At 70.2% G+C, this 54,060-nt stretch carries 53 protein-coding genes and 1 pseudogene (2 of these 54 only partly in view); 30 read left to right on the plus strand and 24 right to left on the minus strand.

The window, feature by feature from the left end:
• Nucleotides 1-900, plus strand: partial view of a hypothetical protein gene (locus ACQQ2N_RS07650; protein WP_440225114.1) — the 3' portion only. It extends 735 nt beyond the left edge of the window; the window shows 900 of its 1,635 coding nt (coding positions 736-1,635); its start codon lies beyond the left edge, outside the window; the stop codon is at nt 898-900.
• Nucleotides 901-1,083: 183 nt separating this feature from the next.
• Nucleotides 1,084-2,787, plus strand: a complete 1,704-nt coding sequence (aceK, locus tag ACQQ2N_RS07655) for a bifunctional isocitrate dehydrogenase kinase/phosphatase (protein ID WP_440225727.1) — start codon at nt 1,084-1,086, stop codon at nt 2,785-2,787.
• Between the two features lie 177 nt (nt 2,788-2,964).
• Here aceK and ACQQ2N_RS07660 read toward each other — a convergent pair whose 3' ends face one another.
• Nucleotides 2,965-3,132, minus strand: a complete 168-nt coding sequence (locus tag ACQQ2N_RS07660; RefSeq protein ID WP_440225115.1) for a DUF1328 domain-containing protein — start codon at nt 3,130-3,132, stop codon at nt 2,965-2,967.
• Between the two features lie 322 nt (nt 3,133-3,454).
• On the opposite strand from ACQQ2N_RS07660, the gene ACQQ2N_RS07665 reads away from it, so the two are divergent.
• The 3 genes from ACQQ2N_RS07665 (at nt 3,455) to ACQQ2N_RS07675 (ending at nt 5,763) form a co-directional block, all read left to right on the plus strand.
• Nucleotides 3,455-4,396: a class I SAM-dependent methyltransferase gene (locus ACQQ2N_RS07665; RefSeq protein ID WP_440225116.1), complete on the plus strand. Its 942-nt coding sequence runs from the start codon at nt 3,455-3,457 to the stop codon at nt 4,394-4,396.
• Nucleotides 4,397-4,472: 76 nt separating this feature from the next.
• Nucleotides 4,473-5,003 carry a pseudouridine synthase gene (locus ACQQ2N_RS07670; protein ID WP_440225117.1) on the plus strand — a complete coding sequence of 177 codons (531 nt, stop codon included), beginning with the start codon at nt 4,473-4,475 and terminating at the stop codon, nt 5,001-5,003.
• Between the two features lie 10 nt (nt 5,004-5,013).
• Entirely contained in the window at nt 5,014-5,763 is a 750-nt protein-coding gene (locus ACQQ2N_RS07675; protein ID WP_440225118.1) for a class I SAM-dependent methyltransferase, read from the plus strand.
• Nucleotides 5,764-5,818: 55 nt separating this feature from the next.
• Here ACQQ2N_RS07675 and ACQQ2N_RS07680 read toward each other — a convergent pair whose 3' ends face one another.
• The 4 genes from ACQQ2N_RS07680 to ACQQ2N_RS07695 form a co-directional block, all read right to left on the minus strand.
• Entirely contained in the window at nt 5,819-6,901 is a 1,083-nt protein-coding gene (locus ACQQ2N_RS07680; protein WP_440225119.1) for a peptidoglycan -binding protein, read from the minus strand.
• 2 nt (nt 6,902-6,903) lie between these two features.
• Nucleotides 6,904-7,962 carry a flagellar motor protein MotA gene (locus ACQQ2N_RS07685; RefSeq protein WP_440225120.1) on the minus strand — a complete coding sequence of 353 codons (1,059 nt, stop codon included), beginning with the start codon at nt 7,960-7,962 and terminating at the stop codon, nt 6,904-6,906.
• Nucleotides 7,963-8,040: 78 nt separating this feature from the next.
• Nucleotides 8,041-10,539, minus strand: coding sequence for an ATP-dependent helicase HrpB (gene hrpB, locus ACQQ2N_RS07690; RefSeq protein ID WP_440225121.1), 2,499 nt, complete (start codon nt 10,537-10,539; stop codon nt 8,041-8,043).
• A gap of 71 nt (nt 10,540-10,610) precedes the next feature.
• Nucleotides 10,611-11,795 carry a hypothetical protein gene (locus ACQQ2N_RS07695; RefSeq protein ID WP_440225122.1) on the minus strand — a complete coding sequence of 395 codons (1,185 nt, stop codon included), beginning with the start codon at nt 11,793-11,795 and terminating at the stop codon, nt 10,611-10,613.
• Between the two features lie 123 nt (nt 11,796-11,918).
• Between ACQQ2N_RS07695 and ACQQ2N_RS07700 the strand changes: the two genes are divergently transcribed.
• A complete protein-coding gene (locus ACQQ2N_RS07700) occupies nt 11,919-12,713 on the plus strand; it encodes a TatD family hydrolase (RefSeq protein ID WP_440225728.1) in 795 nt (264 codons plus the stop codon).
• Nucleotides 12,714-12,733: 20 nt separating this feature from the next.
• Here the strand turns inward: ACQQ2N_RS07700 and ACQQ2N_RS07705 are convergent, their stop codons facing one another.
• Nucleotides 12,734-13,516 carry an ABC transporter permease gene (locus tag ACQQ2N_RS07705; protein ID WP_440225124.1) on the minus strand — a complete coding sequence of 261 codons (783 nt, stop codon included), beginning with the start codon at nt 13,514-13,516 and terminating at the stop codon, nt 12,734-12,736.
• On the minus strand, nt 13,513-14,445 hold the full coding sequence (locus ACQQ2N_RS07710; RefSeq protein WP_440225125.1) for an ABC transporter ATP-binding protein: 933 nt from the start codon (nt 14,443-14,445) through the stop codon (nt 13,513-13,515). Before ACQQ2N_RS07710 ends, ACQQ2N_RS07705 begins: the two co-directional genes overlap by 4 nt.
• An 84-nt stretch (nt 14,446-14,529) precedes the next feature.
• On the opposite strand from ACQQ2N_RS07710, the gene ACQQ2N_RS07715 reads away from it, so the two are divergent.
• Complete coding sequence (locus ACQQ2N_RS07715) at nt 14,530-15,279, plus strand: FAD-binding oxidoreductase (RefSeq protein WP_440225126.1); 750 nt, start codon at nt 14,530-14,532, stop codon at nt 15,277-15,279.
• 15 nt (nt 15,280-15,294) lie between these two features.
• Here ACQQ2N_RS07715 and ACQQ2N_RS07720 read toward each other — a convergent pair whose 3' ends face one another.
• Genes ACQQ2N_RS07720 through ACQQ2N_RS07735 form a run of 4 tightly spaced genes read right to left on the minus strand, consistent with a single transcriptional unit; the run spans nt 15,295 to nt 19,805 of the window.
• The gene (locus ACQQ2N_RS07720; protein ID WP_440225127.1) at nt 15,295-16,293 is read right to left on the minus strand and encodes a Csu type fimbrial protein; all 999 of its coding nucleotides are present in this window, start codon (nt 16,291-16,293) and stop codon (nt 15,295-15,297) included.
• Nucleotides 16,284-18,626 carry a fimbria/pilus outer membrane usher protein gene (locus ACQQ2N_RS07725; RefSeq protein WP_440225128.1) on the minus strand — a complete coding sequence of 781 codons (2,343 nt, stop codon included), beginning with the start codon at nt 18,624-18,626 and terminating at the stop codon, nt 16,284-16,286. The genes ACQQ2N_RS07720 and ACQQ2N_RS07725 overlap by 10 nt, the downstream gene beginning before the upstream one ends.
• On the minus strand, nt 18,583-19,296 hold the full coding sequence (locus ACQQ2N_RS07730; RefSeq protein WP_440225130.1) for a fimbrial biogenesis chaperone: 714 nt from the start codon (nt 19,294-19,296) through the stop codon (nt 18,583-18,585). Before ACQQ2N_RS07730 ends, ACQQ2N_RS07725 begins: the two co-directional genes overlap by 44 nt.
• Complete coding sequence (locus tag ACQQ2N_RS07735) at nt 19,296-19,805, minus strand: Csu type fimbrial protein (protein ID WP_440225131.1); 510 nt, start codon at nt 19,803-19,805, stop codon at nt 19,296-19,298. The genes ACQQ2N_RS07730 and ACQQ2N_RS07735 overlap by 1 nt, the downstream gene beginning before the upstream one ends.
• A gap of 263 nt (nt 19,806-20,068) precedes the next feature.
• Between ACQQ2N_RS07735 and ACQQ2N_RS07740 the strand changes: the two genes are divergently transcribed.
• From ACQQ2N_RS07740 to ACQQ2N_RS07765, 6 genes are all read left to right on the plus strand, one after another.
• Nucleotides 20,069-20,467, plus strand: a complete 399-nt coding sequence (locus tag ACQQ2N_RS07740) for a hypothetical protein (RefSeq protein WP_440225132.1) — start codon at nt 20,069-20,071, stop codon at nt 20,465-20,467.
• A complete protein-coding gene (locus tag ACQQ2N_RS07745; RefSeq protein ID WP_440225133.1) occupies nt 20,464-20,658 on the plus strand; it encodes a helix-turn-helix transcriptional regulator in 195 nt (64 codons plus the stop codon). The genes ACQQ2N_RS07740 and ACQQ2N_RS07745 overlap by 4 nt, the downstream gene beginning before the upstream one ends.
• A gap of 8 nt (nt 20,659-20,666) precedes the next feature.
• On the plus strand, nt 20,667-21,080 hold the full coding sequence (locus ACQQ2N_RS07750) for a hypothetical protein (RefSeq protein WP_440225134.1): 414 nt from the start codon (nt 20,667-20,669) through the stop codon (nt 21,078-21,080).
• 64 nt (nt 21,081-21,144) lie between these two features.
• Nucleotides 21,145-22,683 (plus strand): alpha/beta hydrolase, encoded by a 1,539-nt coding sequence (locus ACQQ2N_RS07755; RefSeq protein ID WP_440225135.1) that lies wholly within the window; start codon nt 21,145-21,147, stop codon nt 22,681-22,683.
• A complete protein-coding gene (locus ACQQ2N_RS07760) occupies nt 22,680-23,414 on the plus strand; it encodes an ABC transporter ATP-binding protein (protein WP_440225136.1) in 735 nt (244 codons plus the stop codon). Before ACQQ2N_RS07755 ends, ACQQ2N_RS07760 begins: the two co-directional genes overlap by 4 nt.
• Entirely contained in the window at nt 23,411-24,586 is a 1,176-nt protein-coding gene (locus ACQQ2N_RS07765) for an ABC transporter permease (RefSeq protein WP_440225137.1), read from the plus strand. The genes ACQQ2N_RS07760 and ACQQ2N_RS07765 overlap by 4 nt, the downstream gene beginning before the upstream one ends.
• Nucleotides 24,587-24,769: 183 nt before the next feature.
• On the opposite strand, the gene ACQQ2N_RS07770 is transcribed toward ACQQ2N_RS07765, so the two are convergent.
• The 4 genes from ACQQ2N_RS07770 to ACQQ2N_RS07785 are packed head-to-tail and all read right to left on the minus strand — an operon-like array spanning nt 24,770 to nt 30,669.
• A complete protein-coding gene (locus ACQQ2N_RS07770) occupies nt 24,770-25,870 on the minus strand; it encodes a PA0069 family radical SAM protein (RefSeq protein ID WP_440225138.1) in 1,101 nt (366 codons plus the stop codon).
• Between the two features lie 50 nt (nt 25,871-25,920).
• Complete coding sequence (locus tag ACQQ2N_RS07775) at nt 25,921-27,351, minus strand: efflux transporter outer membrane subunit (RefSeq protein WP_440225139.1); 1,431 nt, start codon at nt 27,349-27,351, stop codon at nt 25,921-25,923.
• A gap of 13 nt (nt 27,352-27,364) precedes the next feature.
• On the minus strand, nt 27,365-29,317 hold the full coding sequence (locus tag ACQQ2N_RS07780) for a MacB family efflux pump subunit (protein ID WP_440225729.1): 1,953 nt from the start codon (nt 29,315-29,317) through the stop codon (nt 27,365-27,367).
• A complete protein-coding gene (locus tag ACQQ2N_RS07785; RefSeq protein ID WP_440225140.1) occupies nt 29,314-30,669 on the minus strand; it encodes an efflux RND transporter periplasmic adaptor subunit in 1,356 nt (451 codons plus the stop codon). The genes ACQQ2N_RS07780 and ACQQ2N_RS07785 overlap by 4 nt, the downstream gene beginning before the upstream one ends.
• Before the next feature lie 174 nt (nt 30,670-30,843).
• Here ACQQ2N_RS07785 and msrA point away from each other — a divergent pair, with 174 nt between their 5' ends.
• The 9 genes from msrA (at nt 30,844) to ACQQ2N_RS07830 (ending at nt 39,710) form a co-directional block, all read left to right on the plus strand.
• A complete protein-coding gene (gene msrA, locus ACQQ2N_RS07790) occupies nt 30,844-31,485 on the plus strand; it encodes a peptide-methionine (S)-S-oxide reductase MsrA (RefSeq protein WP_440225141.1) in 642 nt (213 codons plus the stop codon).
• Complete coding sequence (gene msrB, locus ACQQ2N_RS07795; RefSeq protein WP_440225142.1) at nt 31,482-31,919, plus strand: peptide-methionine (R)-S-oxide reductase MsrB; 438 nt, start codon at nt 31,482-31,484, stop codon at nt 31,917-31,919. Before msrA ends, msrB begins: the two co-directional genes overlap by 4 nt.
• Before the next feature lie 197 nt (nt 31,920-32,116).
• Nucleotides 32,117-34,096, plus strand: coding sequence for a sigma-54-dependent Fis family transcriptional regulator (locus ACQQ2N_RS07800; protein WP_440225143.1), 1,980 nt, complete (start codon nt 32,117-32,119; stop codon nt 34,094-34,096).
• Nucleotides 34,097-34,344: 248 nt separating this feature from the next.
• On the plus strand, nt 34,345-36,495 hold the full coding sequence (locus ACQQ2N_RS07805) for a TonB-dependent receptor family protein (RefSeq protein ID WP_440225144.1): 2,151 nt from the start codon (nt 34,345-34,347) through the stop codon (nt 36,493-36,495).
• Nucleotides 36,496-36,597: 102 nt separating this feature from the next.
• A complete protein-coding gene (locus ACQQ2N_RS07810) occupies nt 36,598-36,984 on the plus strand; it encodes a YchJ family protein (RefSeq protein WP_440225145.1) in 387 nt (128 codons plus the stop codon).
• A 405-nt stretch (nt 36,985-37,389) separates the two neighbouring features.
• Complete coding sequence (locus tag ACQQ2N_RS07815; RefSeq protein ID WP_440225146.1) at nt 37,390-38,331, plus strand: hypothetical protein; 942 nt, start codon at nt 37,390-37,392, stop codon at nt 38,329-38,331.
• Nucleotides 38,328-38,888, plus strand: a complete 561-nt coding sequence (locus ACQQ2N_RS07820) for a GTP-binding protein (protein WP_440225147.1) — start codon at nt 38,328-38,330, stop codon at nt 38,886-38,888. Before ACQQ2N_RS07815 ends, ACQQ2N_RS07820 begins: the two co-directional genes overlap by 4 nt.
• Nucleotides 38,885-39,283 carry a roadblock/LC7 domain-containing protein gene (locus ACQQ2N_RS07825; protein ID WP_440225149.1) on the plus strand — a complete coding sequence of 133 codons (399 nt, stop codon included), beginning with the start codon at nt 38,885-38,887 and terminating at the stop codon, nt 39,281-39,283. Before ACQQ2N_RS07820 ends, ACQQ2N_RS07825 begins: the two co-directional genes overlap by 4 nt.
• Nucleotides 39,284-39,350: 67 nt before the next feature.
• Nucleotides 39,351-39,710, plus strand: a complete 360-nt coding sequence (locus ACQQ2N_RS07830) for a hypothetical protein (protein WP_440225150.1) — start codon at nt 39,351-39,353, stop codon at nt 39,708-39,710.
• 66 nt (nt 39,711-39,776) lie between these two features.
• Here the strand turns inward: ACQQ2N_RS07830 and ACQQ2N_RS07835 are convergent, their stop codons facing one another.
• Nucleotides 39,777-40,151, minus strand: coding sequence for a DUF6970 domain-containing protein (locus ACQQ2N_RS07835; protein WP_440225151.1), 375 nt, complete (start codon nt 40,149-40,151; stop codon nt 39,777-39,779).
• 111 nt (nt 40,152-40,262) lie between these two features.
• Between ACQQ2N_RS07835 and ACQQ2N_RS07840 the strand changes: the two are divergent.
• A pseudogene (locus ACQQ2N_RS07840) lies at nt 40,263-41,828 on the plus strand (ABC-F family ATP-binding cassette domain-containing protein); the annotation flags it as partial.
• A 44-nt stretch (nt 41,829-41,872) separates the two neighbouring features.
• Here the strand turns inward: ACQQ2N_RS07840 and ACQQ2N_RS07845 are convergent.
• Nucleotides 41,873-42,304 (minus strand): hypothetical protein, encoded by a 432-nt coding sequence (locus tag ACQQ2N_RS07845; RefSeq protein ID WP_440225152.1) that lies wholly within the window; start codon nt 42,302-42,304, stop codon nt 41,873-41,875.
• Nucleotides 42,301-42,882, minus strand: a complete 582-nt coding sequence (locus tag ACQQ2N_RS07850; protein ID WP_440225153.1) for an RNA polymerase sigma factor — start codon at nt 42,880-42,882, stop codon at nt 42,301-42,303. Before ACQQ2N_RS07850 ends, ACQQ2N_RS07845 begins: the two co-directional genes overlap by 4 nt.
• 120 nt (nt 42,883-43,002) lie before the next feature.
• On the opposite strand from ACQQ2N_RS07850, the gene ACQQ2N_RS07855 reads away from it, so the two are divergent.
• Nucleotides 43,003-43,347: a hypothetical protein gene (locus tag ACQQ2N_RS07855; RefSeq protein ID WP_440225154.1), complete on the plus strand. Its 345-nt coding sequence runs from the start codon at nt 43,003-43,005 to the stop codon at nt 43,345-43,347.
• 90 nt (nt 43,348-43,437) lie between these two features.
• Nucleotides 43,438-45,120 (plus strand): serine hydrolase domain-containing protein, encoded by a 1,683-nt coding sequence (locus ACQQ2N_RS07860; protein ID WP_440225155.1) that lies wholly within the window; start codon nt 43,438-43,440, stop codon nt 45,118-45,120.
• 15 nt (nt 45,121-45,135) lie between these two features.
• Here the strand turns inward: ACQQ2N_RS07860 and ACQQ2N_RS07865 are convergent, their stop codons facing one another.
• Nucleotides 45,136-46,044, minus strand: coding sequence for a mechanosensitive ion channel family protein (locus ACQQ2N_RS07865; RefSeq protein ID WP_440225156.1), 909 nt, complete (start codon nt 46,042-46,044; stop codon nt 45,136-45,138).
• Nucleotides 46,045-46,135: 91 nt separating this feature from the next.
• Between ACQQ2N_RS07865 and ACQQ2N_RS07870 the strand changes: the two genes are divergently transcribed.
• The 3 genes from ACQQ2N_RS07870 (at nt 46,136) to ACQQ2N_RS07880 (ending at nt 49,753) form a co-directional block, all read left to right on the plus strand.
• Nucleotides 46,136-46,768, plus strand: coding sequence for a glutathione S-transferase family protein (locus tag ACQQ2N_RS07870; protein ID WP_440225157.1), 633 nt, complete (start codon nt 46,136-46,138; stop codon nt 46,766-46,768).
• Nucleotides 46,769-46,799: 31 nt separating this feature from the next.
• The gene (locus ACQQ2N_RS07875; protein ID WP_440225158.1) at nt 46,800-47,219 is read left to right on the plus strand and encodes a VOC family protein; all 420 of its coding nucleotides are present in this window, start codon (nt 46,800-46,802) and stop codon (nt 47,217-47,219) included.
• 95 nt (nt 47,220-47,314) lie between these two features.
• Nucleotides 47,315-49,753 (plus strand): tetratricopeptide repeat protein, encoded by a 2,439-nt coding sequence (locus ACQQ2N_RS07880; protein ID WP_440225159.1) that lies wholly within the window; start codon nt 47,315-47,317, stop codon nt 49,751-49,753.
• A gap of 6 nt (nt 49,754-49,759) precedes the next feature.
• On the opposite strand, the gene ACQQ2N_RS07885 is transcribed toward ACQQ2N_RS07880, so the two are convergent.
• The 5 genes from ACQQ2N_RS07885 to ACQQ2N_RS07905 all read right to left on the minus strand — a co-directional run bounded on the left by ACQQ2N_RS07885 (nt 49,760) and on the right by ACQQ2N_RS07905 (nt 53,330).
• Nucleotides 49,760-50,557: a DUF2884 family protein gene (locus tag ACQQ2N_RS07885; RefSeq protein ID WP_440225160.1), complete on the minus strand. Its 798-nt coding sequence runs from the start codon at nt 50,555-50,557 to the stop codon at nt 49,760-49,762.
• A gap of 107 nt (nt 50,558-50,664) precedes the next feature.
• Complete coding sequence (locus tag ACQQ2N_RS07890) at nt 50,665-51,117, minus strand: hypothetical protein (RefSeq protein WP_440225161.1); 453 nt, start codon at nt 51,115-51,117, stop codon at nt 50,665-50,667.
• A gap of 101 nt (nt 51,118-51,218) precedes the next feature.
• Nucleotides 51,219-51,737 carry a DNA-deoxyinosine glycosylase gene (locus ACQQ2N_RS07895; RefSeq protein ID WP_440225162.1) on the minus strand — a complete coding sequence of 173 codons (519 nt, stop codon included), beginning with the start codon at nt 51,735-51,737 and terminating at the stop codon, nt 51,219-51,221.
• A 286-nt stretch (nt 51,738-52,023) separates the two neighbouring features.
• A complete protein-coding gene (locus tag ACQQ2N_RS07900; protein WP_440225163.1) occupies nt 52,024-52,749 on the minus strand; it encodes a hypothetical protein in 726 nt (241 codons plus the stop codon).
• Nucleotides 52,750-52,802: 53 nt separating this feature from the next.
• Nucleotides 52,803-53,330 carry a DUF4124 domain-containing protein gene (locus ACQQ2N_RS07905; RefSeq protein WP_440225164.1) on the minus strand — a complete coding sequence of 176 codons (528 nt, stop codon included), beginning with the start codon at nt 53,328-53,330 and terminating at the stop codon, nt 52,803-52,805.
• A 202-nt stretch (nt 53,331-53,532) separates the two neighbouring features.
• Here ACQQ2N_RS07905 and cydP point away from each other — a divergent pair, with 202 nt between their 5' ends.
• Nucleotides 53,533-53,745, plus strand: a complete 213-nt coding sequence (gene cydP, locus ACQQ2N_RS07910) for a cytochrome oxidase putative small subunit CydP (RefSeq protein ID WP_440225165.1) — start codon at nt 53,533-53,535, stop codon at nt 53,743-53,745.
• On the plus strand, nt 53,742-54,060 hold the beginning of the coding sequence (locus ACQQ2N_RS07915) for a cytochrome ubiquinol oxidase subunit I (RefSeq protein ID WP_440225166.1). 1,235 nt of this gene lie beyond the right edge of the window; the window shows 319 of its 1,554 coding nt (coding positions 1-319); its start codon is at nt 53,742-53,744; its stop codon lies beyond the right edge, outside the window. Before cydP ends, ACQQ2N_RS07915 begins: the two co-directional genes overlap by 4 nt.

Consider the following 54,060-nt stretch of genomic DNA (forward strand, 5'->3'; position numbering starts at 1 on the left):
GGCATGTCGGCGCTCGCGCTGACGCCGCAGGGCAAGGTCTACGGCTCGTTCAGCACGAGCGGTTCGCGCTGGGGCATCTGGGAGGTCTGCAACGGTGCGCCGCGCGCGGTCGCCGTCAACGGCGAGCCGGGCGCGCGTGGCCCCGAGATCGGCGTCTCGACGGCGACGTTCGCCTCGACCTCGTTCGACACGCCGCGGCCGGCGGCGAACGGCTTCTACTTCTTTGCGAGCTATCGCCGCGTGTCGTCGGAAACGAGTCGCCTCGGCCTGTTCTGGCACGACGGCGCCGCCAACCGCCCGCTCGCGATCAACGACGATTCCGGCAACTGGGGCCCGAACTGGCAGGGCACGACGTGGCGCAGCTTCACGGCGAACTCCCTCGTCGGAGCCGGCGAGTACGCGGCATTCTTCGCCCAGGTCAACACGACCGACGGCGGCAACCCGAGCGGCCTGTGGCGCGTGCGCGCCGGCGGCAGTCCCGAACTCGCGGCGCTGATCGGCCTGACCGGCGATTACGGTCCCGAGCCGAACCGCACCTGGGCGAGCTTCCTCGGTCGCGCCGTGCTCGCCAACGGCGACATCGTCGTCGCCGCGCGCACCAATCCGGGCAACGAGCTCGCACTGTGGCTGCTCAAGTCGGGCGCCGCCCCGCGCCGCCTGCTCGTCGCGGGCCAGACCGTGACGATCCCGACGACGAGCGCCGGCAACGTGCAGGCGACCGTCAACAGCGTGTCGATCGACGACGGTGCGGCGCTGTACGGCGGCGGCGAGGATTCCTGGGCCGGTGCCGACGGCTCGATCCTCGTCCACGCCGACCTCGCCAGCTACGGCGGCGTGCGCCTGCTCGCGATTCCCTCCAATCCGGTCAACCTGATCTTCCGCAGCGGCTTCGACGGCTGACGCGGTCCGGGCGCGCGCGCGGACGGGGAGCGGAGGCCACCCGTCAGCGCGCGAGGATGCGTGCGCAAGGATGCGCAACCTCCGGCCGGCGTGACGCGGTGGCCGTCGTATGATCGGGGCGGATTCCCCGGGTCGTCGGAGGCAGGCGTGTCCAGGCAACGTTCCGCCGCGTCGAGCGGCGCGATGCACGAGCGCGCCGCCGCGCTGATCCTCGACGCGTTCCTCGACTACAACGCGCGCTTCTCCGACATCACGCGCCGCGCGCAGCGCCGCTTCGAGCGGCGCGACTGGAAGTACGCACGCGTCGACGCCGCCGCGCGCATCGACCTCTACGACGTCTGCATCCGCGAGACGCTCGGCCGCCTCGAGCTGCTGCTCGACGAGCGCGTGCGTTCGCGCCCGCTGTGGGCGGCGATGCGCGGCGCGTTCGAGGCGCTCGTCGAGCCGATGCTCGATCGTGAACTCACCAAGACCTTCTTCAACTCGCTGTCGCGGCGCCATTTCCGCACCACAGGCGTCGAGGTCGACATCGAGTTCGTCGCGCTCGATCTCGAGCCCACCGCGAACATCGTCGAGCCCGTGGCCGTCAACGCCTACGACGTCGACGGCGACCTGCGTGGCGCCTGCGCGCGCCTGCTTGCCGACGTGGCGTTCGCCAACGGCTACGCCGATGCAACGCGTTGCGCCGACGCGCTGGCGGAGGCCTGCCGTGCGCGTGCCGAGGCGGGCGGGTGGGGCGAGCTGGTCGCGATCGAGGTGCTGCGCACGGTGTTCTACCGCGAACGACGCGCCTACCTCGTCGGGCGTGTGCGTCATGCGACCGGCGTGCAGCCGTTCGTCGCCGCGCTCGTGAGCCAGGCCGACGGGGCACGCGTGGATGCGCTGCTGACCGAGATCGACCACGTCTCGGTGCTGTTCGGCTACACGCGCAGCTACTTCCACGCCGACCTGCCGACGATCGGCGACACGGTCGTGTTCCTCGCCTCGTTGTTGCCGCACAAGCCCGTCGAGGAGATCTACACGGTGCTCGGGCGCGCCAAGCAGGGCAAGACCGAGCGCTTCCGCCACCTGTTCCGCCATCTCGCCGCGCACCCCGAGGAGCGCCTCGTGCGCGCCGAGGGCGAGCGCGGCATGGTCATGGCCGTGTTCACGCCGCGCGGCTATCCGCTCGTGTTCAAGGTGATCCGCGACCAGTTCGCGTACCCGAAGGACATGGCCAGGCGCCATGTCGAGGAGAAATACCGGCTGGTGTTCCGCTACGACCGCGTCGGTCGCCTCGTCGACGCGCAGGAATTCCGCCACCTGCGTTTCCCGCGCGCACAGTTCGACGACGCGATCCTCGACGAACTGCTCGCGCAATGCGCCGAGTCCGTGGGCGTGGACGGCGACGAGGTACTCGTGCGCCACTGCTACGTGCAGCGCCGCCTGCGGCCGATGAACCTCTACGTGCGCGAAATGCCGCCCGAGGCCGCCACGCGCGCGATGCTCGACTACGGCCAGGCGATCAAGGACCTCGCGCGCAGCAACATCTTCCCGGGCGACCTGCTGCTCAAGAACTTCGGCATCACGCGAGGCGGGCGGGCGATCTTCTACGACTACGACGAGCTCTGCCTGCTCGAGGCCTGCCGATTCCGGCGCGTTCCCGAGGCGCGCGACGAGGACGAGACGCGGCCGCTCGAGGAGTGGCTGACGGTGCGCGAGGGTGACGTGTTCCCCGAAATGTTCCCGCGCTTCCTCGGCGTACCGGCGGCATTGCGCACGGCGCTCGTCGAACGCCACGGCGAGATCTTCGATCCGGCGTGGTGGAGCGCGCTGCAGGACGACCTCGCCCGCGGGGGATACGGGGATGTGCCGCCGTATCCGTCGCACCTGCGCCTGCCACCCTGAGGGCGACACGACCTGACGCGCATGAAAAAGGCAGCCCGAGGCTGCCTTGATTCGATCCACGCGCCGTGCAGGAGCGACGACTGCTGCGTCAGGGGGGAGGACGGGGTGGCTCGATATCCCGGGGGAAGGTTATCGAGCAGGGAGCCGTCGCTCCTGCACGTCACATTCTTGTTCGCGTCAGACCGGCGGACGACGACGTCCGAACACCAGCGACACGATGAACAGCACGAGGAACACGACGAACAGGATCTTGGCGATGCCTGCCGCCGCACCCGCGATACCGCCGAAGCCCAGCACCGCGGCGATCAGCGCGACGACCAGGAAAACCAGGGCGTAATGGAGCATGGCAACCTCCTCATGATTCTTGGGATCGTCCTCTCTGAAAATAGGTGATTCCCCGAGATGACGGCGCCCAAGCTAATGCCCGCTCCATGAATTACGCGTAAGCCATTGCCCTCCAAACGATAAATGCCCGATCGCGTTCATTCGCCGGAAGGTTTCGGCGGCGTTCTCGTGGAAGGGACGTGCCAGGGCCGGTGATCGTCGCAGGCACGAGCGCATCCCGCGCGCGTTGCCGGATGCGGCGCAGCAGGGCCCGTCGCGCCGCTGTGCTAGATTCGCCGACGCCCGCCGCCTCGCCGGCCCTATGCACCCACGGAGTTTGACGATGAAGAAGCTCGCGTTCGCGCTCGCCGCGACCCTCGGTCTGGTTGCGTGCGGGGAGAAGGCTGCCGAAGCACCCGCCACCCCGACCGCCACGCCCGCGCCGGCCGTGTCCGACCAGCCCGAGCAGGTCACGCCGCCGGCCAGTACGGCCGACGTCTTCGCAGGCACGCTCGACACGGTGCTCGCGGGCAGCTGGCGCACCGACGAGAACAAGGCACGTGACGCCTACCGCCATCCGAAGGAGACGCTCGCGTTCTTCGGCGTCGGCGCCGGGCAGTCCGTGCTCGAGATCACCCCGGGCGGTGGCTGGTACACCGAGATCCTCGCGCCGGCGCTCAAGGGCAACGGTACCTACACCGCCGCGATCGCCGCGCCCGACACCTCCGACTACGCCAAGCGTGGTGCCGAGCGCTTCCGCGCCAAGCTCGCCGGTGACGCCGAACGCTACGGCGACGCCAAGGTCGTCGAGTTCGATCCGAAGAATCCCGAACTGGCCGTCGACGCACCGGTCGATGTCGTGCTGACGTTCCGCAACGTGCACAACTGGCTCGGCGACGACAACGACACGCCGATGTTCAAGGCCTTCTTCAAGGCGCTCAAGCCGGGCGGCACGCTCGGCGTGGTCGAGCATCGCGCGGCACCGGGCGCCGACATCGCGGCGGTCAAGGACAGCGGCTACCTGCCGACCGAGTTCGTGATCAAGCTGGCTACCGATGCGGGCTTCGAACTGGTCGAGCAGAGCGAGATCAACGCGAATCCGAAGGACACCAAGGATTACGAGAAGGGCGTGTGGACGCTGCCGCCGTCGTACGCACTCAAGGATGTCGACCGCGAGAAGTACGCCGCGATCGGCGAGTCCGACCGCATGACGCTCAAGTTCGTGAAGCCGCAGGGCGACCAGATCTTCGGACAGGGTACGGACAAGGGTTCGTCGGCCCCGTAATGGTCCGCGGGTCTTCCACGAACGGCCGCCGCGTGCGGCCGTTCGTGTTTGCGGGTACGGGGAATCGCCTGCCGCGATGCTGATCCTGCTCAACAAGCCCTACGGCGTGCTCTGCCAGTTCACCGATCGCGAGGGTCGGCCGACGCTCGCCGACCATGTGCGCGAGAAGGGCGTGTACGCCGCCGGGCGCCTCGATGCCGACAGCGAAGGTCTGTTGCTGCTGACCGACGATGGCGGCCTCGCGCATCGGCTCACCGATCCGCGCCACAAGCAGCCCAAGACCTACTGGGCCCAGGTCGAAGGCATCGTCACCGACGAGGCCCTCGCGTGCCTTCGCAACGGCGTCGTGCTCAACGACGGGCCGACGCTGCCGGCCGAGGCACGCGCGATCGAGACGCCGACCCTGTGGCCGCGCGATCCGCCCGTGCGCTTCCGCAAGAGCGTGCCCGACGCGTGGATCGAGCTCGTGCTGCGCGAGGGCCGCAACCGCCAGGTGCGCCGCATGACCGCGGCCGTCGGCCTGCCGACGCTGCGCCTCGTGCGCGTGCGGGTCGGTGAACACGCCCTCGGCGACCTGCAGCCCGGCCAGACGCGCCGCATCGACTGAAGGACAGCGCATGACGACGTTCAAGGATCACTTTTCGGGCCATGCCGCGGCCTACCGAGAGGCGCGCCCGCTCTACCCGGAAGCCTGGTTCGACACGCTCGCGTCGCTCGCGCCCGCGCGCGAGCTCGCCTGGGATGCCGGTTGCGGCAACGGCCAGGCCAGCGTCGCGCTCGCCGCGTGCTTCGCACGCGTCGTCGCGACGGATCCGAGCGCGCGCCAGATCGAACAGGCCGAGTCGCGCGCGAACATCGACTACCGCGTCGAGCCGGCAGAGGCGAGCACGCTCGCCGACGCGAGCGTCGACCTCGTGACCGTCGCGCAGGCGTTCCACTGGTTCGACGTCGACCGCTTCCATGCCGAGGTGCGACGCGTCGCGAAACCGGGTGCGATCGTCGCCGTGTGGACCTATGCGGACTGCCGCGTCGGCGACGCCGCGATCGACCGGCTCAAGGATCGCGTCTACCACGACCTGACAGGTCCGTACTGGCCGCCCGAGCGCGCGCACGTCGAGTCGGGTTACCGCGATCTCGCGTTCCCGTACGAGCCCGTCGAGGTGTCGGCGTTCGCGATGCACGCGGACTGGAACGTCGACGGATTCCTCGCCTACCTGCGTTCGTGGTCGGCGACGCAGCGCTATCTCGCCGCGAACGGCCACGATCCGGTCGCGCTGGTCGAGGATGAGCTGCGCGCGGCCTGGGGCGACGGCATCCGCCGCGTGAGCTGGGACGTGCACGCGCGCTGCGGACGCGTCGCGCGCTGATCCGGCCGCGCCGTCCACGCGCACGATGGCGCGCGGACAGCGAAGCGGGAACGCATCAGCGGTTGGTGAGCTGCAGCTCGATGCGGCGGTTCTTCGCGAGCGCCTCGGGCGAGTCACCCGGATCGATCGGCTGGAACTGACCGAAGCCGTTCGCCGACAGGCGGTGCGCCGGGATGCCGTGCACGACGAGGTACTTCACGATCGCGACCGCACGCGCGGTCGACAGCTCCCAGTTCGACGGGAAGCGGTCCGTGTTGATCGGCCGGCGATCGGTATGGCCGTCGATGCGCAGCACCCAGTCGATGCCCGACGGGATTTCGGCCGAGACCTCCTTGACCGTCGAGGCCAGCGCGGCGAGGCGCTCCTGCGCGGCCGGGCCGAGTTCCGCGGAGCCCGACTCGAACAGCACGTCGGTCGGTACCACGAAGCGATCGCCGACCACCTGCACGTCGGTGCGTGCACCGAGCGCCTCGCGCAGGCGGCCGAAGAACTCCGAACGGTAACGCTCGAGCTCGCCGACGCGCTGCGCGAGCGCCACGTTGAGCTTGCGGCCGAGGTCGGCGATCGTCGCGTCCTTGGCGTCGATGTCCTTGTTGGCGAGGTCGAGCGCGCCCTCGAGCTTGCCGAGCTGCTCGCGGATCGCGGCCATCTGGCGGTTGAGCAGCTCGATCTGCGCGACCGCGGCGCTGTTCGCCTCGGTCTGCTTGACGAGGTCGGACTGCGAGGTGTCGAGCTTGGTCGCGAGTTGGGCGATCTCGGCCTCGAGGCGACGCTTGAGCTCGTCGAGCACGGCGACGTCGGTGCCGAGTTTCGTCGCCTCGGCGGTCGACACGTCGAGCGCACCCTTGAGCGAGTCGCGGTCGCTGGTCGCCTCGCCGAGCGAGGCCGCGAGTTCGGCCACGCGCGCATCGAGAGAACGCTTCTGGTCCTCGTTGAGCGACAGCGTGCGCGCGAGCTCGGCGACCTGCGCGTTGAGCGTATCGAGCGCGCGGTTCTTGCCGGCCAGCGTGTCGGACAGCACGAACTGTCCGATCGAGAAGATCAGCAGCACGAAGATCATGACCATGATCAGCGACGTCAGCGCGTCGACGAAACCCGGCCAGATGTCGAAGACGCGCCGGCGTCGGCGCGCGGCCATGCTCACGGCTGCGGCTCGCGCTTGCCGCCTACGGCCGCCGCCACGGTGCGCGAAAGCAGGCGCAGCTCGGCGCGCAGGTCGTCCGAGAGGCGCGACTCGCCCTGCGGCTGCGCAGCGAGCTGGCGCAGCACCTTGCGCAGTTCGTCCTGCGTGTCACCGGCCGCTTGGCGTTCGCGCGCGTCGCGCGACAGCATCTCGTTGAGGCGGCCGAGCTGGGTCGCGATCTCGGCGAACTGCTCGTTGCTGCCGCGGCGCTCGCGCTCGTTCTCGACGATCGCGCGCTGCATGCGCTCGAGACCGTCGGCGGTCTGCTCGAGCAGCGCCTGCACGTAGGCCGGCACCGAGGCATCGCCTTCGATTCCCTTGCCCGACGACAGGTGGGTCATGCCCGACAGCCATTCCTCGAGCTCGTTGTGGAAGCGGTTCTGCGCGTGCCCGGCCTGCAGGTCGAGGAAGCCGATCACGAGCGAGCTGGCGAGGCCGAACAGCGAGGTCGAGAAGCTCGTCGCCATGCCGCCGAGCGGCTCGCGCAGGTTCTCCTTGAGCGTGCCGAACATCGCCGCGGCGTCGTTGCCGATGTCGAGCGTGTGGATGATCTCCGACACCGAGCGGATCGTGACGAGCAGGCCCCAGAACGTGCCGAGCAGGCCGAGGAAGATCGCCAGTCCGATGAGATAGCGCGAGACGTCGCGCGATTCCTCGAGGCGCAGCTGCACGCTGTCGAGCAGCGTGCGCATCGACTGCGCCGACAGCGCCGCGCGACCGCGTTCGCGGCCCGCGAACATGCGCGCCATCGGTGCGAGCAGGCGCGGGTTGCCGGCCGCGGCGCGCTCGGGATTCGAGCGCCGGAACGATTCGATCCAGTCGGCCTCGCGCGACAGCATGATCACCTGGCGCACGTTCACGGCCACGCCGGCGACGAGCACGAGCAGGATCACGCCGTTGAAGAACGGGTTGGCCGAGAAGATCTCGACGAGCCGTGGTGCGACGAGCACGCACAGCCCGGCGACGCCGGCGAGGAAGGCGGACATCCAGATGAGGACGCTGGTCGGACGGGACATGGGCGGTTCGCTGTTCGGGAAGGCGGGGTATCGGATGCGCGAGGGTTGCGACAGGTTTCGTCGGACTTGGTTCCGGGTTCAGGTGCCGCGCGGTTTGGCGCGGTGGGTCGCCACGGCGGTCCACGGATCGTCGGGCCAGGGATGCCGCGGGTAGCGGCCCTTGAGCTCCTTCTTCACCTCGGGATAGGTGCGTTCCCAAAAGCCGCGCAGGTCGCGCGTGACCTGGATCGGCCGACCGGCCGGCGACAGCAGGTGCAGCATCAGCGGCACGCGCCCGCCCGCGATCGCCGGCGTGTCGCCGAGGCCGAACAGCTCCTGCAGCTTGACCGCCAGCACGGGCAGCGCATCGGCCGCGTAGACAATGCGCCGTTCGAGCCCGCTCGGCACGCGCACGCTCAGCGGTGCCTGCTCGTCGAGCGCGCGGCGCTGCGCGTGGTCGAGTCGCGCGGCGAGCGCGCCCGAGAGTTCCTCGGCCTGCAACGCATCGAGGCGGCGCTTGCCGGCGAGATAGGGCGCGAGCCAGTCATCGAGCGTGGCGAGCAGGTGGGCGTCGGAGAAATCGGGCAGGCCGAGGTCGGGCGACCACGCGCGCAGCGACTGCACGCGCAGGCGCAGTTCGCGCGCCGCGTCGCTCCACGGCAGCGCATCGAGGCCGAGTTCGCGGATCGCCGCGACGAGCGCGGGCACCGCGTCCTCGGGACGCGCCGGCACGCTGCGCCGGGTGAGCACGATCGCGTCGAAGCGACGCTCCTCGAACGCCTCGACGGCACGTGTGTCGCGGTTCCAGCGCACGCGGCGCTCGTCGCGGAAACGCGTCGGGAATTCGCGTGTGAGGCGCGTCTCGTCGATCGGCGCGGCGGCGAGGATCAGGCTGTCGCGCTCGTCGAAGCGCAGGTCGACGGCGACGAGCCAGGGCTCGCCGTACAGCGCGCTGTCGTCGAACAGGCGCGCGCCGCGGCCGTTGGCGAGCTGGTAGCGGCGCGGATCAGCGGGATCCTGTCGCGCGACACGATCGGGAAACGCGTGCACGAGCATGTCGCCGGTCGTCGTGCCGCCGCCGTCGGCGATCTCGCCCCCCGCACGCAGGCGGCGGCGCCAGGCGTCGGCGGACGTCGCGAGCGCCGCGAGTGCGCCCGTGTCAGCGCCGAGTTCGCGCGCACCGCGCGTGTCGCGACGGCGCCAGGCCGCGAGCGCGGCGACGCGCTGGCGGAAATCGTCGCTGCGCGCGCCGGGGCCGCGCAACGGACTGCGAGCCTCGACGAGCGCGACCGCATCGGCGGCGAGGGCCCGCTCGTCGGCCTTCGCGCGTACGGCGGCCGCGGCGAGGCGCGGATGCGCGCCGAACGCGAGCAGCTCGCGGCCGAGCGGCGTGATGCGATCGCCGGTGTCGAACGCCCCGAGTGCGCGTAGCAGGTCGCGCGCCTGCGCGAGCGCCCCGGCCGGCGGCGCATCGAGCCACGGCAAGGCCTCGCTGCCCCAGGCCGCGAGTTCGAGCGCGAGCGAGGCCAGCTCGACCTGCGCGATCTCAGCGCTGCGCGACGGATCGAGGCGCTTGCTCTGCGGCCACAGGCGGTAGCAGATGCCGGGGCCGAGGCGTCCTGCGCGTCCCGCGCGCTGGTCGGCCGACGCCTGCGCGACCATGACGGTCTGCAGGCGCGTGAAGCCCGAGTTCGGATCGAAGCGCGGCTCGCGTGCGAGGCCGCTGTCGACGACGGCACGGATGCCGGGCAGGGTCAGGCTCGACTCGGCGACGTTGGTCGCGAGCACGACACGTCGCCGATCCGTGGACGGACGCAGCGCGGCGTGCTGGTCGGCGAGCGCGAGTTCGCCGTGCAGCGGCACGATCTCGGCGTCGAGGTCGGCGAGCGCGCCCGCGGCGCGATCGATCTCGCGGCGGCCGGGCAGGAACACGAGCACGTCGCCGCCGCCTGCGGCAAGCGCGTCGCCGACGGCACGACGCATGTGGAACGGCCAGCCCGGTTCGGGCCAGGCCTCGTTCGCACGCGGGGCGGGATGCTCGATGCGCACCGGGAAGCTGCGTCCCGCGCTGGTCAGCCGCGGCGCATCGAGCCAGCGCGCGATGCGTTCGCCGTCGAGCGTGGCCGACATGACGACGAGGCGCAGGTCCTCGCGCAGGTTGGCCTGCGCATCGAGCGCGAGCGCGGCACCGAGGTCGCCGTGCAGGTGCCGCTCGTGGAACTCGTCGAACAGGATCGCGCCGATGCCGGGCAGCTCGGGATCGTCCTGCAGCAGGCGCGTGAGGATGCCCTCGGTGACGACCTCGATGCGCGTGGCCGCCGACACGCGCGACTCGTTGCGGATGCGGTAGCCGACCGTTTCGCCGACGCGCTCGCCGCGTTCGGCAGCCATGAACTCGGCGGCGGCGCGTGCGGCGATGCGGCGAGGTTCCAGCAGCAGGATGCGTCGGCCGGCCAGCCACGACGCGTCGAGCAGCGCCGGCGGCACCTGAGTGGTCTTGCCGGCACCCGGCGGCGCCTCGAGCACGAGGCGCGGATGCGCTTCGAGCGAGGCGAGCAGCGCGGGCAGGATGTCGTGGATCGGAAGCGGGTCGCGCATGCGTCTCGGGTCGCCGCAAACGACGACGGCGCGATCATGGATCGCGCCGTCGTGCGGTGGAGCGTCGAAGCTTACTCGCAGAACAGGCCGTTCTGGTTGCTGATCGACTTGAGGTTGCGCGTGCCGGTACCGCGCGGCACGAAGTCCGGGAGGCCGGCGAGCGCGGTATACGTGAAGCGCATGTCGCGGCAGCTCGGGAACGACACGATGACCTGGCCCCAGTTGCCGCGGGCCGCCGGACCGGTGGGACCGTTGCCGGCGAAGTAGCCGTCGTACTGGTAGATCATCGGCGAGGTGACCTCGCGCGCGCCGCGCGGGAAGTCCGCGCCGCCGTACAGCCAGAACGGCGTGCCGTTGGCGTCATACGTGTACCACGCGATCTCGAGCGACAGCACGTCCGGCCGCGCCTCGTTCTCGTTGATGCGCACGATCATGCCTTCGCCGCTGTGCGCGGGGTCGTACCAGTTTGAACCGATGTAGCCGCTCAGGGGCAGGTTGGCGTAGGCGTCCGGATAGGTCGCCGCCGTCGGGTTGTAGCTCGGCACGTTGTTGATGAAGGAGTAGCGGTTCGTGTTGAAGAAATTGTCGAGCCGCACGCTGAAGGGCAGGTTGAAATCGAAATAGCCCGCGTTGTCGAACGGGTAGTTCTCGAGCACGTAGGTGGTGCTGTAGACGATCGGCGAGTCCACGACGGTATCGGACACGATCGTGTTCGGCTCGTTCGCGATGCGCGCGAACGACAGGCCCGCCGGATTGCCGAAGCCCACCGTGCCCTGCGCCACCTCGATGCCCGGGAACAGCGGATAGACATCCGCATCGCCGTTGTACTCGGGGCGGCGGTCGATGCGCATGAGCGTGGCGGAGTTGAACAGCGTCGCGCTGCTGCAGGCGACGCGCCAGATCGTCACGGTGACGTTCTCGGTGTAGTAGCCACCCGCGCCGTCGGTGGCGGCGAGCGCGACGTTCTGGTTGCGGTACAGCGGGCCGCTCGGTGTGTCGGGGAGCGGATCGGCGAGGCAGCTCGGCGGGTACGCGCGCACCACATTGACGAGCGGCTGGCCGGGACGCGTCGCGGCGACCGCCTGGGTCGACTTGGCGCCGTCGCGCGAGTGCCGCATCGTCTGCTGCTTGGCCTGCGCGGCGGTCGCGCGCGTCGAGCGATCGGTGCTGTCGGCGGTGGCACGTGAGTCGGCCAGGGCCGGGAAAGCGGACGCGAGCAGCGTCAGCGCGAGGACGAGGCGTGGGCGGATGGACATCGATGTCTCCCCAGGGGCGGAAATCGTCTGGATGGTGGTGAAGCCGGAATGAATCGGTTGTGAACCCGGTCGGAATCGGGCATTCGTCGCATAATGGTCGATCGATCCTTCGTGAAACCCCGCATGCAGCTCGTCGACATCGGCGCCAACCTCACCCACGAATCGTTCCGCCCCGATTACGACGCGTTGCTCGCGCGGGCGAAGGACGCCGGCGTCACCCGGATCGTCGTGACCGGCGCGAGCGCCGCCGGCAGCCGCTCGGCGCTCGCACTGGCCAGGCAGCGGCCCGGTGAGTTGTTTGCGACGGCAGGCGTGCATCCGCACCACGCGGTCGACTACGACGATGCTACCGACGTGCTGCTGCGCGATCTCGTCGCACACGACGAGGTTCGTGCGGTCGGCGAGACGGGCCTGGACTACCACCGTGACTTCTCGCCGCGCGAGGTGCAGCGCGAGGTGTTCGCGCGCCAGCTCGAGATCGCCGCGGCCTGCGGCAAGCCGCTGTTCCTGCACCAGCGCGACGCCCACGAGGACTTCATGGCGGTCATGCGCGACTTCGACGGTCGCCTGGGCCGTGCCGTGGTGCACTGCTTCACGGGCACGCGCGAGGAGATGACCGACTATCTCGACGCGGGCTGGTACATCGGCATCACGGGCTGGCTCTGCGACGAGCGCCGCGGCACGCATCTGCGCGAACTGGTGCGCGACATCCCGGCCGATCGCCTCATGATCGAGACCGATGCGCCGTACCTGCTGCCGCGCAGCGTGCGACCGCAGCCCTCGCACCGCCGCAACGAGCCGATGTACCTGCGCCACATCGTCGAGGAACTCGCGCGCGACCGCGGCGAGGACGTCGCGGTGACGGCGGCGGCGACCACCGCGACGGCGCATGCATTCTTCGGGCTGCCGGCCGCCTGAGGCTCAGCCGGCCGGCGTGTTCACGAGCGCAGGCCGATGCCGCGCTTGAGCAGCCACAGGCCTAGCGCGCCGAGGCCGATCACGAAGCCGATCATGAGCGCGTACGCGGTGCCGAGCGGCACGTCGCTGCCGCCGAGCAGGCCGTAGCGGAACGCGTTGACCATGTAGAAGATCGGGTTCGCGTAGGTCAGCGCCTGTGCCCACTCCGGCAGCAGCTTGACCGAATAGAACACGCCGCCGAGATAGGTCAGCGGGGTCAGGATGAAGGTCGGCACGATCGCGATGTCGTCGAACTTCTTCGCGTAGACGGCGTTGACGAAGCCCGCGAGCGAGAAGATCGTCGCACCGAGCACGACCGTCGACAGCATCACGAACGGATGCGGGATGCGCACGTGCGTGAACAGCATCGCGATGCCCAGCACGATGATGCCGACGAGCACGCCGCGCAGCACCGCGCCGGTGACGTAGCCGGCGAGGATCACGATGTTCGGCATCGGGCTGACCAGCAGCTCCTCGACGTGGCGGCCGAACTTGGCGCCGAAGAAGCTCGACGAGATGTTGCCGTAGCTGTTCTGGATGATCGACATCATGACCAGGCCGGGCACGATGAAGTCCATGTAGTCGTGGCCGCCCATGTCGCCGATGCGGCTGCCGATCAGGCTGCCGAAGATCAGGAAGTAGAGCGTCATCGTGATCGCGGGCGGGACCAGCGTCTGGCCCCAGATGCGCAGGATGCGCATCACCTCGCGGCGCACGATCGTCGCGTACGCGACGAGGTTCGGATGCCGGGACGGCGTGCTCATGCCGCGTCCTTGTTGCCGGTGAGGCGCACGAACAGTTCCTCGAGTCGGTTGGATTTCGTGCGCATCGAGCGCACGCGGATGCCGGCGGCATCGAGCGTCGCGAACACGCGGTTGAGGTCCATCGCGCGCGGCATCTCGAGGTCGAGCGTGTGCGCGTCCTCGGCGGCGAGCGCGACGCCCTCGACATGCGGCAGCGTCGCCGGCAGCGTGCCGTCGATGTCGAGCACGAAGCCCTCGACATCGAGCTTGGCCAGCAGCGCCTTCATCGGACCCTGCTCGATGATGCGGCCGCCGTCGATGATCGCGAGGTTGCGGCACAAGCTCTCGGCTTCCTCGAGGTAGTGCGTCGTGAGGATCACGGTCGTGCCGGCCGCATTGACGTCGCGCAGGGTGCGCCACATGCCGCGGCGGATCTCGATGTCGACGCCGGCGGTGGGCTCGTCGAGGATCAGCAGGCGCGGCTCGGTCATCATCGCGCGGGCGATCATGAGGCGGCGCTTCATGCCGCCCGACAGCGTGCGCGACATCACCTGCGCCTTCTCCCACAGCTGCGCGCGCTTGAGTTCGCGCTCGGCGCAGGCCATCGCCTCGTCGCGCGGGATGCCGTAGAAGCCCGCGTAGTTGACGAGGATGTCGAACGGCTTCTCGAACAGGTTGAAGTTCAGTTCCTGCGGCACGAGGCCGATCATGCGCATCGCCTCGCTGCGCTGCGCGAGCATGTCGGTGCCGAACACGCGCACCTCGCCCGAGCTCGCGTTGACGAGCGAACTCACGATGCCGATCAGGGTGGACTTGCCGGCACCGTTGGGGCCGAGCAGGGCGAAGAAATCGCCCGGTTGCACGCTCAGCGAGACGCCCTTGAGGGCCTCCACGCCGGTCGCATAGGTCTTGCGCAGCTCGCGGATCTCGAGCGCGGGAGCGGTGGTCATCGAAGGGGGTCCACGGAGGGAAAACGGAGGGCCTGCATGGCGCTGCTAGTATAGCGGGCTGTCATCCAGCCCGTTTCCACGCCCGTGATCCGACAGTTCCCGCTGCGCCTGGCCACCGCCCGCATGCTCGCGCCGAGCGTGCGTCACCTCGCATTCGAGCGCGTCGACGGCGAGCCGTTCGCGTTCATCCCCGGCCAGTTCATCCAGATCCATTTCGATGGACCGGACGGCAAGCCGACCAAGCGCAGCTACTCGGTCGGCACGGTCGCGGCGGGCGACGCGACGCCGATCGAGCAGCTCGAGATCGCGGTGTCCTATGTCGAAGGCGGGGCCGCGACGCAGCTGCTCGGCAACCTCGAGGTCGGCGCGTCGGTCAGCGCGAGCGGACCGTACGGCCGCTTCTGCCTCATGGAGGCCGATACCAACCGCCGCTACCTGCTCGTCGCGACCGGCACGGGCGTGACGCCGTACCGCGCGATGTTGCCGCTGTTCGCGAAGCTGTCGCGCGAGCGCGGTTGCACGTTCGCACTCGTGTACGGCGCGCGCAGCGAGGCCGAGCTGCTCTATGGCGACGAGTTCGAGGCGTTCGCTGCGGCGAACCCCGGTTTCTCGTTCCATCCGTGCTTCAGCCGGGTGCCGCGCGAGCCTGCGCGGGCCAGCGACCGTACCGGTCGCGTGCATGTCGCGCTCGAGGCGCTCGCACCCGACGCCGAGGGCGACATCGCCTACCTCTGCGGCAATCCCGACATGGTCGACGAGGCGTTCGCGCTGCTGCAGCAGGCCGGCCTGCCGGTCCGGCACATCCGTCGCGAGAAGTACGTCTCCTCGCGCTGACCGCCACGCGGCAGTTCAGTACGTGACCGTGACGACGATCGTGTCGGTGTAGACGCCGGCCGCGCGTGGCGACTGCGCAGGCACGCGGCCGTACACGGTGAGGTTCTGCGTCGTGCCGGTGCCCGTGCCCGTGAACGTGTCGGTGTTGAGCGTGTTGCCCCAGCGCTGGTTGCGCGTGGTGTTGCGGTAGAGCTCGTAGGTGACGAGGCCGCCCGGCCCGGTCATGCGGCGTACCTGGCCGCTCGCGTTCTGGCCGTTGTCGAGGCCGACCTGCCACGGCGCACGGTACGTGCAGCGCAGGCTGATCGCCGAGGTCGCGTCGGTGTTGCCGGCGAGCAGGCCGCTCACACCGCCGAAATCGTGCAGACCCGCGCCCACCGTGCACGCGGGCACGACCAGCGCGCCCGCATTGAACGCGAACGTGCCGTTGTTGGCGGTGCCGCAGTCGGGCGGGAACACGCCGAGACTGAGCAGCGCCTCGTTGTAGCGGAACGAGAGCTTCGTGTTGGCGCCCGTGAACGCGCTGGCGTAGGTACCGACGCCGAGGCCGGTCTGGCCGGCCGGAACCTGGCCGTAGACGGTCGCGGTGCCGGTCTGCGTGGTGCCGACACCGAGGATCGTGAAGTACACGTCTGCGCCGATCGGCGAGACGCCCGGCGTGTCGACCGAACCCAGCACCTGCGTGCGCGCGGCGTCGCGGTAGAGCTGGTAGTTCATCGTGTCGCCACTCGGATTGGTCATCTGGCGCGGCACGACCGTGCTGCCCTGCATGCCCGTTCCGACGCTGAAGCAGAGGCGCGCGAAGACGCCGTTGAGGTTGTTGAGGATGCCGGCCGAATACGTGCACTGGTAGTTGATCGTCGCGGTCGCGTTGACGAGCGAGCCGAGCGGGTCGACCGTGCCGAAGCTGATGTTGGTCATCGTCGCGCTGCAGGTCACCGTGGCGGCGGCCGGCGCGGAGGCCGTCAGCGTCGAGAGCAGCAGGAGCGCGCGCAGGCGGCGGGTCAGAGGCATGGGATCGGTCCGAGGGTCGCGGGGGGCGTCGCCGCGCGGCGATCCACGCGTGCCGTGCAGCTGCCGGTGGGCGTCTCGACGCGCAACGTGGCCTGCTCGGGGAGGTCTTCGAGCCAGGTCATGCCGTCGTAGCCGACCATAGCCTCGGCGCCGCCGTCGCGCCGCACGCGGCTGCCGAGTGCGACCGGCGCGCCCTGCGCATCGTGCAGCACGACCGAAACGCCGCTGACGCCGCGCACCTCGAAGCGCACGTGCGTGCCGGTGCCGCGCGCGGGCGTCACCGTGCGCGCCACGTCCTCGACGCGCTGGTCGGCCGGCAGATCGAGCGGCGAGATCGCGATCTGGTTGCCCTGGTAGGCGTTGAGCGGGGTCACGAGCAGCATGCCGTCGTCGTCGGTGCGGCCGATCTCGCGGTTCTCGAGCAGCACCGGTACGCCGGCGACGCCACCGGTCGACACCACCGCGAAGGCGTCGTCGATGCGGCGCGCGGTGAACGTGTGGCCGCCGAGCATCGCGATCGCGCCGCTCAGGCTCGCGTAGCCGTAGCGGCTGTCGCCAACCGCGTTGATGCCGCCGATGACCTGTCCCCAGGTCGTGCGCCAGCCGGCTTCCGCGGCGCCGCCTTCGGATGCACCACCGGTGCGGCCCTGCACGCGCCAGCCGAAGCCGCCGTCGCCCGGAATCGAGCGCGTCGCGTCGGCGGTCAGCGTCGTGCCCGCGTCGGTGTGCTGCACGGTCGAGCCGAGCTGGATGCCGCGTCGCGTGCCGAGCGTGATGCCGAGGAACACGGTGCTGTCCTTCGTATCGTCGAGATTGCGGTTCACGCTGAGGTTGAGGCTCGCCGCGCGTCCGAGTGCGCGGGTCCAGTACGCGCTCGCGTAGCGCGCCGGCGTCTCGCCGGCGTAGCGCAGGCGCGCGTAGCTCGTGCCGAAATGGCCCGCGCGGCCGGCGTCGACGCCGAACAGGGCGCGCTCCGACACGCGCGGCGGCGGGCGTCCGAAGCCGCTCGCGATGTCGCGGTAGCGGCCGTCGGCGTACGTGCCCTGCACGGCGAACTGCACGCGGGCCTGGCGCATCGACCAGCCTAGGCTGCTCAGTCCGCCGTCGCCGAGTCCGTCGGCATGGCTGCGCGCGTAGGCGAACGAGGCGACGCCGGCGAGTCCGGTCGCGAGGTTGGCACCGCCGCCGGCGAGCACCACGCCGTCGCCGCCCTCGACGTGGGCCTCGACCGTGAGCCGATCGCTGAGGCCTCGCCGGTACAGGCCGCTCGCGACGGGCTGTGCGGCATAGTCGAACGCGTCGACGCCGCGGTCGCGGCGCACGAAGCCGAGTTCGGCCGACCAGTCGTCGAGGCCGCCCTGCAGCAGCTGCGGCGTCGCGTAGAACGGGAAGTCGAACGAGGTCACGCGGCCGAGCGCGTCGGTCAGCACGACGCGCGCCATGCCGCTGCCCGAGACGCTCGGCAGCGCATTGAGCTGGAACGGTCCTGCGGCGAGGTTGCCGCTGAACTGGCGCATGCCGTCGACGTAGAGGTCGATCGCCGACGGTGCACTCGCCTCGCCGACGAACGCCGGCAGCGGCATCGTCAGGCGGTACGGCTGCAGGGCGAAATCGCGCGACAACTGGACGCCGCCGATGTAGGTGGGGCGCGCCCAGTCGGGCGTGCGCGTCACCGTGTCGCCGACGCGCAGGGTGAGCATGCGCGCGGGCAGGCTCATCGACCAGGTCGTGTCGAGGCGCACGGTGCCGTGGTCGGAACCTTCGCCGCCGTCGGTCGCACGGGCGAGCATCGAATGGCTGAACACGCCGGCCGCACCGAACAGGCGCAGCTCACCGAAACCGCTGAGCCCGCGCTGGCCGCCGTCGGCGACCGAGGCGTAGAGATCGTAGTTGACGAGTGCGCCCGGCGAGGTGGTGACCGCGGGAACCGGCGCGTGCGGCGTGTTGAGCACGGTCGTCTCGAGATCGAGCAGGCGCAGTTCGGCATCGATCGCGACGCGCTGGCGTGCGGCGTCGTAGTCGATGCGCACGCCGGGCAGGCTGGCGAGGTCGATCGGCGGATCGCCCGGGGCGACGTCCTCGAGGCGGAAGCCGAGGGTGTGGAGCACGCCGGCGCGCGCATGCAGGCGCCCGCCGACGAGTTCGAACTGCAGCAGCTCGCGGCTGTGCGTGCCGTTCATGACGACGTCGAGGAACAGCGTCTGTTGCGCATCGGCCAGCTCCTGCACCGCCATCGCGTCCACGCCCGATGTCGCGGCGCAGCACAGCGGCACGTGGGCGAGCAGCAGGCTAGCGATCCGCGGTGCGCGGTATCGCCTGCTCGAGCGGCTCACCGTTGATCCTCGCTCGCAATGCCGAGGCGCCGGCCGCGTCGACCGACGGCGGCAGCTGCCAGCGCATGCGTGAACCGGGAAGGACATAACCGAGCAGGCCGGCGCTGATGACGCTGCGCGTGCCGTCGGCACCGACGAGTCCGACTTCGCTGAGCTGCGCACGCACGGGGCCGGTATTGGCGACCTCGAGCGCCGCGGGCGAACCCGTGACGCGCCACTGGAGCTGGGGCGTGCCGCTGCCGTCGCCGCCCGTGAACACGGGCACCGAGTAGCGCAGCACGAAACGCACGCCTTGTTCGCTGCCGACCGGGGGCGGCAGCTCGTCGACGAGCAGGCGGAAGCTTGTCTCGCCCGGCCCGCCGTCGCCGCGCGGGCGGATCACGCGCACGAGCTGGCGCTGACCCGGCGCGACCTCGAGCATCGGAGGACTCGCGACGAGTTCGGTCGAGGCCTCGAGCTGGTCGCCGGTGTCGTCCTGGGTCCAGCGGAACACGCGGACCTGGGCGCGCAGCGCGGCGTCACCGGTATTGGACAACCACAGCACCGCGCTGCTTTCGCCGCGCGGGATCTCGACGAGGATCGGGGTCACCTGCAGCCCTGCCGCCGTGGCCGTCGCGGCCGCGCCGTATACGGCGGCGGCGAGCAGCGGGCGGGCGAGGGCGACGGTCATCAGTAGGTGACCGTGACCGCGATCGTGTCGGTGTAGGCGCCGGCGTTGGCGTTGGCGCTCGCGACGAGGCCGTACACGGTGCGCGCCTGCGCGCTGCCCGAGCCGGTCCCGGCGAAGGTGTTCGTGCCGATCGTGTCGCCCCACGGCAGCGTGCGCGCGCTGTCCTGGTAGAGCTGGTAGCCGACGTAGTGGCTGGCACCGTCGGTCATGCGGCGGGTGGCGATGTTGCCGGCCGTCGAGGCGTTGAGGCCGGCGCCGAGGCCGATGTTGTAGGCCGAACCCGGCGTGCAGGTGACGCTGATGGTCGACGTGGCCGTGACGTTCGTCGACAGCGACGAGTGGCTTCCGAAATCGACGTCGGTCGGCGCCGTCGTGGTGACGTCGCAGGCCTTCTGGATCGTGATGCGGACCTGGAACGAGCTGCCGACCGTGTCGGCGGACGCGGTCGAGGCGGCGCCGGCGGCGGCGACGAGGACGAGGGAAGCGGCGAGCGAGCGGAGAGCGTTCATGGTGGCCTCGGACTGGACTTTAGGGGAGTGTGGAAACGTGTCCAGATGAGGCATAACGCGTGCCAAGTGCAAAGTGTGAAGTGCGCAGCATTTGCAACGAGTATACGAAATCAAAACGAGAACGCCGTCGCCCAATCGTTGGCGTGGATGGACGTTTTGCGGCCACGCGTTCAGCCGGTGCGTGTCGAGTGTCAAGCTCCCTTGACATCGCGCGCGACGGTCGCCAGACTGCGTGTCAAGTCAACTTGACACATGGTGCCGCCATGGCGAGGTCCGTCGACAAGCGCTACTTCCGCGAGATGGCGATCGCGATGGGCGCGTACATGCTCGTCATGTTGCTGGCCTGGCCGATGGTGCGGCAGCTCGAGCCGGGACCGCTGCACGTGACGGTCGCGTTGCTGCCGCTGCTGCCTTTTGCGGCAGCGCTGCGCGCGATGATCCGCCATGTCCGCGACAGCGACGAGTTCCAGCGCAAGATCCAGCTCGAGTCGCTCGCGGTATCGGCCGCGATCGTCAGCTTCGCGAGCATGGCCGGCGGGTTCCTCGCCGCGGCGCGCGTCATCGAGCTCGACGGCACGATCCTGCTGTGGGTGTTCCCGGCGCTGGCCATGCTGTTCGGCCTCGTGCGCTGCGGTGTCGCGCGGCGTTACGCGCGCGGATGAACAACCGCGTCCGCGAGCTGCGCGCGGAGCACGCCTGGTCGCAGGCCGAGCTGGCCGAGCGCCTCGACGTGTCGCGCCAGACCGTCAACGCGATCGAGACCGGCAAGTACGACCCGAGCCTCCCGCTCGCCTTCGCCATCGCACGCCTGTTCGGCGAGCCGATCGAGGCGATCTTCGATCCCGGCGCCTGAGGAGCCCGATGAACCCGTTGTTCAAGCGTTACCTGCGCGACACCGGCCCGGCCTCGTTGGCCTACTTCGCGAGCGTGGTCGCCGCCGCCCTGCTGGCCTCGCGCCTGCCGGAAGGCTGGCCTCGCTGGCTCGCCGCGCTGCTGCCGGTGCCGTCGATCCTGTGGATGGCGCGCGTCGAGATCCTGCGCCTGCGCCGCCGCGACGAGCTGCGCAAGCGCATCGAGGTCGAGGCCATGACGATCGCGTTCTCGGTGTCGTTCTGCGTGCTCGCGATGCTGAGCTTCCTCGACCTGTTCGGCGGCCTCGGCCTCGGCCTGCCCGTCGCGGCGATGATCCTCGCGTTCGCGTGGATCGGCGCGCAGCTGTGGGTGCGCGCGCGCTACCGCTACTGGTGGTCCTCCGGTGCCGAGGACGAGTCGTGAGCCGAGCGATCCATCGCCCCGTTTCCGTGTCACCGCCCGTTGCATGCTCCACGAGGGAAGCGTCATGAAGAAGAAGTCGTTGCAGGTCGCGCTGGCGCTCGCCGTCGTCGCCGGCGTGTTCGCCTGGAAGCAGGTCAAGAAGCCGGTCGCCGATGCGGAACCGCCGTCGCAGGGCCGCTACGTGATCCCGGCCGGCGCCGACGCGTTCACGTTCGGCACGCTCGCGTTCAAGGCCTGCGAGCTGCCGCAGAAGCGCTCGGCCGCGACGACGGCCGCGTTCTGTGCGCCGTTCGAGGTACCCGAGGACTGGGACAAGCCGGACGGCCGCCGCATCGCGCTCAACCTCGCCCTCGTGCGCAGCGCCGAGGCCCCTGACGACGATTTCGTCGTGCTGCTTCCCGGAGGGCCCGGCCAGGCCGCGATCGAGTCGTGGCCGCAGGTCGCCGGCGCTCTCGCTCCGGCGACCAAGCGCCGCCACGTGCTGCTGCTCGACCAGCGCGGCACGGGCGAATCGCATCCGCTCGCCTGCGACACCGATCTCGATGCCGAAGCGCTGCCCGAGTTCGATCTCGACCACGTGCGCGAACAGACGCGCGCCTGCCTCGACAAGGTCTCGGCGAATGCCGATCCGGCCCAGTACACGACCACGGTCGCCGTGCGCGACCTCGAGGCCTTGCGCCAGGCGCTCGGCGGGCCGCGCTACGACCTCGTCGGCATCTCCTACGGCACGCGCGTCGCGCAGCAATACCTCAAGCGTCATCCGGACGGCGTGCGCACGATCGTTCTCGACAGCCCGGTGCCGAACGAGCTCGCGCTCGGTGGCGAGCACGCACGCAACCTCGAGGACGCCCTCAAGGCGCAGTTCGCGCGCTGCACGGCGGACGCCGCCTGCACGGCCGCGTTCGGCGACCCGTATGCCAAGCTGCAGACGCTGCGCGACGGCCTGCGCGTCGCACCGCGCGACGTGCGCTATCCGGATCCGGTCGACTTCACGTCGACGACGCGCCGCCTCGACGCATGGAGCCTCGCCGGGCTCGTGCGCATCTTCGCCTACTCGCCCGAGACCGCCGCGCTGATTCCGCTCGCCGTGGAGCAATCGCTGGCCGGCAACGATGCCCCGCTCATGGGCCAGATCAAGATCCTGCAGGACGGCATGGGCGAGCTCGCCGGCAGCGGCATGCAGCTTTCGGTGATGTGCGCCGAAGATGCCGACCGCGTCGAACGCGATCCGACCGCGGAAGAGTTCCTGCTCGGCAACCTGCTCATCGACGTCGTGAAGGCACAGTGCGAGATCTGGCCGCGCGGCGTGCGACCGGCCGACTTCAACGAGCCGGCCACGGGCGATGTCCCGGTGCTCGTGCTGTCGGGCGAGTTCGATCCGGTCACGCCGCCGCGCTACGGCGAAGAGGTCGTCAAGCACCTGACCCGCGCGCGCCACATCGTCGCCAAGGGCCAGGGCCACGCGATCCTCGGCCGCGGCTGCATCCCCAGGCTCATGAGCCGCTTCATGGACGAACGCGATCCCGTCGCGCTGGACACCAGCTGCGTCGACACGCTCGGTGCCACCCCCCATCTCATCGACTACAACGGAGCCGCGCCATGATCGAACTGCGCGACCTGCACAAGGCCTTCGGCGACGTGCGCGCCGCCGACGGCGTCTCGTTCACCGCGCGCGACGGCGAGATCACCGGCCTGCTCGGACCGAACGGTGCCGGCAAGACGACCACGCTGCGCATGCTGTACACGCTCATGAAGCCCGACCGCGGCCAGGTCCTCGTCGACGGCATCGACGCCGCGGTCGATCCGATCGCGGTGCGCCGCCGGCTCGGCGTGCTGCCCGATGCACGAGGCCTGTACAAGCGCCTGACCTCGCGCGAGAACATCGACTACTTCGGTCGCCTGCACGGCATGGACGAGGCGACGATCACGGCGCGCCGCGAAGACCTCGTGCGTGCGCTCGACATGGCCGACATCGCCGACCGCCGCACCGAGGGCTTCTCGCAGGGCCAGCGCGTCAAGACCGCGATCGCGCGCGCGCTGATCCACGACCCGCGCAACTGCATCCTCGACGAGCCGACCAACGGTCTCGACGTGATGGCCACGCGCGCGATGCGCGACTTCCTGCGCCGTCTGCGCGGCGAGGGACGCTGCGTGCTGTTCTCGAGCCACATCATGCAGGAGGTCGCCGCCTTGTGTGACCGCATCGTCGTGATCGCGCGCGGCCGCGTCGTCGCCGACGCCGCGCCCGACGCGCTGCGCGAGCAGGCCGGCACCGACAACCTCGAGGATGCGTTCGTGCGCATCATCGGCTCCGCAGAAGGACTCGCCGCATGAGATCGATCCTGACCGTCTTCCTCAAGGAAGTGCGCGAGAACCTGCGTGACCGCCGCACCGTGCTCAACACGTTGCTGACCGGTCCGCTGCTCGCGCCGCTGATCTTCGTGCTGCTGATCAACGGCATCGTCTCGCGCGAGCTCGACAAGGCCGAGAAGCCGCTGCCGGTGCCGGTGATCGGCGCCGAGCATGCGCCGAACCTCATCGAGGCGCTGCGCCAGTCGGGCGTCGAGATCAAGGACGCGCCGGCCGATCCCGAGCGTGCCGTACGCGAGCAGGAAGTGGACCTCGTGCTGCGCATACCGGCCAGCTACGCCGAGGCCTGGCGCAAGGGCGAGCCGGCCCAGGTCGAACTCGTCTTCGACCAGTCGCAGCGAGACGCGGCCGGTTCGGTCGCGCGCCTGCGCGGCATGCTGGAAGGTTACGCGCAGCGCACGTCGGCGATGCGCGTGATGGCACGTGGTCTCTCACCCGTGGTCACGAGGCCGCTCGTCGTCGCGAGCCGCGACCAGTCCACCGCGCAGGCACGTGGCGGCATGATGTTCGCGATGCTGCCGTACTTCTTCATCCTCGGCGCGTTCATCGGCGGCATGGCCCTCGCGATCGACACGACCGCCGGCGAACGCGAGCGCCAGTCGCTCGAGCCGCTGTTCGCGACGCCGCTGCCGCGCTCGCGCATCCTGCTCGGCAAGCTCGGCGCGACGTCGGCATTCGCGTTCACGACGCTCGTGCTCAGCATCGTCGCGTTCTCGATCGCGGGCCAGTTCATGCCGACCGGCAAGCTCGGCATGGTGCTGCAGATCGGGCCGCGCTTCATCCTGTACACGCTCGTCGCGATGGTGCCGCTGGTGTTCCTCGTGGCGACGCTGCAGACGCTCGCCGCGGCGTTCGCGAAGAGCTTCCGCGAGGCGCAGACCTACCTCTCGCTGCTCATGTTCGTGCCGGCCGTGCCGACGATGCTGCTGTCGATCTTCCCCGTGAAGACCCAGCTGTGGATGTACGCGGTGCCGCTCATGGGCCAGCAGATCACGATCACGCGCCTGCTGCGGGGCGATCCGGTGGTGGCGATGGAGCTCGCGCTGTGCGTCGTGTCGACGGCAGTCGTCGCGCTGGTCGTCTACGCGATCACCGCGCGTGTCTACCGCGGCGAGCGGCTCGCGATCTCGGCGTGAGATCGAGCCCCTCTCCCTCCGGGAGAGGGGTTGGGGAGAGGGTGCGGTGCCGTAACGAGGTCGGCGGCGGAGCAGGGACAAGACCAGCGTGCTGCGATGCGCCGTGTGTGTCCGTTGCGTGCGCGGGACGCATGAACCATGTCCCGCCTTCGGCTGCCGCTGTCGTGGCCAGGATCGGCGTCATCAGAACAGCTCGCCCTGCGGCGTCGGCGCCCGCGGCACGCGGAACAGGCTCGTGTCGAGGGCGAGCTCGCGCGTGCGGGTGAGGCCGAGCCGGCGGCTCGCGACGCGGAAGCGCTGGCGGATCAGGTCGGAGAACACGCCTTCGCCGCGCATGCGCGAGCCGAACCGCGGGTCGTTGTCGCGGCCGCCACGCATCTGCTGCACGAGGCTCATGACGTGCGCCGCACGCTCGGGCACGTGCAGGTCGAGCCACTCGCGGAACAGCTCCCTGAGCTCGTGCGGCAGGCGCACGATCGTGTAGCCGGCCGTGCGCGCACCCGCCGCGGCGGCATCCTCGAGGATGCGTTCGATCCAGCGGTCGGTCACCGCCGGGATGATCGGCGCGACGAGCACGCCGCAGGGCACGCCGGCGGCATGCAGTGCCGCGAGCGCGGCGATGCGCCGGTGCGGCGCGCTTGCACGCGGCTCGAGCGTGCTCGACAGGCGGTTGTCCAGCGAGGTCACCGAGACGAATACCTGCACGAGGCCGTCGCGCGCCATCGGCGCGAGCAGGTCGAGGTCGCGTTCGACGAGCGCATTCTTGGTCACGATCGTGAGCGGATGCCGGTGTTCGGCGAGCACCTCGATCACCGCACGCGTGAGGCGGTGCTCGCGTTCGATCGGCTGGTAGGGGTCGGTGTTGGCGCCGAGGTTGATCGGCGAACAGACATAGCCGGGCTTCGCCAGCTCGGCGCGCAGGCGCTCGGCCGCATTGTGCTTGGCGACGAGGCGGGTCTCAAAGTCGATGCCGGGCGAGAGATTGAGGTAGGCGTGCGTCGGCCGCGCGTAGCAGTACACGCAGCCGTGCTCGCAGCCGCGGTACGGGTTGACCGACTGCGTGAACGGGATGTCGGGCGAGTCGTTGCGGCTGATGATCGTGCGCGCGGTCTCGAACGTCACCTCGGTGCGCGGCCGCGCGGGCGCGTCGTCGTCGCGCGTCCAGCCGTCGTCCTCGAGCGTCTTCGTGATGCCCTCGAAGCGGCCTTCGCGGTTCGACGCCGCGCCGCGCCCCTTGATGCGCTCGGCGCGGGTCAGGTCGGCGGGATCGTGCGGGCGCGGCATGCAGCGAGTATGCGCGTGCCGGTCTCAGCACGCGCGACGCCGCATGCGGGTCAGCCGCCCGCGATCGCCTCGCCGGCCGGACGCGTGCCGCCGCCGAGGACCTGGTAGACCAGCACCTGGTTGTTGAGGCGGGCGAGCTGGCCTTCGGTCCATGCGATCTCGGCCGAACGGCGACGTTCCTGCGCATCGAGCCAGGCGCGCAGCGCGACCGCACCGGCCTTGTAGCGCACCTCGTAGAGGCGTTCGGCGCGGCGCGCGGTCTCGAGCGACTCGGCGAGCAGCGCGGCGCGTTCGGCCAGCGTGTCGCGCGCGGCGAGCGCGTCGGCGGTGTCGGCGAGGGCCTGGTAGAGGGTTTGCCGGAACGTCACGACGGCTTCGTCGTACTGGGTCTGCGAGACGCCGATGTTGAGGCGCATCTGGTTGACCTGCAGGAACGGCAGCGACAGCGCCGCGCCGAGCGAGCCGACCGGGTTCTTGAGCACATCCAGCAGCGAGGTGCTCGAACTGCCCGCGCCCGCGGTGAGGCTAAGGCGCGGATAGAAGCTCGCGCGCGTCGCGTCGACGCCGGCCAGGGTGGCGCGCAGGCGCAGTTCGGCGGCACGCAGGTCCGGGCGGCGCGCGAGCAGGTCGGCCGGCAGGCCCGCCGCGACATCGGGAAGATCGGTGGCCGGCAGGCGCGACGGATCGACGCCGGGATCGCCGGGAGGTGCATCGAACAGGATCGCGAGTGCGTTGCGTGTCTCGGCGCGCTGCTGCAGCAGGCTCGCGTGGCTGGCGCGCTGGCTCGCGAGGCTCTGCTCGGCGTCGGCGATCTCGAGGCCCGACACCGCTCCGGAGCCGTACTGCACGCGCACGAACGCGAGCGTGCGCTCGGCGACGTCGAGGCTGGCCTCGCTCACGGCGACGCGCTCGTTGAGGTAGGCGAGCTGCCAGTACAGGCCGGCGGTCGTGCCGACCAGCGTGAGTGCGGTCGCTTCGCGGTCCTCGGCCGTGGCGACGGCATTCCAGGTCGCGGCGTCGCGCTCGCTGCCGAGGCGGTTCCACAGGTCGACCTCGTAGCTCGCCGACAGCGACGCGGAGTTGCTGCGCGAGGTCGGTGCGCTCTCGTCGAGGCGACGGCTCGCGCCGGCGCTGACGCTGGCCGACACCGATGGCACGAACGCATTGCGTGCGAGATCGGCCTGCAGCTGCGCGCGGCGTACGCGGATCGTCGCTGCGGCGAGGTCGTTGTTGCGCGCGAGCGCGCGTTCGACCAGTGCATCGAGGGTCGGGTCGCCGAAGGCCTGCCACCAGCGTTCCTGCACGATGGCGGTATCGGACGACGACGCGGCGGTCGCGGTGCTCCACTGCGCGGGCACGTCGGTAACGGGGCGCTCGTACGGCGTGCGCGTCGTCGCGCAGGCAGCCAGCGACAGCGCCAGTGCGGCGGCCAGCGCGTGCCGGCCGGCGAGACGGATCGATCGGGGGGCGGGGGCGTGCATGGGTCGCTCCGGGTCAGTCGCGCGCGAGCGCGTCGACGGGGTCGAGGCGCGCGGCGTTGCGCGCGGGGAGGAAGCCGAACACGATGCCGATCAGCGTCGAGCAGGCGAACGCGACCACCATCGACGTCGTCGAGTAGACCATCGTGAAGCTGCCGCCGGCCTGCGCGAACACTGCGCCGATGCCGAGCGCGAGCAGCACGCCGATCAAGCCGCCGAGCAGGCACACGAGCACCGCCTCGATGAGGAACTGCTGCAGGATGTCGCCCTGGCGCGCGCCGACCGCCATGCGCACGCCGATCTCGCGCGTCCGCTCGGTCACCGACACCAGCATGATGTTCATGACGCCGATGCCGCCGACGATCAGCGAGATCACCGCGATCGACGAGATCAGCAGGGTCATCGTCTGTGTGGTCTGCTGGATCGTCTGGCGGATCGAATCGGTGTTGGAGACGTAGAAATCCTGCGAGCCGTGGCGCTGCGTGAGCAGGGCCGTGATGCCGGCCTCGGCCGCGTCCATCGACACCGTGTCGTCGACGCGCACGGTGATGCCGCGCAGGTAGTTCTGGCCGAGCAGGCGGTACATCGCCGTCGTGTACGGGATGAAGACGTTGAGGCTCTCGTTGTTGCCGAACGCCGAGTCCTTCTTCGCGGTGACGCCGACGATGCGCGCAGGCATGTTGTTGAGCAGCACGACCTCGCCGATCGGGTCGCCGCCGGTCTCGAACAGCTTGGCGTAGGTGTTGTCGTCGATGACGATGTCCTGCGACTGGCGGCGCACGCTGTCGGCGTCGAAGGCGACGCCGCGTGCCATCTCGAAGCCGCGCACGCGGAAGTACTGGTCGCCGACGCCGTTGGCCTGCGAGGTCACCGAGACGTTGCGGTAGCGCAGCGTCACGCTCGACTGCACGCTCGGGGTCACGCTGTCGACGTAGTCCTGCTGGGCCAGCGCGTCGGCATCCGACGGCACCAGTGTGCGCACGCGCGCCGAGCGCATGTCGCCGAAGCCGCTGCCGGGATAGATGTCGATGACGTTGGTACCGATCGTGTTGATGTTGTCGACGATCTGCTTCTGCGAGCCCGCGCCGAGCGCGACCACCGACACCACCGAGGCGATGCCGATGATGATGCCGAGCATGGTCAGGAACGTGCGCAGGCGGTGTGCGTTCATCGCGAGCAAGGCCATGCGGAACGCCTCGAGGAAGCGGTCGCGCACGGCCTTCCAGCCCTCGTCGCCACGACGCGCGCGCACCGCCGCGGCGGTGCGTTCGCGGCCGGCGCGGCGGCGGTCGGCGACGATCTCGCCGTCGCTGATCTCGATCACGCGCGAGGCGTGCTCGGCGACATGCATGTCGTGGGTGACCAGCACGATCGTGTGGCCTTCGGCGTGCAGCTCGTCGAGCAGCCGCAGCATCTCCTCGCCGCTTGCGCTGTCGAGCGCGCCGGTCGGCTCGTCGGCCAGGATCACCTCGCCGCCGTTCATGAGCGCGCGCGCGATCGACACGCGCTGCTGCTGGCCGCCCGAGAGCTGGCCGGGCTTGTGGTCGAGGCGCTCGGCGAGGCCGAGTCGCGTCAGCAGCGCGCGTGCGCGTTCGCGGCGCTGCGCGGAGGCCTTGCCCGCGTAGACGGCCGGCGTCTCGACGTTGCCGAGCGCGTCGAGGTCGGCGAGCAGGTGGTAGCGCTGGAACACGAAGCCGAAGTGTTCGCGGCGCAGTTCGGCGAGCTCGTCGGGCTCGAGCGCACCGGTCTCGCGGCCGGCGACGCGGTAGCTGCCGTCGGTCGGGCGGTCGAGGCAGCCGAGGATGTTCATGAGCGTCGACTTGCCGGAACCCGAGGCGCCGACGATCGCGACGTACTCGCCGGCCTCGATCGTGAGATCGACGTCCTTGAGCACGACGAGCGTCTGGTCGCCGGCCGGGTACTCGCGCCGCACGCGGGCAAGCTGGAGCAGCGGGGTCGTCATGGTCAGAAGCCCGGCGGGCGACGCATCATCGGGCCGCGCGACTGCGCGGCGGCGCCGGCCGCACCCGACTGGCCGAGCACGACGGTGTCGCCCTCGGCGAGGCCTTCGCGGATCTCGGTGAGGATGTTGTTGCTGATGCCGATACGCACGGGCTTCTCGACCGGGTTGCCTTCCGCATCGAGCACGCGCACGAGGCGCGGTGCGCCGCCGGCGTCGTCGCCCGGCGAACCTTCACGGGCTGCGCCGTCGCGAGATCGGCGGTTGCCGCCTTCGCCGGGCGGGCCCTGCGTGCCGGCCGTGCGCGGCGTGGCGCCTTCCTGACGCGCCCCGCCCGCGACACGTGCACCCGTGCCGCGTGGCGCGGCCATCACGGCCGAGGCCGGCACGGTCAGCACGTCGCGTGCATCGGCGAGCACGATGTTGACCGTCGCGGTCATCGAGATGCGCAGCTTGCCGTCGGGGTTCGGCACGTCGAACAGGCCGTTGTAGTAGATCGCCGTGCTCGAGCTGCTGCTCGAACTCGTGTTGCTCGTCGATTCGCTCGCGATCGACTCGGGTGCGGGTTCCACCGCGCGCAGTTCGGCGTGGTAGCGGCGGTCCGGTTCGCCGAGGATCGTGAACCAGACTTTCTGGCCTGCGGCGACGCGCACCACGTCGGCTTCGGAGATCTGCGCCTTGATCGTCAGCGTCGACAGTTCGGCGAGCTTGACGATGGTCGGCGCCGACTGGTTCGCGTTGACGGTCTGGCCTTCCTTGGTGACGACCGCGACGACCGTGCCGTCCATCGGCGCGAGGATCTTCGTGTAGCCGAGGTTGAGCTTGGCCGTGTCGACCTGGATCGTGCCCTGTTCGATCTGCGCATCGAGCGCGGCGATGTCGGCACGTGTCGAGGCCAGCGTCGCCTCGGCCGCCTCGAACTCGGCGCGCGAGGTCGCGTCGGCCGCGATCATTTCCTGCTGGCGCTTGAACACGAGCTCGGCCTGCTTGAGTGCGGCGACGCGTGCGCTGCGCTGCGCACGCGAGGTCGCGAGGCCGGCCTCGGCGTTGCGCAGCGAGTTCTGCTGCGGCAGCGAGTCGATCTCGGCGATGAGCTGGCCGGAGGTCACGGTGTCGCCGACGTCGACCTTGAGCGAGACGACGCGGCCCGACACCTGGGCGCCGACGCTGACGAGGTTGCGCGCCTCGAGCGTGCCGGTAGCGATGACGGTCTGCTCGATGTCGCCGCGTGCCACCGGCGCGGTCACGTAGCTCTGGGTCGCCGCGGACGGGAACAGCCACAGCTTGAGGCCGACGCCGGCGGCGACGAGCACCGCGACGAGGACGAGGTTGCGCAGGAGGCGTTTGGAGCGGGTCTTCATCTCGGGATCCGTTCGCGCGGGGCATGGGGAGAGTGCGCGGCCAGTGTGCCGACGCAGGCGTTATGCCGCCGGCTGCAAATGCAAGGGAAACGCAAAGGCGGCCTGCACATTCGGCTTGAAATCGCCACGATCCGGGCGCATCAAGGGGCACCTCCCTTGCCACCGGACTCCGCCATGGCCTTCGTCTGCGACATCCCGGGTGCCAACCTCGCCATCGAGCGGGGTGCCTTCCCGAACCCCGAGCGCGACATCGATCCGGCCAGCGTCGCCGGCGAACAGCTCGCGGTGCTCGCGGGCGGCTGCTTCTGGTGCGTCGAAGCCGTGTTCAAGGAACTCGACGGCGTGCGCTCGGTGACTTCGGGCTACAGCGGCGGCACCGCCGAGACCGCCGACTACAAGACCGTGTGCACGGGCACGACCGACCATGCCGAGGTCGTCGCGATCCGTTTCGATCCCGCGCGCACGAGCTTCGGCCAGCTGCTCAAGGTGTATTTCGCGGTCGCCCACGATCCGACCCAGAAGGATCGCCAGGGCGAGGACCGCGGCCGCCAGTACCGCTCGGCCGTGTTCTACACGGACGAGGCGCAGAAGGAGGTCGCCGAGGCCTACATCCGTCAGCTCGACGCCGCGCACGTCTACAACGCACCGGTCGTGACCGAGGTCGTGCCGCTCGAGGCCTTCCACGAGGCCGAGGCCTACCACCACAACTACGCCGAGCTGCATCCGGAGCAGTCCTACATCGCCGCGGTCGCGCTGCCCAAGGTGGCCAAGCTGCGCAAGCAGTTCGGCGACAGGCTCAAGGGAGACGCCTCGTGACGACCTCGGCGTCGGGTTATGACCTCGGTCCGCTGTCGCCCGAGCGCATCGACGCGCTCGCGGTCGGGCTGACCCCCGAGGAGCGCCGCATCATCCTCGACCGCGGCACCGAACGCCCGTTCTGCGGCCTGCTGCTCGACCACAAGGAAGCGGGCACCTACGTGTGCCGGCTCTGCGCGCTGCCGCTGTTCCGCTCGGACGAGAAGTTCGAATCGGGCACGGGCTGGCCGAGCTTCTTCGCGCCGTTCGATCCGGCCCATGTGCTCGAGCTGCGCGACACCAGCCACGGCATGGTCCGCACCGAGATCCGCTGCGCGCGCTGCGACGCCCATCTCGGCCATGTGTTCCCGGACGGGCCGCGGCCGACCGGCCAGCGCTACTGCCTCAATTCGGCCTCGATGGCGTTCGTCGCGGGGGCTCCGCCGGCACCCTGAGCGCCTTGCGGGATGCGAGGTATTACCCGAACGGTAATACCTCGCGCGCACAGTCGGGCTTCGCCTGCCGGCGCCGATTTGCTGCAGTGCGGTTTGCAATGATGATGCCATCGGAGCCAACCTAGCTGCCCGTACGAATGCCCGACAGGCGCGTCGTGGCGTGGCACGTCGCCGCAGCGCAGCCCGGAGTCCAGCCGATGAGCAGTCCCGCCCTGACCGCGTCCCACGCCAACCGCGTCATCAGCCTCGTCCAGGACAAGGCCCGCGGGCGCCAGGTCGCCGCCCACGTCACGAGTTCGTGGTCGCGCTGCCTCAACGAATACGGCATCGAACCGCACCGCATGCGGGACACCGCCGTCCTCGAAGCGGCACAGCTACGCGAACGCCAGCAGGGCTTCGGCGAGCTGCTCGGCGTCGCCAAGGCCGAGATGGAGAGCCTGTTCGACCAGATCTCGGGCTCGGGCTACGCGGTCATCCTGACCGACGCCGACGCGGCGATCCTGCACACGATCACCGATCCGACCCTCAAGCGCGAATTCCGTCATGCCGGCCTCTGGCACGGCGCGCTGTGGGACGAGCGCCACGAAGGCACCAACGGCATGGGCACGTGCATCGCCGAGAAGCGCGCCGTGACCGTGCACCGCGACGAACACTTCATGGGCTACAACATCGGCCTGTGCTGCGCCGGCGCGCCGATCCTCGATGCGCATGGCGAGATCCTCGCCGTGCTCGACACGTCCTCGGCGCATTGCGGCGACGCGCGCTCGATCCATCGCCACACGATGGCGCTCGTGAACATGTCGGCGCGCCTGATCTCGCGCTGCCACTTCCTGCGCGAGTTCCCCGACGCGCACGTGCTGCGCTTCCACAGCCGTCCCGAATTCGTCGGCCTGCTGCACGAAGGTTTGCTCGCGATCGACGGCGACGGCCGCATCGTCGCCGCCAACGACGCGGCGATCGAGCAGCTCGGCCATGGTGGTCGCCAGACCCTCGTCGGCCAGTCGATCGAGACGGCTTTCCAGTTCACGTTCGCGGCGCTCGAAGCGCGCTCGCACAACGATTCGGCGACGATCTGGCCGATCCGCGACGTCGTGCGCGGCCGGCGCTTCTTCGCCAAGGTGCGCGTGCCCGCGAACGCGCTGCGCGCGCCGGCCTCGCCGCTCGTCGTCAACCCGATGCATCCGGCGATGCCGAATCCGCGCGTCGAGGTATCCGACCGCCACGTCGGCACCGATTCGCGCATGAAGCACAACTTCGCCTGCGCGCACCAGCTGTTCAGCCGGCGCGTGCCGATCCTTCTGCAGGGCGCGACGGGCACCGGCAAGGAAGCGTTCGCGAAGGCGCTGCACCGTGCCTCGGCGTGGTCCGACAAGCCCTTCGTCGCGGTCAACTGTGGTGCGATCCCCGAGCCGCTGATCGAGAGCGAACTGTTCGGCTACACGCGCGGCGCGTTCACCGACGCCAACCGCGAAGGCCGTCCCGGCAAGATCCTGCAGTCGAGCGGCGGCACGCTGTTCCTCGACGAAATCGGCGACATGCCGTTGAGCCTGCAGACGCGCCTGCTGCGCGTACTCGAGGAGCGCGAGATCGTGCCGCTCGGCTCCGACACCGCGCATCCGGTCGACCTGCACGTGATCAGCGCGAGCCACCACGACATTCGCCAGATGAGCCAGTCCAACGAGTTCCGCATGGACCTCTACTACCGGCTCAACGGCACCACGCTGTACCTGCCCGCGCTGCGCGACCGCGAGGACAAAGCCGAACTCATCCACGTGATCCTGCGCGAGGAATCGCCCGAGGACGAGATCGTGCAGATCCGTCCCGACGCGCTGCGCGCGATGCTCGAGTACCGCTGGCCCGGCAACATCCGCGAGCTGCGCAACGTGCTGCGCACGGCCGCGGCGCTGTGCACCGAGAACACGATCCGCCCGTCGAACCTGCCGCAGGAGCTGCTCGACGAGACGCAGAAGGCGTCGACGCCGCCCGAGATCGCGGTGGCCGAACCGGTCGACGCACTCGGCGCACGCGCGCCGCTCGACAGCGCCGAGCGTGCCGCGCTCGTGCGCGAGCTCGAACGCATGCGCTGGAACATCACGCACACCGCCGAAGCACTCGGCATCAGCCGCAACACGCTGTACCGCAAGATCCGCAAGCACGACATCCCGCTCGCCGACTGAGGCGTCGCAGGCGCGACAGCTGTCGCAGCCTGCGACACGCGCCGCAGCGGCGCGACACGTCGATGCCAGCCTGCGACATCGCCGACACCCGCGAGGTGTGCCGCGAGGGTCGCCCGCGTTACACAATGGTGCCACGCGTGGCGCATTCCGCGGTGCCGCGCACCGCCGTGCGCCTGTGCGGCGTGGCCTGCCGCCGTGGCATGCGCCTTGCTCCGTTCCCCTCCGTGTTTTCCAGAGTGATGTCCCGCATGACCCCTATCCCGACGACGAACGCCGCGCGTGGCGCGCTGGCCCTCCGCCGCCTCGCCGCCGCGTGCATCGCGGCGCTGTCCGCGCCCACCGTGGCGTTCGCCGACGAGCCAACCGACGACGGTCGCCTGCCTGCGGTGGTCGTCACCGCGACGCGCAGCGAGCAGGAAGCGTTCGACGTCGCCGCGTCGATCGATGCGGTCGCGCTCGACAGCGCCGACCACGACGGCCTCGGCGTCAACGTGTCGGAAGTGCTCGGCCTCGTGCCGGGCGTGCTCGCGCGCAACCGCCAGAACTACGCGCAGGACGAGCAGATCTCGATCCGCGGCTTCGGCGCACGCTCGACGTTCGGCGTGCGCGGCGTGCGCCTCTACACCGATGGCATCCCGGCCTCGATGCCGGACGGCTCCGGCCAGGTCTCGCACTTCAACCTCGATTCGGCCGAGCGCATCGAAGTGCTGCGCGGGCCGTTCTCGGCGCTGTACGGCAATTCGTCGGGCGGCGTGATCCAGATCTTCACGGCCGACGGCGAGGGTCCGCCCGAGCTGCGCGCCGGCATCGTCGGCGGTCGTTACGGGCAGGGGCGTGCGAGCGTCAACCTGCGCGGCGGCACCGAGCGCATCGGCTACAACGTCGACCTCAGCCATTTCGAGACCGACGGCTGGCGCGACCACAGCGCCGCCGAGCGCGACTCGTTCAATGCCAAGCTCACCGTCGACACGGGCCCTGGCCGGCTCACGCTGATCGGCAACGCGGTGTCGATCCCCGATGCGCAGGACCCGCTCGGCCTCACGCTCGCGCAGTTCCGCGACAACCCGCGCCAGGTCACCTCGGTCGCCGAGCAGTTCAACACGCGCAAGAGCGTCGACCAGTCGCAGGCCGGCGCGATCTGGGAGCAGGCCGTCGGTGCTGGCAGCGTGCGCGTGCTCGCCTATGCGGGACGCCGCGAGGTCGAGCAGTTCCTCGCGATCCCGGCCGGACCGCAGAACAGCCCGCTGCACTCGGGCGGCGTGATCGACCTGGACAGCGACTACCACGGCGCCGACGCGCGCTGGACGATCACGCAGGGCGCGTTCGAGTTCACGCTCGGCGCGAACTTCGAGAATCAGGAGCAGGACCGCCTCGGCTTCCTCAACTTCATCGGCAGCGACGTCGGCATCCGTGGCGCGCTGCGCCGCGACGAGGACAACCGCGCATTCAACTTCGACCAGTACGCGCAGGCGAGCTGGCATTTTGCCGACGCGTGGTCGCTGATGGCCGGCGTGCGCCACAGCGAGATCAAGTTCCGCTCGACCGACCACTACATCACCGCAGGCAACCCCGACGACAGCGGCACGCGCAAGTACACCGCGACGACGCCCGTGGTGGGCCTGCTGTACTCGGTCACGCCGTCGGCCAATCTCTATGCGACCTGGGGCAAGGGCTTCGAGACGCCGACGTTCGCCGAGCTCGCCTACCGCAACGACGGCGGATCGGGCCTCAACTTCGAGCTCGAGCCGGCCGAGACACGCAACGCGGAGCTCGGTGCGAAGCTGCGCTTCGGCGCGCGTACCGAAGCCACGGTCGCGGTGTTCCGCGCCGACACCGACGACGAGATCGCGATCGCGACGAACTCGGGTGGCCGCACGACGTTCCAGAACGTCGGCAGCGCGCGCCGCGAGGGCGTCGAGGCCTCGCTCGCGACGCGCCTCGGCGACGCCTGGACCGTGCAGCTCGCGGCGACCTGGCTCGACGCGACGTTCCGATCGCCGTTCCTGACCTGCACGGGCTCGCCGTGCACGACGCCGGCCACCCCGGTCGAGGCCGGCACGCGCATTCCGGGCGTGCCGCGCCGCAGCCTGCGGGCGGGATTGACCTGGGGCGGTGAGTACGGATGGCGCGTCGGCACCCAGGTCGAGGCGATGGGCGAGGTGCCGGTCAACGACATCGGTTCGGAGTCGGCGCCGTCGTACACGGTGGCCGGGCTCGACGTCGGCTACGGCTTCCGCCTCGACTCGGGCAAGCTGCGCACGTTCGCCTCGGTCGACAACGTGTTCGACAAGCGCTACGTCGGCTCGGTCATCGTCAACGACGGCAACGGCCGCTACTACGAGCCCGGCATGGGCCGCAGCGTGATGCTCGGCGTGCAGTGGCTGTGGGGCGCGCGCTGACGCCGCCCCGCGCGTAGGCGCACCGCCGGACCGGATTCCCCGCCACCGCCGGCGCGCGCTGGCGGGCTATGCTGGCCAGCCCGACCGACCGCGGCCCCGACGATGCCTGCCGATCGCGGCAATATCCCATGTCCGTGCGGCCGCGCCGCGCCCTATGCCGCCTGCTGCGCGCGCTGGCATGCCGGGGCGCCAGCGCCCGATGCCGAGGCGCTCATGCGTTCGCGCTACGCGGCGTTCGTGCTCGGGCTGTCCGACTACCTGCTCGCGACCTGGCATCCCGGCCAGCGGCCGGCGAACCTCGCGCTCGACACGGGCACCACCTGGCTCGGCCTCGAGGTACGGCGCCACGTCGCCGACGGCGACCGCGCCGAGGTCGAATTCGTCGCTCGCTTCCGCCACGGTGGTGGCCGCGCGGTGCGCCAGCACGAGACCAGCCGGTTCGTGCGCGAGGACGGCCGCTGGTTTTACGTCGACGGCGTCGTCGCCTGAGCCCGGCATGCGGCGGCGGATTCCCGCCGCCTCCGGATACATGTATACATTCGACCGTGGCGATCGCGTAACGTACCTGAACGTACGTTGTTTCGTGATTGTCGTCGCAGTCCCCGCATGCGGTGCTGGAAACCGTCATGGCGTGGCTTGTCTATTGCTTCCTTCGGGGAAGTGTCGAGGGACCGGTTCCTGCTGGCAGGACGCATGGCGGAACCACGTACAGCAAGGGGGAAGCCGACGTGGACGGCGCGGGCGACCGCGCTGTCCCCCGGTCGCCTGTGACGCGGCGGGCCGTCAACCGCCCACCGCGTCACACGCGACGCGTCACAGAACGACAAAATTCGAAACACCGTGACGGCACACCGGCGGCCACGCCGGAGAACCGTCGCCGCAAGGAGTCCCCGCATGGCCACCTACAAGATCTGCGACATCGGATTCGCGCCGGACGCGTCCCACGCGCTGCATTCGATGTTCAAGATCATGGAAGGCCGCGCACAGGCCTCGTGGATCCCCGCGGCGCTCGACGCGGCCGACGTGCTGCTCGCCAACGTCACCGCCGATCCGCTCGCGCTGAGCGCCTGGTCGCGTTCGGGCAAGCCCGTCATCTTCGTCATCGACGAGCGCGGCAGTTTCCCGCCGGCGCCGTTCGTGCTGCGCCATCCCGTGCGCGTCATGCAGCTGCTGTCGATGCTCGACAACGTCACCGAACACCTGCGCGAGCCGCGCCGCCAGCCTTCAGCGACATCGGACGGCACGTCCGCGTGGCGCGTCGCCGAATCGCTGCGTGCCGTCGCGATGCACACCGTCGAGCGTGGCTGGAACGTGGCAGAGGACGCCGAAGGTGCCCATGTCTGGGTCGGTGGCGGCCACGCCCACGCGCTGCCCGCCACGCTCGCCGCGTTGCGCGAAGGCCGTCTCGCGCTCGGTACCTTCCAGCCGACCACCGACTGGCCCGCCGGGGGCGCCGAGCGCCTGCCCGTGCGCGACCTGGCCTGGTACATCGGCCTCGCCGGCGACGAAAGCCTCGCGCCGTGGCTCGATGCGGGTGCCGCGTTCCGCCTGCGCCGCTGGCCTGATTTCGGCCGCCTCGGTGCGCGCGTCGAGCTGCTCGAACTCGCCGCCCATGCCGCGGCGCGCCCGTGCACGCCGGCGCTGCTCGCGTCGGGCTCGGGGCAGCCAATCGCGACCGTCAACCGCTTTCTTGCGGCGGCCTCGATGGCCGGTCTGCTCGTCGCGGTGCCGCGCGTCGAGGCCGTGCCGGCGCCGAGCGTCGCCCCGGTTTCGCCCGTGCGCGGCTGGCGCCGTTTCGTCGGCGACCTGCGCAAGCACCTCGGGCTCGTCGCATGAACGACGTCGCCGAGGGTGAATTCAAGATCGTCTTCACGGGCCCGATGGGTGCCGGCAAGACCACCGCGATCGCGGCGATCAGCGAGATCGACCCGGTTCGCACCGAGGTCGCCAACAACGACCGCATGAGCCACGAGAAGGCCTCGACGACGGTCGGCTTCGACTACGGCCGCATCACGCTGCCGGGCGGCGGCGTGGTGCGCCTCTACGGCACGCCGGGCCAGCCGCGCTTCCGCTTCATGTGGTCGATCGTCGGCCGCGGCGCGGCCGGCGCGATCGTGCTGCTCGATGCGACCCAGCCCGGCGCGCTCGTGCAGATGGACCTGTTCGTCGACGCGTTCCGGCCGCTCGTGCCCGAGGGCGCGCTCGTCGTCGGCGTCGGCCGCACGACCGAGGAGGGCGCCCTCAACAGCGACACGTTCGCCTCGCGCCTCGAGGCACGCGGCATCCTCGCGCCGGTGCTGTCGGTCGACGTGCGCCGCAAGGCCGACGTCATGCTGCTCGTGCAGACACTCGCGTGCATCCTCGAGACCCAGAACGGGAACGCCTACGCATGAATGCCGTGACGCGCCCGAGCCGTGTTCCCCGCGAGTTGGCCAGGAAATTGCTTGAAACCCTCGGCGAAGTGGTCGGCGTCAAGACCGTGGTGCTGTTCACGGCGGACGGTTTCGAGGTCGCCTCGCACAGCGCGGAGGTCGGCGCGCCGGCGCGCATCGCGGCGATCGGCAGCTCGCTGTCCGCGCTCGGTTCGGCGATCTCGGCCGAGGCCGGTCTCGCCGACTTCGACTGCACGACGATCCAGAGCGTCAACGGCACCATCGTGATCACGCGCGTGGAAGGACCGCACGCGATGTCGCTCGCCGTCGTGGCCGACGAGGCCGTGACGCTCGGGCAGCTGCTGTGGGCGGTGCGGCGCTGCTGTACCGCGTTGGCGAAACTGATGAACGAATGACGATTGCACGCGGACGAGACCACGCGCGCGACCGCCCCGAATCCGGTGTCTCGATCCAGGAATCCTCATGTCCAACCTCAACGATAGTCTCGCCAAGCTGCTCGGCATCGACGGCGCGATGTGCACGGCGCTCGTCGACGCCAACAGCGGCATGCTGCTCGGCAAGGCCGGCAGCGGTGTCGACCTCGACCTCGCCGCGGCCGGCAACACCGAAGTCGTGCGTGCCAAGCTCAAGACGATGAAGTCGCTCGGCCTCAACGACGCGATCGAGGACATCCTCATCACGCTCGGCAAGCAGTACCACATCATCCGTCCGGTCGTGGCCAAGCCGGGCCTGTTCATCTACCTCGTGCTCGACAAGAACCGCGCCAACCTCGCGCTCGCGCGCCGCGCCGCGCAGGACGTCGAGAACGGCCTCGAGATCTGACCGTTCCGCAGGGAATGTGGCGATGGCGCGATCCCGGCGGCTTCGAGCCGCTCCGGGACCGCGTGTTCATCGTTTCGGCGGTGGCGTGCGTTCGCGCGCGTCGCGCCAGACCGGCGTGCGTCCGCGTGCCTCGCGATGGAAGTCCGCACAGCGGCCGTCGCCGCGTCCGGTGATGCCGCCGTCGGGTGCGCAGAGGCGTTCCCCGTCGGCATCGAGCAACTGGCTCGGGATGTCGCAGCAGCGCGCCGGGATCAGGTACACGGTCGCGTCGCGGTAGACGTAGCGGACCACGCTGCGCGGCGGATTCGTGACCGGTGCGGCCTCGAACGCGGCGATGCGTTCGCGCAGCCACGGCGGCAGCGTGGCGGTGTCGGGCGGCTCGCCGGCGCCGACCTGCAGCGTCGCAGCGGCGAGCAGGGCAGCGATGGTCAGGGGCATCATCGTTCTCCTCGTGGCGGGTCTCCGCGGGATACGCGCGACGTCCGCGCATCCTGACATCGCGTCGAGGCACGGCGGCAGCGTGCGCGAAAGCCTGTAGAATCCGCGCCCCTCATGATCTCCTTCCGAAACTTCGCCCTGCGGCGTGGCGAACGCCTGCTGCTGTCCGACGTCGACCTCGCGCTCCACGCGGGTTGGCGCATCGGCGTCATCGGCCGCAACGGTTGCGGCAAGTCGAGCCTGTTCGCGGCGATCCAGCACGAGATCGAACCCGATCGCGGCGACATCGAACTGTCGGGCAAGCTGCGCATCGCGAGCGTCGCACAGGAGACGCCGGGCCTGCCGGACCGCGCGATCGACTTCGTCGTGTCGGGCGACACCGAGGTGCACGCAGTGCTCGTCGCCGAGGCCGCCGCGATGGCTGCCGAGGACTGGGACGGCGTCGCCGCCGCGCACCAGAAGCTCGCCGAGATCAACGGTTACGACGCCACCGCGCGCGCGGGCAAGCTGCTGCACGGCCTCGGGTTTCCGTCGTCGACGCACGAGCGCACCGTGGCCGAGTTCTCGGGCGGCTGGCGCGGGCGCCTCAACCTCGCCAAGGCGCTCATGATGCCGAGCGACCTGCTGCTGCTCGACGAGCCGACCAACCACCTCGACCTCGACGCGGTGCTGTGGCTCGAGCAGTGGCTGCTCAAGTACCCGGGCATGCTGCTCATGATCTCGCACGACCGCGAGTTCCTCGACGGCGTCGGCACGCACATGCTGCATCTCAACGACGGCCGCGCGAAGCTCTACACGGGCGGCTACACCGATTTCGAGCGCCAGCGCGCCGAGCAACTGCGCCAGCAGCAGATCGCGTTCGAGAAGGAGCAGGCCGAGCGCGCCCACCTGCAGTCGTTCATCGACCGCTTCAAGGCGTCGGCGGCCAAGGCCAAGCAGGCGCAGTCGCGCGTCAAGCGCCTGGCCAAGCTCGCAGGCACCGAAGCGGTGCGCGCCGAGCGCCAGATCCACATCACCTTCAGCGATCCGGTCAAGCTGCCGAACACGCTGATCCGCCTCAACCACGTCGACGCGGGCTACGGCGACCTGCGCATCCTGCGCGATGTCGGCTTCGGCCTCGAGGCCGGCGACCGCATCGGCCTGCTCGGTCCGAACGGCGCGGGCAAGTCGACGCTCGTCAAGACACTGGTCGGCGAACTGGCGCTGATCGCGGGCGAGCGCACCGCGCACCCCGACCTCGAGCTCGGCTACTTCGCCCAGCACACGGTCGAGTCGCTGCACGAGGGGCAGAGTCCGATCGACCACCTGCGCGAGATCGCGCCGGGCACGTCGCTGCAGGATTTCCGCGACTACCTGGGCCGCTGGAACTTCGCCGGCAACCGCGCGTTCGAGGTCATCGACGGCTTCTCGGGCGGCGAGCGTGCGCGCCTCGCCCTCGCGCTGATCGCGTGGCGCAAGCCCAACGTGCTGCTGCTCGACGAGCCGACCAACCACCTCGACCTCGAGATGCGCGAGGCGCTCGCCGAGGCGCTCGCGATCTTCCCGGGCGCGATCGTCATGGTCTCGCACGACCGCCACCTGATCGGCCTGGTCTGCGAGACCTACTGGCGCGTCGCCGACGGCAAGGTCGAACCGTTCAAGGGCGACCTCGACGAGTACGCGAGCTGGCTGCGCGCGCGCGGCAACCGCGGCGACGCGGCCAGCGCGGTCGCGGCGTCCGCCGGCTAACGCCCCCGCGGGCTCGTGCGGTCGAACAGGCCGCCGAGCGCCGACACGCCGATGCACGCCGCGGCGGCGAACATCCAGCGCAGCGTCGTGTCCGACGACGAGCCCGACAACCAGCCGGCCATGGTCCTCAGGCCGCCGAGTCCGAAGTAGCCGAGCGCGCCGAGACCCGACACGACCAGCAGCATGACGAGCGCGGCGACGAGCCGCTGCTCGAGGCGCGCGTCGACGACCGGCGCGCGGGCCGCCTCGGCGCGGCGCGCGACCGTCGCCGCGAAATCGACCGGCAGGTCGACCGGCGGGGCCTGTCTCAGCGCGTGGGCGATCCGGCGGTAGGACACCGCCGCGGGATCGTGGCCGGACTCGCGTACCTCGCGCGCGTCGAGGCGGGCGCGCTCCTGCATCTGCCATTCGCGTTCGTCGTGGGTCATGCGGCGACTCCGAATCGGTCTTCGAGCAGGCCGCGGAGCTGCTTGCGGCTGCGGAACAGGTGGCTCTTGATCGTACCCTCGGCGAGCCCGGTGATGCCGGCGATCACGCCGATCGGCTGTTCGTCGAGATGGTAGAGGGTGAGGATCGTGCGTTGCAGCGGCGGCAGGCATTCGATCGCCGCGTGCAGGCGCGCGTTGATCTGCGCGTCGGCGAGGTCGGCCTGCAGGTCGAGGCCGTCGCCGACCGCCGCGGCCGCGTCGAGGCCGTCGCCCTCGCTCGTCTCGGCGATCGGGATGCGCCGCTTCTCGAGATGGCGCTTGGCCATCGAGTAGGCGACCTGGCCGATCCAGGCCTTGAGCGGGCTCTCGCCGCGGTACTGGTGCAGGCAGCGGTGCACGCGCAGGAAGGTCTCCTGGCAGAGCTCGCGCGCATCCTCGGGATGCCGCACCATGCGCTCGATGATGTGCCAGCACAGGCCCTGGTGGTCGCGCACGAGCCGCTCGAACGCGCCGGGACGCCCCTCGAGGGCGTCGCGGGCGTACGCAAGGTCGGTCGAGAAGTCGGCGGCGTCGTCCATCGCGGCATGGGATACGCCCGACGGGCGGACGGTTGCAAGTGGCGTTCGCGCAACCGGTCGCGCGGCCGCCGTATCTCCTGTCGCGAACCCCGAGGCATCCACCGTCCACCGAGAACCGCCATGACCGAAGACCTGCTGCTGCCCTTCATCCCGATCAGCCTGTTTCTGTGCATCACCTACGCGATCAAGGCCGTCGTCGACGCCCGCGTGCGCAAGCAGCTGGTCGGCTCGAACGCCTCCGAAGACCTCGTGCGCTCGATCGTCGAGGCCGACGAGCGCCGCCGTCGCCTCGCGTCGCTGCGCTGGGGCGTGACGCTCGTCGCGCTCGCGGTCGGCTTCGGGCTGATCGAGGCCTTCGACTGGCGCGACGTCAATCCGGGCGTCATCGCCGTGCTGCTCGGTGCCGCGGGCATCGGCAACCTCGCCTATTTCGCGATGAGCCGGCGCCTGCCCGACGCGCGATGATCTCCGTCGCGCGCGGTCGCCGCGTGGTGCGATGATCCTGTCCGTGCAGGGCGGCGTGCCGCCGCCCACCGACTGCGACAAGGAAGGCCGATGATGCGGACCCTCGCGCGCCACGCGCTCGTGCTCCCGATGCTGCTCGCGACGACGGCGGTGTTGGCCAAGCCGCCCGTCAAACCGATGCTGCCGAGCGATGCCGAGGTCGCCGCGTTCGCGCAGCGCGCCCTCGACGAAGCGGTGCCGGATCCTGCAGGCCCCGGCATGGCCGTGCTCGTCGCGCGTGGCGACACCGTGCTGTTCCGCGGCGCGCGCGGCATGGCGAGCATCGAACTCGGCGTCGCGCTGAAGCCCGAGCACGTGTTCCGCATCGGCTCGGTGACCAAGCAGTTCGCCGCCGCGCTGCTGCTCGCGCTGATCGAGGACGGCAAGGCGAAGCTCGACGATCCGCTGTCGACGTTCCTGCCCGATTACCCGAATGGCGGCGCGATCACGCTGCGCCAGCTGCTCGACCACACCTCGGGCGTACGCAGCTACACCGACCTGCCGGGCTACATGGACGAAGGCGTGCGCCTGGACCGCGATACCAGGGCCCTCGTCGCCGTGTTCAAGGACGAGAAGCCCGATTTCGCGCCCGGAGCCGAGTGGCGCTACAACAACTCGGGTTACGTGCTCGTCGGCGCCGTCATCGAGGCGATCGGCGGAAAGCCCTGGCACGAGCAGCTGCAGGCGCGCTTCCTGCGCCCGCTCGAGCTTGCGCACACGCGCCCGGGTGACGATGCGGCGATCGTGCCGGGCTTCGTCGAGGGCTACACGCGTGGCCTCGACGGCAAGCCCGCGCGAGCGGGCTACCTGAGCATGACGCAGCCGCATGCGGCCGGTGCGCTCGTGTCGACGGTCGACGACCTGCTGCACTGGAACCTCGCCCTGCACGGCGGCAAGGTGCTGCCGCCCGAAAGCTATCGCCGCATGACCACGCCGGAGGGCGTCGCCAAGGCCTCGCACTACGGCTTCGGCATCGAGCGCCACAGCCTGCGCGGCCAGACGGCGCTGCAGCACGGCGGCGGCATCCACGGTTTCCTGTCGAGCCTGGTCTATCTGCCCGACAGTCGCCTCAGCGGCGTCATGCTGCGGAACACCGACGGCGCGTCGCCGTCGCCGCTGCTGCGCCGCGTGCTCGCCTTCGCGGTCGGGAATCCGTATCCCGACCCCGTCGAAGGCCAGCCCGATGCGGGCAAACTCGACACGGCACAAGGCGTCTACCGCCTCGATGCGAAGACCACGCGCACCCTGAAGCTCGAAGACGGCAAGCTCGTCTCGCAGCGCAGCGGCGGCTCGCCGTTCACCATGGCGTGGCTCGGGGGGGACCGGTTCGGTTTCCCCGATTCGACCGCGCGCATCGAACTCGTGCGTGACCGCAAGGGGGTCGTCACGGCACTGCGCTTCTTCGCCGAGGGCGACGAGGCCGAGACCTGGGCACGCGAGGGCGACCTGCCGCCTCCGACGGCCACGGTCGAGCTCTCCGCTGCAGCGAGGGCAGAACTCGCAGGCGAGTACACGTCGAGCGAGCTGTCGCTCGGCGTGCTCCTCGGCGAGGACGGCGTTCTGCGTGTGCAGGTACCCGGCCAGCCTGCATTCGAGCTGCAGGCCCAGGCCCCGCGCGTGATGCGCGTTGATGCCGTCGATGCGACGCTCACGTTCGAACCCGAGACCGGTCTCGCGCAGCGCCTGACCCTCGTGCAGGGCAGCGCGCGCTTCGAACTCGTGAGCAAGCCCTGAAATCGCGACGCGGCGTCAGCGGGCCGCGTCGTCGCCGGCCGGCGTCGCCTTCGCGTCGACTGCGGGTGGCGACGCGGGTACGGCACCGGTACCCGCGAGCTGGCGCACGGTCATCTCGCTCTGCGGGAACGGGATCGAGATGTTCTCCTGCGCGAAGCGCTCCTTGATCGCGCGCAGCAGGCTCGTCTGCACGCCCCACACGTCGCTGGTCTTGGCCCACGGGCGGATCGCGAGGTTGACGCTCGAATCGGCGAGCTGCGAGACGACGACGGTCGGAGCAGGTTCCTGCAGGATGCGCGGATCCGCGGCCATGATCTCCTGCACGACCTGCATCGCCTGGCCGACATCGTCCTCGTAGCCGATGCCGACGACGAGGTCGACGCGGCGCGTCGCGCGCGCGTTGGCGTTCGTGATCGCATCGCCGGCGACCTTGCCATTCGGGATCACGACTTCGCGGTTGTCGGCGGTGAGCAGGTGCGTGTGCATGAGGCTCACGTGCTGCACGGTGCCGCTGGCGCCAGCGACCTCGATGAACTGGCCGATGCGGAACGGCCGGAACACCATGAGCAGCACGCCCGCGGCGAGATGCGAGAGCGAGCTCTGCAGCGCGAGGCCGATGGCGAGGCCGGCTGCGCCGAGCACCGCGAGCAGCGACGCGGTCGGCACGCCGAGGCGATCGAGCGCGCCGGTGATCACGACCGCGAGCAGCAGCACGAACACGACGTTGCGCAGGAAGTCGCCGAGCAGGGGATCGGCGCCGGTACGCCCGAGAACGCGCCGCAGCGCGTCGGCGATGCGCCGAGCGATCCACCAGCCGATCAGCAGGATCAGCAACGCGACGAACAGGCGCAGGCCCCAGGCCATCGCCGCGGCGGCCCATGGCGAGGCGTCGAGCCGGTCGAGGAAATCCCGTATCGCTTGCATCGCCTGTCCTCGTGTCCAAAGACGGGGCAGGCTACCAGCGCGGGTTTGACTGCAGGCAGAATGTCGGCCCCCGCCGCCACGAGGGTGCTCCATGTACACGCTCTACTACTCGCCGGGCACGGCCAGCATGGCCGTGCACCTCGCGCTGCTCGAGATCGGCGCCGCGCACGAACTGCGTGCGGTCGATTTCGATGCACGCGCGCAGAAGGATCCCGACTACCTGCGCCTCAACCCGAACGGCCTCGTGCCGACGCTGATCGTCGACGGCGCCCCCGTCTACGAATGCGCCGCGCTGATGCTGCTGCTCGGCGAACGCCATCCGGAGTCGGGCTTCACGCCATTGCCGGGCACGCCGCAGCGTGCGACCTACCTGCAGTGGATGCTGCACCTCGCCAACACGCTGCAACCGGCGTTCCGCCAGTGGTTCTATCCGCAGGATTTCGGTCCCGCCGACCAGGACGACGCGATGCGCGAGTACGCGCGCCGTCGCATCGAGGACGCCTGGACGCGCCTGGACACACATCTCGCCGCGAACGGCCCGTGCATCCTCGGTGACACGCCCGGCATCGTCGATTTCTACGCGACCATGCTCATGCGCTGGTCGCGCAACATGCCGCGCCCGGCCGACCGCTGGCCGGCCCTCGCCGCGCTCGCCTCGATCGTGAAGTCGCGTCCGTCGTGGAAGCGTCTCTATGCGATCGAAGGCCTCACCGAATGGCCTTGAATACCCCGCAGCCATCCGCCACGGAGAACCCATGAAGTACCTGCACACGATGGTGCGCGTGCGTGACCTCGACGCATCGCTGCGCTTCTTCAACACCCTCGGCCTCGTCGAGACGCGGCGCAAGGAGAGTGCACAGGGACGCTTCACGCTCGTGTTCCTCGCCGCGCCGGGCGATGCCGATCGCGGCGAGGTCGAGCTGACCTGGAACTGGGACGACGAGGACTACGGCTCGGCACGCAACTTCGGCCACCTCGCCTACGCGGTCGACGACATCTACGCGACCTGCCAGCGCCTCATGGACGCCGGCGTGACGATCAACCGCCCGCCACGCGACGGCCACATGGCATTCGTCCGCTCGCCGGACCTCATCTCGATCGAGCTGCTGCAGAAGGGCGAATCGCTGCCGGCGCGCGAGCCTTGGGCGTCGATGCCGAACACCGGCAGCTGGTGATCCGCCCCGTGCGCGCTTGTCGCGCGGGGCCGGGCATCGTCTAATCGCGGCATGCGAAGCCGGCACGCCGACCGGTGCGCACCAGGGGGCACGCCATGATGCCAGGCCAGGATCCGTCCGCCGACGACGCGACCGAGTTCGACGGCGCCGCGACGTCGCGCTCCGACGACGACGGCCCGGTGCCGGGCACGCGCCTCGGCGCCTACGTGATCCGCCGCGCGCTAGGCGAAGGCGGCATGGGGCGTGTCTACCTCGCCGACCAGACCGCGCCGGTTCGTCGCGAAGTCGCGCTCAAGCTGATCCGCGAACAGCTCGCGAGCCCGATGGCGCTGGCCTGGTTCGAGGTCGAGCGCCAGGCGCTCGCGCAGATGCAGCATCCCGCGATCGCGCAGGTATTCGACGCCGGCACCACGCCACGTGGTGATGCCTACCTCGCGATGGAGTTCGTCGAAGGCGAGCCTCTCACGCAGTACTGCATCGACCGCGGCCTGCCGCTCGATGCGCGCCTCGCGCTGTTCGTGCGCGTCTGCCAGGGCGTGCAGCATGCGCACCAGAAGGGCGTCATCCACCGCGACCTCAAGCCTGCCAACGTGCTCGTGAGCGAGGTCGACGGCGTGGCCGCGCCGAAGATCATCGACTTCGGCATCGCGATCGGCGGCGGCGCGGGCGCGAGCGGTCCCGACGCCGGCAGCGCCTGGCGCGCGGGCACGGCGATCTACATGAGCCCCGAGCAGGCACGCGGCGACGTACGCGACCTCGACACGCGCAGCGACGTCTATGCGCTCGGTGTCATGCTGTTCGAGGTGCTGACCGGAAGCCGTGCCGCCGGACTCGCATCGTCCTCGGCGTACCAGTCGCAGGCGCGCCCGCGCATGCCGTTGCACGACACCTTGCTCGTCACCGACGTGTCGCCGGACGTGCCGGGCGCGAGTGACCTGATCGGCGCGGCAAGGCGGCTGCCGTACGAGCTGCGTGCGATCCTGCGACGCGCGCTCGCCGAAGACCGCGAACAGCGCTACGCCTCCGCGACCGCACTCGCGGAGGATCTCGAGCGTTTCCGCGAGCATCGGCCCGTGCGCGCGTTGCCGGCGACGCGTGCCTACGTCGCGCGCACGTTCGTGCGTCGGCACGTCGTCGCACTCGGTGCCGGCGCCGTGGTCGTCGTCGCGCTGCTCGCCGGCATCGTGCTCGCCGTGCAAGGCCAGTGGCGTGCCGAGCAGGCCGCGCAGCAGGCGCGCATCGAGGCCGACAAGGCGCGCCAGGTCGCCGCGTTCGCGCAGCAGATGCTCGCCGGCATCGATCCCGATCGCGCCCGCGGTATGGATCGCAGCCTCATGCGCCTGGTCCTCGATGCGGCGGCGACGCGTGCGCGCGACCAGCTCTCGGGCCAGCCCGAAGTCCAGGCGACGATCGAGCGCACGATCGCGCAGAGCTACGGCGCGATCGGCGAGTACGCGGCCTCGGCCGAGCATTTCGGCCTCGCCGCCGGGCTCGCCGCAACGAGCGGCATGCCGGTGGGCGAGCGTGTGCGCCTGCTCGTCGGGCAGAACGACGCGATCGGCAACCAGGGACGCTTCGAGGAGGCGCTCGGCAACGTGCCCGCGATGCTCGAGCTCGCGCACACATTGCCGGCTACCGACCGTGACCGCCTGTTCGCCGAGAGCCGTGTCGGCTGGTACGAGCGCGGTGCCGGCAAGCTCGAGGCCGCGATCACGCGCTACGAGGAGGTGCTGCCGCGCCAGCGCGCGGCCTTCGGTGCCGACGATCCCGACACGCTCGAGACGGCGCGCGGCCTTGCCGCCACCTATACGCGTGTGGACCGTTATGCGGATGCCGAGCCGCTGCTGCTCGACACCCTCGCACGCACGCGCGCGGCCTACGGCGAGGACGCCACGAAGACGCTCGACGTGACGACCGCACTCGGCGTCATGTACCTCGAACAGGAGCGCTACGCCGAAGCCGAGGCCTTGCTCACGCCGGCACTGGCGCGTGCGGAGCGTGTGCTCGGTGCGGATCATTCGAACACGCTCGTGCTCGTGTCCAACCTGGGCGGTGCGATCCGCAACCAGGGCCGCAACGCCGAGGCGAGGCCGTACTACGAGCGCGTGCTCGCGACCAACCTGCGCCTGCACGGTCCCGACCATTTCCTCGCGGTGTCGGGGGCGAGCAACCTGGGGCGCCTGCTGCGCGACCTCGGCGAACTCGAGGCCGCCGAGCGCCACGCGCGAGAGGCGGTCGAGCACATGGACAAGGCTTTCGGCCCGGACAACCCGGCACGCGGCATCTTCGTGCACGCGCTCGCCAAGGTGTTGCTGAGCCGCAAGCGCTACGCGGAAGCGGAAGCGGAGCTCGATCGCGCCTACGCGATCTTCACGTCGAATCCGGCGTTCGGCCCCGGCCACTCGCGCACGCGCGAGGTCGTCGACGACTACATCGCGCTGTACACGGCGACCGGTGACGCGGCGCGCGCGGCGGCATGGCAGGCGCGCCGCGATGCGCCGTCGCAGGCGGCGGCCCCGTCGCCGCCGGGCTGAGCGGGGTCAGCGCGCGAGGTCGAACAGGTCCAGGCGCGAACCGTCGGGGAGGCGCGCGGCGAGGCCATCCTCGATCGCATCGGCGGCGCGCAGCTGGTCGCAGAGGCGGTCGGCGCGCGCTTCGAGGGCGCGAGCGCTGGCCTTGATGCCCTTCTCGACGTGCTTCTCGATCGACGCGGCACGCGCTTCGAGCTCGGCGAGTGCGGCCGTATCGCCGCCGCTGAAGGCGACCTTGAGGGCCTGGGCCGTGATGTTGCCGACGAGCTCGCCGACCAGCGAGCCCACCGCGCCTTCGACGAGACGTTCGACGTAGGCGTCGGAGTCGAGGCTCCAGTCTTCCTTGGCCTCGATGGCGCGGCGCAGTTCGGCCGACGTGCGTGCGAGGCGCTCGGCGCTCTCGCGGGCCTGGCTCGGCGACTCGGCGAAGGCCGTGGAGGCGTGGCCGATCGCCTCGAACGCGAGGCCGACGGCCTCGATCGCGACACCCTTCGCTTCCGGAACGATCGCGCGCAGCGAGCGCTCGAGGTCGACGGCGCGTGCGACATCGGCCGCATCGAGGGCCAGCGCGCGTCCGTCGACCGTGATGGTGCCGTTGCGTGCGATCACGACGACCTGCGGCGGCTCCTTGCGGGTGAACGTCATGCGCTCGCCGTCGATGCGCACGTCGTAACGGCTTTCGATGCGGCACGCGTCCGACGAGACGTCGAGTCCGGCGTGGACGGGCATGGACACGGCGAGGACGAGCACGGCGCTCGCGAACGGACGGAAGAACATCGGGCGCAACTCCACGGACTCGGTGGCCATGGGATGCCGGCAGGCGGTGACGGGTTTAAACGACGGCGGCGGCGCCCGCAGGCGCCGCCGCCGTCACCGCCCGGGATCGCCCGGACGGTCGCAGCGGGAGATCAGGCTTACTTGGCCTTGCTCAGCGTGAACGCACCGACACTGATGCCGAGGTCGATGCCTTCGCCGGCGCCGGCCAGCGCGAGCGATACGGTGCCCTTGGTGAGGATCTGGGCGGTACCCGACTTGACCAGGCCCGCGTTCGCCTCGCCCTGGGCGTAGGTGCCCAGGACGTCATTGATCGTGTGCACATCGGTGAACTTGCCGGTGCCGTTGTCGATGTGCGACTTGCCGACCGTCAGGCCGCCGCCCTTGGCGGAGATGTCGACCTTGATCGAACGGCCGTCCTTGCAGGTGACCGTGCCGTGGCCTTCGGCGTGCTTGTAGATCGCCGACCAGCCGCTGAGGTTGAACTTGAGCGTGCAGCCGAGATCGGCCTCCGCGGCACGCGCCTGCGGCGCCGTCGCGAGCAGGCCCGAGGCGAGGACCGTCGTGGCGAGACCCGTCATGATGCGAAGCATGGCGACACTCCGAACGTGGAAGAGGGAGCGCAGTGTTGGCCGTTCATGCTGAACGGACGGGGCCGGAATCCGACGATGCGAGAACGGCGGTCAGGATCCGGTCAGCGGTTCGAGACGGCGTCGCGCATCGCTTCCCAGCCCGAGCGCTTGCGGGCGCGCGGGATCGACGCGTTGGCCGGGCTCGTCGACGGCAGGTCGAGCAGTGCGACACGTCCTGCAGGCAGATGCGGCAGCACGAGGCGACGGAACGCCTTCTGCGCGGTGCCGCCGTTGAGCACGATCGTGTGCAGTTCCGGATGTGCGGCCGCGAGCCCGGGGATGTCGTTGGCGATCTCGCTCGCGCGCACGATGCTGCTGTCGAGGCTGCCCGGCCGCTCGCAACGCGCGTAGACGTCCCAGATGCCGACGCCGAGCGCGTGCAGGCGCGCGATGCGTTGCGCATACGCAAGCTCGGGCCCGGCGTCGAACAGTTCGCCCATGAACGGCCAGAACAGGTTCTGCGGATGCGCGTACGACTGCTGCATCGCAAGCGAGCGCACGCTCGGCGCGGTGCCGAGCACGAGCACGCGGCACTGTGCGCCGACCTGCGGCGGGAAGCTTTCGACGAGGGAGTCGCTCACGGGATCACACAGGGAAAAAAAGCGAGCTTCGTTCAGTGCGATGAACGGCAGCCGAGCGGTAACGCGGCGCTAACCGCGAGCCAACCGGAGCTTTGCATCGCGGGGATTACCGTGGATCCCGCGATGACACGGCAAGGCCGCATCGCCGAAATGTCCGCACAGGAGACATCACTGCGCTGACCACCACGAATCGCTTCATCGGCCGTGCAGCGCACCGCATGGCCGTCACAAGGGCCGCGCCTTCGGGTGCGGCCCTTTTCCATGCGTTCCATGCGGTGCTCCGCGCTCACTTGGCCGGCACGGGCACCCATTTCTGCGCATCGAAACCGCCGACTTCGTAGACCAGCGTGCGCTTGGCGCCGCCTTTCGGCGTCACCTCGATCGCGATCTCGCGCGCCTTGCCCATGCGCGCGAGGAAGGGCTTGTCGTCCTCGATGAAGATCGCGGGTTCGCCGGTCGGCGGAATGCTGCCTTCGAACGACTTCGCGGCTTCGCCGTCGAAGCGCACCGAGACGCGGCACGGCTTCGCGCAGCTGAAGCCGGGCTCCTCGCCGAACACGTAGACACTCTGGCCCCATTCGGAGTGCTTGCGCAGGATGAGGCGCGGGCCCGTGCCGGTCGCGGCGCCTTCCTTGCTGTAGACCGACGCCGTGCTCTGACGACCGCCGGCCATCGGGCCGGTCTGGTAAGCCCACAGGCGGCCGAGGCGGCGTGATTCGCCGTCGGCCGTCGCCTTGGCGCGCAGCGGTTCCAGCGTCTCCTTGACCCTGGCGGCCTCGGGGCTTTCGGGGAAGGTGCGCAGGATGTCGTCGCCGAGAGGCACGGCGAGTTCGGCACTGCCGGCATCGACCATCTGCTGGTACATCTCGAACTGCTTGGCCGCCGACGGCCCGCGCGGCTGCTGTGCGGCGGCGGGTGCTGCGGGAGCGGCTTCCTGGCCTTTCGAGCACGCCGTCGCGACGATCGCGGCGATCGCCGCAGCGGCGGCGAGAGCGAGGGTTCTGGTTGGCATCGACGGTCCACGAAGAGAACGAAGCGTCGACTATACCGCCGACGCATCGGCCATCAGTGCCGTCGGCACGGATCGCGCCCGAGATTGCGGTCGTAGGTCGAGATCCGGTCGTCGTGCTCGCGTCCTTCGCGGCCATTCGCGCGCATGCGCCGGCACGCTTCGGGCAGCGTGATCGCGCGCGCCTGCACGCGCTCGGGAGGTTTCGTGCCGTGCGCCCTGGTCCCCTTCGTGCCCTTCGCCGGCAGCGTCGCCGGGCAGGTGGAGAACCGGTAGAACACCGCACCGCCCGACGCACGGCACTCCCATGCGTTGGACGTCACGGCGCGTGCCGGCGCGTTGCGTGGCGTCGACGCGGCGGGTCGCTTCCCGCGTGACGTCGTCGTCGTGCGCTCGCGAGGCGCGGTCGCATGGCTCGGTGCCGGTTCGGCCGGCATCACGAGGCGTGTGCCATGCGTGCAAGCCCGGTCCTGGAAGACGGTCGACCCGTCCTCGCCGGTGCAGCGGTACACCACCTGTGCGGAAAGGCCGGGCGCAAACGACATCGTGCAGGCGACGAACAGGATCCAACAGAGCGGCGGCACGGCCATCGGCGACATCCCCGGGCGGAAGGCAGGGCCAGCGTCGCGCGTCGTGGGCCGCTGTGGCGACGGCCGTCTTTCGCGCGTGCGTGTAGGAGATCGCCGACTGATCCGCTTGCGCGGCGAGCATCTGATCCGTGACAGCCGGTCGCATCGCGGCACACGATCACGGGCGTACACTGGCCGCGACACGGGAAGACCGACGATGCAGGAACGCAAGCCGCCTTCGAAGTCGTGGTTCCGCGGACGCGGCGGTCGCCGCTTCGGCATCGAGTTCGCGCTGATCATCGGCATCAAGCTCGTCCTGCTCACCGTGCTCTGGCACGTCGCGATCAAGCCATGGCCGCGTGCCGACACCTCGCGCGAGGCGATCGAGGCGCATTTCACGCCCTCCGGACGACAGGATGCCGCGCCATGATCGACCACACCGTCGTCGATCTCTCGCGCCTGCAGTTCGCGCTGACCGCGCTGTACCACTTCCTGTTCGTGCCGCTGACGATGGGCCTGGTCTTCATGCTCGCGATCATGGAGTCGGTCTACGTCATGACCGGGCGCGAGATCTGGAAGCGCATGACCCAGTTCTGGGGCGTGCTGTTCGGCATCAACTTCGCGATGGGCGTGGCGACCGGCGTGACGATGGAGTTCCAGTTCGGCACGAACTGGGCGTACTACTCGCATTACGTCGGCGACGTGTTCGGCACGCCGCTCGCGATCGAAGGCATGATGGCGTTCT

The organism is Dokdonella aquatica, assembly GCF_051987395.1.
In the GTDB taxonomy this organism is placed as follows: Bacteria; Pseudomonadota; Gammaproteobacteria; order Xanthomonadales; family Rhodanobacteraceae; genus Dokdonella.

What these genes read in the sequence shown, in the direction of transcription:
- aceK (WP_440225727.1), top strand. Translation starts at nt 1,084, where the DNA reads ATGCACGAGCGCGCCGCCGCGCTGATCCTCGACGCGTTCCTCGACTAC.
- ACQQ2N_RS07660 (WP_440225115.1), bottom strand. Translation starts at nt 3,132, where the DNA reads ATGCTCCATTACGCCCTGGTTTTCCTGGTCGTCGCGCTGATCGCCGCG.
- ACQQ2N_RS07665 (WP_440225116.1), top strand. Translation starts at nt 3,455, where the DNA reads ATGAAGAAGCTCGCGTTCGCGCTCGCCGCGACCCTCGGTCTGGTTGCG.
- ACQQ2N_RS07670 (WP_440225117.1), top strand. Translation starts at nt 4,473, where the DNA reads ATGCTGATCCTGCTCAACAAGCCCTACGGCGTGCTCTGCCAGTTCACC.
- ACQQ2N_RS07675 (WP_440225118.1), top strand. Translation starts at nt 5,014, where the DNA reads ATGACGACGTTCAAGGATCACTTTTCGGGCCATGCCGCGGCCTACCGA.
- ACQQ2N_RS07680 (WP_440225119.1), bottom strand. Translation starts at nt 6,901, where the DNA reads ATGGCCGCGCGCCGACGCCGGCGCGTCTTCGACATCTGGCCGGGTTTC.
- ACQQ2N_RS07685 (WP_440225120.1), bottom strand. Translation starts at nt 7,962, where the DNA reads ATGTCCCGTCCGACCAGCGTCCTCATCTGGATGTCCGCCTTCCTCGCC.
- hrpB (WP_440225121.1), bottom strand. Translation starts at nt 10,539, where the DNA reads ATGCGCGACCCGCTTCCGATCCACGACATCCTGCCCGCGCTGCTCGCC.
- ACQQ2N_RS07695 (WP_440225122.1), bottom strand. Translation starts at nt 11,795, where the DNA reads ATGTCCATCCGCCCACGCCTCGTCCTCGCGCTGACGCTGCTCGCGTCC.
- ACQQ2N_RS07700 (WP_440225728.1), top strand. Translation starts at nt 11,919, where the DNA reads ATGCAGCTCGTCGACATCGGCGCCAACCTCACCCACGAATCGTTCCGC.
- ACQQ2N_RS07705 (WP_440225124.1), bottom strand. Translation starts at nt 13,516, where the DNA reads ATGAGCACGCCGTCCCGGCATCCGAACCTCGTCGCGTACGCGACGATC.
- ACQQ2N_RS07710 (WP_440225125.1), bottom strand. Translation starts at nt 14,445, where the DNA reads ATGACCACCGCTCCCGCGCTCGAGATCCGCGAGCTGCGCAAGACCTAT.
- ACQQ2N_RS07720 (WP_440225127.1), bottom strand. Translation starts at nt 16,293, where the DNA reads ATGCCTCTGACCCGCCGCCTGCGCGCGCTCCTGCTGCTCTCGACGCTG.
- ACQQ2N_RS07730 (WP_440225130.1), bottom strand. Translation starts at nt 19,296, where the DNA reads ATGACCGTCGCCCTCGCCCGCCCGCTGCTCGCCGCCGCCGTATACGGC.
- ACQQ2N_RS07735 (WP_440225131.1), bottom strand. Translation starts at nt 19,805, where the DNA reads ATGAACGCTCTCCGCTCGCTCGCCGCTTCCCTCGTCCTCGTCGCCGCC.
- ACQQ2N_RS07740 (WP_440225132.1), top strand. Translation starts at nt 20,069, where the DNA reads ATGGCGAGGTCCGTCGACAAGCGCTACTTCCGCGAGATGGCGATCGCG.
- ACQQ2N_RS07745 (WP_440225133.1), top strand. Translation starts at nt 20,464, where the DNA reads ATGAACAACCGCGTCCGCGAGCTGCGCGCGGAGCACGCCTGGTCGCAG.
- ACQQ2N_RS07750 (WP_440225134.1), top strand. Translation starts at nt 20,667, where the DNA reads ATGAACCCGTTGTTCAAGCGTTACCTGCGCGACACCGGCCCGGCCTCG.
- ACQQ2N_RS07755 (WP_440225135.1), top strand. Translation starts at nt 21,145, where the DNA reads ATGAAGAAGAAGTCGTTGCAGGTCGCGCTGGCGCTCGCCGTCGTCGCC.
- ACQQ2N_RS07760 (WP_440225136.1), top strand. Translation starts at nt 22,680, where the DNA reads ATGATCGAACTGCGCGACCTGCACAAGGCCTTCGGCGACGTGCGCGCC.
- ACQQ2N_RS07765 (WP_440225137.1), top strand. Translation starts at nt 23,411, where the DNA reads ATGAGATCGATCCTGACCGTCTTCCTCAAGGAAGTGCGCGAGAACCTG.
- ACQQ2N_RS07770 (WP_440225138.1), bottom strand. Translation starts at nt 25,870, where the DNA reads ATGCCGCGCCCGCACGATCCCGCCGACCTGACCCGCGCCGAGCGCATC.
- ACQQ2N_RS07775 (WP_440225139.1), bottom strand. Translation starts at nt 27,351, where the DNA reads ATGCACGCCCCCGCCCCCCGATCGATCCGTCTCGCCGGCCGGCACGCG.
- ACQQ2N_RS07785 (WP_440225140.1), bottom strand. Translation starts at nt 30,669, where the DNA reads ATGAAGACCCGCTCCAAACGCCTCCTGCGCAACCTCGTCCTCGTCGCG.
- msrA (WP_440225141.1), top strand. Translation starts at nt 30,844, where the DNA reads ATGGCCTTCGTCTGCGACATCCCGGGTGCCAACCTCGCCATCGAGCGG.
- ACQQ2N_RS07800 (WP_440225143.1), top strand. Translation starts at nt 32,117, where the DNA reads ATGAGCAGTCCCGCCCTGACCGCGTCCCACGCCAACCGCGTCATCAGC.
- ACQQ2N_RS07805 (WP_440225144.1), top strand. Translation starts at nt 34,345, where the DNA reads ATGACCCCTATCCCGACGACGAACGCCGCGCGTGGCGCGCTGGCCCTC.
- ACQQ2N_RS07810 (WP_440225145.1), top strand. Translation starts at nt 36,598, where the DNA reads ATGCCTGCCGATCGCGGCAATATCCCATGTCCGTGCGGCCGCGCCGCG.
- ACQQ2N_RS07815 (WP_440225146.1), top strand. Translation starts at nt 37,390, where the DNA reads ATGGCCACCTACAAGATCTGCGACATCGGATTCGCGCCGGACGCGTCC.
- ACQQ2N_RS07820 (WP_440225147.1), top strand. Translation starts at nt 38,328, where the DNA reads ATGAACGACGTCGCCGAGGGTGAATTCAAGATCGTCTTCACGGGCCCG.
- ACQQ2N_RS07825 (WP_440225149.1), top strand. Translation starts at nt 38,885, where the DNA reads ATGAATGCCGTGACGCGCCCGAGCCGTGTTCCCCGCGAGTTGGCCAGG.
- ACQQ2N_RS07830 (WP_440225150.1), top strand. Translation starts at nt 39,351, where the DNA reads ATGTCCAACCTCAACGATAGTCTCGCCAAGCTGCTCGGCATCGACGGC.
- ACQQ2N_RS07835 (WP_440225151.1), bottom strand. Translation starts at nt 40,151, where the DNA reads ATGATGCCCCTGACCATCGCTGCCCTGCTCGCCGCTGCGACGCTGCAG.
- ACQQ2N_RS07845 (WP_440225152.1), bottom strand. Translation starts at nt 42,304, where the DNA reads ATGACCCACGACGAACGCGAATGGCAGATGCAGGAGCGCGCCCGCCTC.
- ACQQ2N_RS07850 (WP_440225153.1), bottom strand. Translation starts at nt 42,882, where the DNA reads ATGGACGACGCCGCCGACTTCTCGACCGACCTTGCGTACGCCCGCGAC.
- ACQQ2N_RS07855 (WP_440225154.1), top strand. Translation starts at nt 43,003, where the DNA reads ATGACCGAAGACCTGCTGCTGCCCTTCATCCCGATCAGCCTGTTTCTG.
- ACQQ2N_RS07860 (WP_440225155.1), top strand. Translation starts at nt 43,438, where the DNA reads ATGATGCGGACCCTCGCGCGCCACGCGCTCGTGCTCCCGATGCTGCTC.
- ACQQ2N_RS07865 (WP_440225156.1), bottom strand. Translation starts at nt 46,044, where the DNA reads ATGCAAGCGATACGGGATTTCCTCGACCGGCTCGACGCCTCGCCATGG.
- ACQQ2N_RS07870 (WP_440225157.1), top strand. Translation starts at nt 46,136, where the DNA reads ATGTACACGCTCTACTACTCGCCGGGCACGGCCAGCATGGCCGTGCAC.
- ACQQ2N_RS07875 (WP_440225158.1), top strand. Translation starts at nt 46,800, where the DNA reads ATGAAGTACCTGCACACGATGGTGCGCGTGCGTGACCTCGACGCATCG.
- ACQQ2N_RS07880 (WP_440225159.1), top strand. Translation starts at nt 47,315, where the DNA reads ATGATGCCAGGCCAGGATCCGTCCGCCGACGACGCGACCGAGTTCGAC.
- ACQQ2N_RS07885 (WP_440225160.1), bottom strand. Translation starts at nt 50,557, where the DNA reads ATGGCCACCGAGTCCGTGGAGTTGCGCCCGATGTTCTTCCGTCCGTTC.
- ACQQ2N_RS07890 (WP_440225161.1), bottom strand. Translation starts at nt 51,117, where the DNA reads ATGCTTCGCATCATGACGGGTCTCGCCACGACGGTCCTCGCCTCGGGC.
- ACQQ2N_RS07900 (WP_440225163.1), bottom strand. Translation starts at nt 52,749, where the DNA reads ATGCCAACCAGAACCCTCGCTCTCGCCGCCGCTGCGGCGATCGCCGCG.
- cydP (WP_440225165.1), top strand. Translation starts at nt 53,533, where the DNA reads ATGCAGGAACGCAAGCCGCCTTCGAAGTCGTGGTTCCGCGGACGCGGC.